Genomic DNA, 54,003 nt, shown 5'->3' with positions numbered 1-54,003 from the left:
GATCAGCGCGCCGCCATGCAGGTCGATATACGCGCATTCGCCGGAAACCGGAGCTTCGGGCGTCGCGACGTGCACGTTCGCATCGCGTGCGCGGATCGTCTCGACGCTCGATCTCAGATACCCGCCGAGCTTCGCGACGGCTGCCGCGTAATGCGCATCGGTGGCCGCTTTGACGCGCATCCACGCGTCGACATCGTCCGGGGCCGGCATCACGTGCAGCGCGTTCAGCGGCACGCCGTCGTCACCGACGAGCCGCTGCAACGCGGTGCGCGCTTCGTCGCTGATCGAGGTCGGGAAGGGAACGACACGGCGCGGCAGCACGACGCCGTCGGGTTTGTCTTTCATCTTTCGATTTCCATTCGGCGTGTCATTCGGCCGACGGCCAGTTGCACAGCATCACGTCCAGCGCATCGAGACTGCGCGCCCACGACGCGTCGGAGTCCGGCGCGCCGTGCGAGAAACCGCCCGCGCTTTCGAGCGTCGCATAGCCCATGAAGAAGCCGCCGAGCAGGCGAATCGCGTGCGCCTGTTCGGCTTCCGGGATGTCGTAGCTGCGCAGCATGGCCGAGGTCATCCTGACGAGTTGCCCACCCGCGCTTTCGGCGGCGCGCTCGGCGCTCACCGGATGGCGCGCGGCCGCAAAGCGGCCGGGATGCGCGCGCGCATAGTCGCGATAGACGTTCGCGAGCGCGGCCAGCGCGTCCTTGCCGGAGCGGCCGGCCAACGCGTCGGTCGCGCGATCGGCCAGTTCCTTCAGCGCGAACAGCGCGATCCGGCTCTTGAGATCGTCGAAACTCGGGATGTGGGAGTAAAGGCTGGCCAGCTTGACGTCGAAGTGCCGCGCGAGCGCCGCGCCGGTGAGGTGCTCGAAGCCGGTTTCATCGGCGAGCTGCGCGCCGGCTTCGACGAGCCTGTCTACGGTAATGCCGGCACGCGCCATGACGAATGCTATGGGTGTTAGTCAAAAAACTAATTCTATTAGTTTTCGTCGTGAAGTCAATTTCCCGCGTGTTGCGGGCGATCGGCATCGCGTCACGCGTCGACGCCGGCCATTCGCCTGAACCGGCTCGGCGCCAAGCCGGTCCAGCGCACGAACGCGCGCCGGAACGCCTCCTCGCCGCCGAAACCGAGATGCGCGGCTATCCGCGCGACCGGCCAGTCCGTCTCTTGCAGGCATCGTCGCGCGGCGTCGGCCAGGCATTGCTCACGCAGCACGTGGTAGCCGCTGCCTTCGGTCGCGAGCCGCCGCCGTAACGTCGCCTCACTGACACCGAGCCACGCGGCCAGCTCCGCGAGTGCCGGCAACGCCTGTTCGTGCGCGAGCGCCGCATCGAGAAAGCCGCGCACCTGCTGCGCCCACGACACGACGGCCGGCGCCGCATCGATCAGACGAAACGGGAAATCGACGAGGAATGCGTCGAGTTCGCCCGGCTGCCGGATCACGCGGCAATCGAGCCGCGCGGCATCGAACGCGAAGCCGTAGGTTTTCCGGCCGACGTGGACCGGCGCGTTGAACAGCCCGAGCAGCGGCACCGCGTCGTCGCGGCGCGGATGGCCGAGCCACACTTCAGCCGGCCGCAGCGGCTGCCCGATCAGCCAGCCGAACAGTTGCAGATAGCAGAACAGCCCCGTCAGGTCGACGAGACACGCGGCCGGGCTGCACGTGCGGCGCAGCGAGTCCATCCGGAACATCGCACGCCCGTCGCGCACCGCAAGCGACAGCGCGCCGGCGCGCGGCGTCAGCATCTCGCAGAATTCGCGCGCGCAACGGATCGCGTCGGCGAGCGTCGCGCAGCTCAGCAGGCAGCGGCACATCAGGTCGACTTCCTGCTTGCGCATCGGCGGATGGCCGTCGCCGCGCGCGACCTGCGCCTCGAGCCGCTCGATCGCGTCGCGGTACAGCGCGACGAAATCGCTCGCCGTGGCCGCGTCTTGCGGCGGTTGCACGTCGCGATCGGCCGGCGGCGCGCCGCTGCGCGTGAGTTCGCTCAGCAGGCGCGCGCCGAAGCCCGGCAGGACGCGGCCGCTGGCCGGCATGGCGCGCTGTTTCATGAGTCTCCCGTTCTGATCGTTGCGACAGGGGCCGGTGAGCGGGCCGGTAGGGGTTCGCGAACCGTCGCCACGCAAGAATGCTATTCACGCCGGCCGCGTTCGGCCTCGCCGGAACGGCGTAGGCCGGCACAACGCAGCTCGCCATGAACGACCCCGAACGACCACGGACGACACGCGAATGATCCAGATCGTAGACGAAATCACGCTCGCACCCGAGCACATTCCCGACGTGCTCGCGCTGTTGCGCGACCGCTACCTGCCGGGCCACGCGGCGCGCGGGCTGACGGCGGCCGGCCGCTGGGTGTCGCCGCCCGTCGCGGTGCCGGGGCAGCCGAGCACGCTATGGCTGACGTGGCACGTCGCCGATGCGCCGGCCTATTACCGGATGCGCGCACTGACCGATGGCGACGTGGTCGCGTTCTGGATGGCCGTCGACGAACTGTGCGACGCGCGCCGCCGTCATGTGATGACGGACGCCGACGCGCCGCTGCCCGCACTGACGGAGGTCGACCATGCGGCATGACACGGCGCAGGTATTCGTTTCGGCGGATCACGATGCCGACGCAGTCGCACACGCGTTGCGCGAAGCCGCGCGCGCGCTGCCCGGCGCAACCCGCGTCGAACTCGCACGCAATCGGGAAGGCTGCTGGGGCGCGGGCGACTACACGCTCGACGTGCTGCGCGACGAACGGGCGGTTGATCGCGCAACGGATTTCGCGGCGCTGGCGCAACTGCCGGGTGTCGTTCGCATCGACGGTGCCGCGTGCCGTGCGATCGGAGGCGGCCTGCGCGAGCCGGCGTTGCGCGATGGCATCTGGCGCACGTTGATGCTGCGTGTACGGCCGCAGGCAAGCGAAGCACGCGTCGTCGCGCTGGAGCACGAGTTGCTGCAGATGCCCGCGTTCATGCGTGGCATCCGCAACTGGCGCCTGAGCCGGATCGACACGCCGGGCGCCTGGACGCACGTGTGGCAACAGGAGTTCGCGCACGTCGGCGATCTGCTCGGCGAATACCTGATGCATCCGTATCACTGGGGCTGGGTCGACCGCCGGTTCGACGCCGAAAGCCCCGACTGGACGGTCGATGCGATTTCGCATGCGTTCTGTCCGCTCGCGTCGAGCCTGCTGGCCGACACGGCGACGTGACGCGCAGCGAACCACACACCAAGCCAACATAAAAACCTGGAGACACGAAGATGCGAGCCCTTTTGATCGACCGCGTCGGGCATTCCGACGCGCTACGGCTGGCCGACGTTCCCGCACCGAAGCCGGGCCCCGGCGACGTGCTGATCCGCGTCGCATACGCGGGCGTCAATCCCGCCGACTGGAAATGCCGCGAAGGTTATCTCGGCGCGTTCATGCAATACACGTTTCCGTTCGTGATCGGTTTCGATGCGGCGGGCGTCGTCGAAGCGGTCGGGGAAGGCGTCGCGGGTTTCGCGCCCGGCATGCGCGTGTTCGCGCAGACCGACGTCGGCGCGGGGCGCTGGGGCGCGTATGCGGAGCTCGCCGCGGTGCGCCACGACTCGGTCGTGCGCCTGCCCGACGCGGTGAGTTTCGCGGAAGCGGCCGCCACGCCGACGCCCGCGCTGGCCGCATGGGCTGGCCTGTTCGACGACGGCGGGCTGCGCTCGGGGCAGACCGTGCTGGTGCACGGCGGCGCGGGCGCGGTCGGTACGTTCGCGATCCAGCTCGCCGCACAGGCCGGCGCGCGCGTCGCGGCGACGTGTTCGGCGCGCAATCGCGATACGGTCGAATCGCTGGGTGCGGAGGCAAGCATCGACTATCGCGCGCAGGACATCGCCGCGGCGGTGCGCGCATGGGCGCCCGGCGGCGTCGACCTCGTGCTCGATGCGGTCGGCGGCGACACGCTGCCTGACGCGCTCGATCTGCTCGCGCCGGGCGGCACGCTCGTGAACATCATGACGCTCGCAGCCGGCGACGCCGAGCGGCTGGCCGCGACGGGCGCTGAAGCCGCTCGGCGCGGGCTGCGCACCGCGATCACGTACAGCCGGATGCCGAGCGGCAACACGCTCGCATCGATCGCCGACCGACTCGGCCGGCGCGCATTGCGCGTGCCGCGCTTCGACAGTTTCCCGCTCGAACAGGCCGCGCGGGCGCTCGATCTCGTTCAAACGGGCGACGCGAAAACCAAGCTGGTGCTGCACGTTGCGGATATCGCGGGCTGAACGGCCCGCACTCAAATCACTGGAGACATCATGACCGACACCCGAACCGCGATCCTCGCGGGCGAGTGCGCACTCGTGACCGGCGCGAGCCGCGGCATTGGCCGCGCGATCGCGCAGCGCCTCGCATCCGAAGGCGCGACCGTCGTCGTGACGGCGCGCAGCCTCACGCAATCGGCCACGACCGCCGGCACGCTCGCCGAAACGGTCGCACTGATCGAACAGGCCGGCGGCCGCGCGATCGCGCTCGCGGCCGACCTGTCGAATGCGGCGGAGCGCGACGCGCTCGTCGCGCGTGCGGCCGACGCGGCCGGCGGTCTCGACATCCTCGTGAACAACGCGGGCGTGGCCGACTACGCGTGCGTCGACGCGATGCCGATGACGATGTTCGACACGACGATCGAGCACTATCTGCGCATTCCGTTCGCGCTTGCGCAGGCTGCGATCCCGCTGATGCGTGCACGCGGCGCCGGCTGGATCGTGAACGTCGGCTCGGTAACGGCGCTGCCGCCGCTGCGGCCGTTCGACGATTTCTCGCGCGTGGGCGGCGCAACCGTCTACGCGGCGGTGAAGGCCGCGCTGTCGCGCTTCACGCAGGGGCTCGCGGCCGAACTGGAAGCCGACGGCATCGCGGTGAATCTCGTCGCGCCGAGCACGGCGATCCGCACGCCGGGCGCGGCGCGCTATATCCCCGAAGGCTATCCGACCGAGGACGTCGCGTATCTCGCCGAAACCGCGCTCGCGCTGTGCAGCCTGCCGGCGCGCGAACGCACCGGCCTCGTCACGCACAGCCTGCATTTCCCGCTCGCGCAGCGTCTTTCCGTGCGTTCGCTCGACGGTCGCACGTCGCTGCCGCCGCCGGTGATTCCCGCGTACGCGCATCCCCACATCGACCCGACAGGACTCTGACATGACGAATTCGATTCGCTTTCACGGCGGCACCGCCGTGATCACCGGCGCGGCCAGCGGCATCGGCAGCGGGCTCGCGCGCCACGCGGCCGCGCTCGGCATGCGCGTCGTGCTGGCCGATCTCGATCCGGCGAAGCTCGACGCGTTCGCCGCGACGCTCGACACCGACGTGCTGTGCGTGCCGACCGACGTCAGCCGCCCCGAAGCCGTCGACGCACTCGCGGAAGCCGCCTGCCGGCGCTTCGGCGGCGTCGACCTGCTGCTCAACAACGCCGGCGTGATGGCGACCGGCTTCAGCTGGGAAATCACGCCGGAACGCTTCGAGCGCAGCTTCGCGATCAACGTGCACGGCGTGCTGAACGGGATCCGCAGCTTCGTGCCGCGGATGCTCGAACGCAACGCGCCGGCGCGGGTCGTGAATACCGCGTCGGTCGGCGGCTTCCTGCCGAGCCCGCTGATGTCGCCTTATTCGGCGACGAAATTCGCGGTGGTCGCACTGACCGAATCGCTGTATGGAGAACTGAAGATGCTCGGCGCGCCGGTCGGCGTGTCGCTGCTCGCACCGGGCCCCGTGCAGTCGGGCATCTTCAACGATCCGTTCGGCGCCGCGCACGACCGGCCCGAGGTGCGCGGCTTCGTCGATACGATGCGCTCGATGCTGAACGCGCACGGGCTCACGCCCGACGCATTCGCCGAGCGGGTGTTCGACGGCATCCGCGCAGGGCGCTACTGGCTGATTCCGCAGCCGGAGACGATCGACGGCGCGCTGCAGCGGCGCACCGACGACATCCTCGCCGCGCGCGATCCGTCATTGCCGTCGTTCTGACAACGACGACCGGCGCGCCGTTACATGCGGGTGCCGGTGTACGTGCGGCCGCTCGGGTCGCCGCCGCGGTCGGGCGGCGTATTGTTCTGATCGATCTTCGCGAGCACGAAGCCGGCGGGCGGCAACGTGCCGGGCGAACGGTGGGTCGCCTGCGCGACGGCGTCGCGCGGTGATGCGGTGGCGGGAAAACCGGATGACGTAACGCCCGGTTGAGCGAACGCCGAAAGGGAAGCGGCCGCCAGGACGGCGGCGACGATGGCGTGCGTGTTCATGGTGACTCCTTCACGACTGACTGCGGGACAACGTAATCAGTCTAGGGCGCGAAACTTAACGCGGCGTGAAGGAGCGGCGGCGCGCGGATGACGACAGGATGTTCGTGCGCGCCGCGACGGTCAGGCCGACGCCGATACCAGCGCGCAGAAGTTCTCCAGATCGACGTTGCCGCCGCTGATCACCACGCCGACGCGCTTGCCTTGCAGTTGCTCCTTCATCCTTCGCACGGCTGCGAGCGACAGGCAGCCGGTCGGCTCGACGACAATCTTCATACGCGTCGCGAAGAAGCCCATGCAGTCGACGAGTTCCGCGTCCGTCGCGGTCAGGATGTCGTCGACGTCGCGGCGGATGATCGGGAACGTCAGGTTGCCGAGGTGCTGCGTCTGCGCGCCGTCGGCGATCGTGCGCGGCGTATCGATATGCACGATCGCGCCCGACCGGAACGATTGCTGGCCGTCGTTGCCGGCTTCCGGCTCGACGCCGTACAACTTCGCGTGCGGCGACAGCGCGCGCGTGGCGAGCGCGGTGCCCGACAGCAGCCCGCCGCCGCCGAGCGGCGTGAATACCGCGTCGAGCGGCCCGACTTCGTCGAACAGTTCCTTCGCCGCCGTGCCCTGGCCGGCGATCACGTCCGGATGGTCGTAGGGCGGGATCAGCGTGAGCCCGTGCTTCTCCGCGAGATCGCGCCCGATCTGCTCGCGATCCTCGGTGTAGCGGTCGTAGGTCACCACGTTGCCGCCGTAGCCGCGCGTCGCGGCCATCTTCGCGGCCGGCGCATCCTGCGGCATCACGATCGTCGCCGGGATGCCGAGGATGCGCGCCGACAGCGCGATCGCCTGCGCATGGTTGCCGGACGAGAACGCGACGACGCCGTTGCGGCGCTGCCCGGCATCGAAGCGCGACAGCGCGTTGAACGCGCCGCGGAACTTGAATGCGCCCATGCGCTGCAGGTTCTCGCACTTGAAGAACACCTGCGCGCCGAGCGCTTCGTCGATCGTCCGCGACGTCATCACCGGCGTGCGGTGCGCATGGCCTTCGAGCCGGGCCGCGGCGGCGGCAACGTCGTCGTACGTGGGGAGAGTCTGAGAGTTCATGGTCGATCGAGGGTCGGAAAGTTTAGTCAACATGAAAGCAGCGCGCTTGTTTCATTTCGCATCGTTGTACACGGTCGCGCGCGACACGCCGAGATGCTGCGACACGATCTCCATCGCGCGGCGCACCTCGAGAAAGCCGTCGGCCTTCAGCGTCTGCAACAGTTCGCGGCGCTGGTCGGTCTTCAGTTCGCGCGGCGTCGTCGCGAGGCGCGTCGCGAACGCGTCGATGCGTTGCCGGATCGCGTCCGCGCCGGCCGGGTCGAGCGTGTCGGCGATGGTTTCGCCGTTCGGGCTGCAGAACTGGTTCAGCATGCCCTGGAAGCCGCGGAACAGCGTGACGTCGGCATTCAGGCACAGCGCGGCCACATAGCGCCCGGTCGAATCCTTGATGCCGATCGACGTGCTTTTCGCGGTGCGGCCGTCGGCGAAGCGGTTCGGGTAGTTCGCGAGCACCTGCGGGAAATCGTCGTCCTCGATGCGGGCGAGGCCGAGCTCGGTCGCGGGGTCGCCGACCGCGCGTCCGGACAGGTTGTTGTGGATCGCGAGGATCGCGTGCTTCGGCGTGCGCAGGTCGTGGACCACGACCTCGGTGAACGGCGCGAACATCGCGCCGAGCCCTTCGGCGATGCGCTGCACCTGTTCGATCAGCGATGCCTGCTCCGACAGCGCTTTGTTCCGGGTGGTGGTCATGGTGGGCTCGCGTTCGGGTTTCGGATCGATGCGACGGCTTCGGGAAACGATCAACCGGCGTGCGCCTGGCCGTCCGTCGTTTCCGGGCGCGTGATGTCGGCCAATAACGGGCGCGCGATCCGTACGTAGTCGGCCGCATCGAGCACGACCGAGCGGTCGAGGCGGCCCGCGTTGAACGCGATCTCGTCGTTGCGTTCGACCAGCGCGGGATCGACGACGAGCGTCACGTTGCCGTCGAACACGAACGGCGGCACGGCGCCCATCACGCAGCCGGTAACGGCGGCCGCGACGTCGGGCGATGCGAGCGTCGCCTTGCGGCGGCCGACGGCGTCGGCGACCTTGCGGAAATCGATCTTCAGGTGGCCGGGAATGACGGCGAGGGCGGTCGTGTCGCCGCCGTCCTTGAACGTGCAGAGCATCGCCTTCGCGCCTTGTTCGGGGCGCGTGCCGCGGATCGCGGCGATGACGTCGGATTTACCTTCCGCCGGGTGCTCCAGTACGCGGAAACGCGCGCCGGAGGTGTTCAGCAGGTCGCAAAGCGTGTCGAAAACGGGGTAGGCGTTCATGGCGCTCCGGGTTGGCTCTGGGGCGGGGAATCGCGGCGTGTACGCGATGAAGCGTGGCTGCGGGTCGTTCGATGGATTGTCCAATTATAGACGTTTTGTCGTGGGCGTGACGAAAACGTGTGTCGTCGCAGAGCGGCGACCGTTGTCATAGGAAACGGGTGGACGAAAGAATGACGCTTCGCGCAATGGTGCGGAACACGGAGAGAACGGTCGGCGTTCGGCCGGGAAGAGATGTTCGCGCCTGCGGGGAGTGTCCGCCGCTCGCCCCGTACCGGCCGCAACTTCCCGGCGAAGTTGGCCTGCTCGTGCCGTGCTTCGACAATGGCGTGACCACACGCACAAGCCTTCCCGAGCCGTGACACGCAGAGTTACTTGGACTATCCGTCCGTTCTGCTATACCCAATTCATGAGCTGTGCGCGGCCCACGCGTCGCACGGCGAGTCGAGCGCCCGTTGCGACTGGCGCGACACAGGGGGCAACACGTCGGTGGGAACTGCATCTTCGGGCTGGAAGCTGGCAGGAGGCTGACATGGCAAATTACCTGTTCGTAGAATCACGCGGTCCACATGGTGCCGGGGATACCGAGCACGTCGAGGAACTGGTCAGGGGCGTACGCCAGAGGGGCAACACGGTCACACTGTTCCTGGTTCAGAACGGCGTGCTTTCCACGCGCCCGGGCGCAAAATTCAGCGAGCGATATGCGGATCTGACGCGCAGCGGCGTCACCGTCCTTGCCGATGAATTCTCCCTGCGCGAACGGGCGATCGATCGGCTGGCGGAAGGTGTCCAGAAGGCGGACATCGGACAACTCGTGGATCTTCTCCTGGTGGCTGGGACCAAGGCCATTTGGCATTGAATCAAGGAGAACGTGATGGCTATTGGTATGAAATTGACCCTGGCGCTGATGGATCCGCCGTATGAGAAGGCAGCCAGCACGACGGCGCTGCGCATTGTGGATGCCGCGCTGCGACGGGGGCACGACGTCACCGTGTTCGCCTACGAAGGTGCAGTCAATCTGACGATGAAGGCGCAAGCCCCACATGCCAATCCGGTCAAGGGCACGTCGGTGGAGGAGGAGGATCACCCGACGACCAGGGACTGGGTGGCAGCCTTGTTTCAACTCGCCGCCCAGCAGGGCGTCAAGCTCGACTGGATCAACTGCGGCCTATGTGTGGACGAACGCGGCGCAGGTGACTGGATCGAGGGTCCCCGCCGCGGCAGCCCGAAGGATTTTCTCGAATCCGCGACCCAGAGCAACGCTGTGCTGGTAATTCCGACGAAATAGGAGCTGCGCGATGAAAATCCTGAGCATTGTTGAGACAGCGTACCGGGCTACGCTGGAAGAACAGGATGACACCATCCTGTGGCTGAATCATGTACTGAAAAACGCCGGCGCCGACGTCAGCCTGCTGCTGTACGGAAGCGCCGTGAACTATGCAGCGCGCGGGCAGGATGCCACCGGCCTCGCCTTCGGCACGCGCCGGCAGGTTCATCCACCAGCGCTCGATAAGGATCTGGACAAGATGATCGGCGCCGGCGTTGCCGTGTATGCGGTCAACGAGGACATGCGCGACTGTGGGCTGGCGCAGGAAGATGTCATCGGCGGCCTGACGCTGCTCGCGCGTGCCGAGATCCCCGAGCTGTTCGACCGCTTCGATCAGGTCTGGCACTGGTAACGGCTCAAGTCTGCACCGCATTCTGCTGATCGGAGGGACCGCTTTCGTTTCGCTCACAACCGTTGCGGCATGCCGTCAATGGGGTGCTCCGCGCCATACGCAACGGTCGTCGAGCGGAGAGTTGCAGTGATTCCCGATAGTCGCGTGTCGGCTGGGGCGGACGGTCGCGAACCTTGACTGAGCGGCTCGAATGGGTCGTATGGAAAGCCGCGAAGAACGGAAAGAATCGGGCCGACGACGCGCGATAGACAACGCACCGCCGGCCCGCGAAGGAACACAAGACAAATCTTCAATGACGACAATCGAGCCGCGCGGCCACACCCGGGCGGTCTCGATCGCTGAACCTTACCCCCGCACCGCCTTCACCACATACTGACTCGTCGGCACCACATCGATCTTGTCGAAGTCGATAAACCGCCCGCAGCTATCCATCATCTCGGCGACATTCCGCTGAAACTTCTCGTCGTCGCCGACCGCATCGAAAAATGCATGCGGATCGGTCATCGCCGCAGCCGGGAAGCATTCCTCGACGATTGCGTCATACCCGGGCGCCGCATGCGTCAGCGCACGCACGACAACGTTCTGCACATACAGGAAATTGTCCTGCGTATCGATCGCGACGCGCGTGTGATGGCCGTGCCACACGTCGAGCCACGCTTCGTGCGTGAGGCGCGGCGGCCGCTTCAGGAACGCGAGCTGCGAAAAGCCGGCCGTGCGTTCGCCCGGCCGCGCCGGAAAGCGCGTGTTCGGAATCGGCTGCGATTCGGTGACGAGATATGCGGCCATGTGCGGCACGACTGCGCGCACTGCCTCATCGAACGGCTTTCGAAACATCGCGTTTGCACTATCGACCCAAACCGCGACGATCCCGTCGATACTCGGATGCGTATTGGTCTGCTTCAGTCCGGCGGCCGGCGCGACATCGGCATCGGCGACGTTCACCTGCACGCCGTGCGCACCGAGCGACAACAGCTTGTCGGCGAGCTGCGCGCGCACCGCGTGGCTCCACTGATCGGGTGCGGCCTGCGCGTCGCGCCACAACACGTAAATGACTTTCTCCATTGTTCCGGCTCCAGAGGGGAATGACGGGATCGGCGGCGTTGCCGCCGGGGTTCAGGAAGCGGTGACGGCCGCGCCATGCGCACCATGTGCACCCGGAGCAAACCGGTTCGCAGTCAGCGTGAACGACGGCGGGATCGGCGACGTGACGGTTTCGAACAGCCGCTCGTGGCGCGTCGCGTGAATGCGCCACACGCCGTCGCGTTTCACGTACTGGTCGTCGTAGAACGCGGTGCCGTGCAACAGGTAGTTATCCTCGAGATTGATCGCGTGATCCTCGAGAAACCACACGCCGCATGCATGATCGGCGGACACCAGCGTGAGTTCGGGGTGATGGCCGTGATGCATCGTCAGGAAGGTCGGCTTGCCGATCAGATCGCGCAGGCTCGACACGAACGCGTCGCGGCCGTCGTACGCATAACGACCGCCATACAGACGCGCCTCGCAATCCTCGGTCAGGCAATCGGCGAGCAACGACCAGTCGTGCGTATCGACCGCGCGGAAATACCGGTACTTCAACTGTCGGATTTGCTCGTATTCATGGAGCGTGCGAGTCGTGTCGTCCATCGCCGTATCTCGTGGTGGTGTCGTTCGATGGTAGGAACGAAGCCGCCTGCGTCACATCGTCTGTTCGGACGAAAGCCGCGCACGCACGCGGCCGGCGCTGCCGTGATGAACCGCCGGCTTAATCCGAACGGGTGATGGCCGGCGCGTCGCGCGGCGGTAACGTGGCATCGACGCGGCATCCGATCCGCGCCGGCATCGAACAAGGAGACGGGATGACCCTCATCGAATCGCTGGAAACGCGCGTGCGCAGGCTGGAGGATGCCGATGCGATCCGCCGGCTGAAGGCGCGTTACTTCACGTGCTGCGACCGCAAGGATCCGCAAGGGATGCGCGACTGCTTCGCGCCCGGCCGCGTGCACATCGACTATGGCCGGATCGGCACGTTCGATACGCGCGACGCGCTCGTCGACGTGTTCGAACGGCTCGGCTGCCATCCGAACATCGTCGAGATGCACCACGGCGTGAATCCCGACATCACCGTGCTCGACGACACGCATGCGCGCGGCACATGGGGCCTGCACTACCAGATGATCGACACGAGCGCGCGCACGCTCACGCAGCTCAGCGCGTACTACGACGACGCATACCGGAAGGTCGACGGCGAATGGAAGATCGCGGGCACGCGCTGCGTCGTCACGTCGACGCTGTCGGCCCGCTACGAAGGCGATGCGCCGGGCGTGCTGTTCGCCGGCGCGCAGCCGCCGGCTGCCTGACGCATGCCATCGCCACGCATGTGGCCGATATTCCACAGGAGACATCGAACATGACACAGAACCACGATGCGCCGATCGCCGTCGTGACGGGCGCATCGCGCGGCGCGGGCAAGGGCATCGCGCGCGCACTCGGCGCGGCCGGCATGACCGTCTACGTGACGGGCCGTTCGCAGAACGAAGGCGATGCGCCGCTGCCCGGCACGATCCACGAGACTGCGCGCGAGATCGACGCGCTGGGCGGCCGCGGGATCGCGGTGGCGTGCGACCACGCGGACGACGCGCAGGTGAAGGCGCTGTTCGAGCGCGTCGAACGCGAAACCGGGCGGCTCGACATCCTCGTCAACAACGCGACCTACCTGCACGACCAGCTGATCCTGCCGGGCCCGTTCTGGGAGAAGTCGCTCGACCTCGTGAACATCCTCGACGTCGGGCTGCGCTCGGCCTATGTCGCGAGCTGGCACGCGGCCCGGCTGATGGCGAAGCGCCGCAGCGGGCTGATCGCATTCACGTCGTCGTTCGGCGCGAGCTGCTACATGCACGGCGCGGCCTACGGCGCGCAGAAATCGGGTGTCGACAAGTTCGCGAAGGACATGGCCGTCGACCTGAAGCCGTTCGATGTCGCGGCCGTGTCGATCTGGATGGGCCCGCTGCGCACCGAGCGCACGACGCGCGTGTGGGACGAGCATCCGGATCTCTACAAGGAGTTCTCGCTCGTCGCCGAAAGCCCGGAGTTTACGGGCCGCGTGATTCACGCGATCCATGCCGATCCGCAGCGCATGACGCTGTCCGGTCAGGTGCTCGTCGGCGCGGAAGCCGCGCTCCAGTACGGTATCGCCGATCTCGACGGCAGGCAGCCGCCGTCGTACCGCGACCTGCTCGGCGGGCCCGTTCAGGCCCATCCGGCGATCGTCGCTTAAGGAGCGCGCATGGGCATCCTGAAGGGCAAGGTCGCGCTCGTGACGGGCGCGGGGCAGGGCGTCGGCCAGGGCGTCGCGCATGCGCTCGCGGCGGAAGGCGCGCACGTCGCGGTGGTCGGCCGCACGCGCGACAAGCTGATTGCCACCTGCGACGCGATCCGCGCGCGCGGCGGTATCGCGGAGCCGTTCGTGTGCGACGTGATGGACGCCGCACGGATCGCGGTTTGCGTGGACGCGGTCGTCGAGCGCTTCGGCGGCGTGCAGATCCTGATCAACAACGCGCAGGTCGTGCCGCTCGGCCGCCTGCTCGACGTGACGGATGCGGATTTTATGGCGGGGCTCGAATCGGGGCCGATCGCGACGTTGCGGATGATGCGCGCGTGCCATCCGCATTTGAAGGGCGACGGCGTGATCGTCAATTTCGCATCGTCGGCCGCGGTGCGCTGGGATGCGTCGGGTTACGGCGCGTACGCGGCGACCAAGGAGGCGATTCGTGCGCTGACGCGCGCGGCCGCGTGCGAATGGGGCGCGGACGGCATTCGCGTGAACGCGGTCGCGCCGCATGCGTTGTCGCCGGGGCTGAAAGGCTGGGTCGATGCGAATCCGCAGGAAGCGGCCGCGTTCTTCCGCACGATCCCGCTCGGCCGCGTCGGCGACTGCGAGCAGGACATCGGGCGCGCGATCGTGTTTCTCGCGAGCCGCGATGCCGCGTACCTGACGGGCGCGACGCTGCCGCTCGACGGCGGACAGGCCTACTGGGGCTGACAGCAAAGGGCTGACGGCGCGTGGCGCGAGCCGCGCACCAATCATGGGTCCGCAGCGCACGCTCACGCTTGCGCGCGGCGACAGGAAAACCGGAATCGAAGAGAGGACGACATGGGTCGACTGGAAGGAAAAGTAGCGATCGTCACGGGCGGTGCGCGCGGGATGGGCGCGGCAACGTGCAGGCTGTTCGTCGAAGAGGGCGCGCGCGTCGTGATCGGCGACGTGCTCGATGCGGAGGGCGAAGCGCTCGCGCGCGAACTTGGCGACGCGGCGCGCTTCATGCGGCTCGATGTCGCCGACGAAGCGAATTGGGCGCGCGTCGTCGACGCGACGGTCGAGCAGTTCGGCCGCATCGACGTGCTCGTCAACAACGCGGCCGTGCTGACGTTCGGCGGCATCACCGAGCTGTCGAAACGCGATTTCGAGCGCGCGGTATCGATCAACCTCGTCGGCACGTTCGTCGGCATCCGCACCGTCGCGACGCGCATGATCGCGCAGAAGAGCGGGTCGATCGTCAACATCTCGTCGGTCGACGGCCTGCGCGGCGTGAATGCACTCGCCGCGTACGTGTCGAGCAAGTGGGGCGTGCGCGGGCTGACGAAGGTCGCGGCGCTCGAACTCGGCCACCAGGGCGTGCGCGTGAATTCGATCCATCCGGGCGGCGTGAACACGGTGATGTCGAACCCGACCGGCGCGCCGCTCGAGGAAATCAACAAGCACTATGCGAACGTGCCGCTGCAGCGCGTCGGCCTGCCCGACGAGATCGCGCGCGCGACGCTGTTCCTCGCGAGCGACGACGCGTCGTACTGCAACGGCGCCGAACTGGCCGTCGACGGCGGGATGGCGGCGGGCGCGTATTACCCCGGATTGCCGGGCGCGCCGTTTTGAGAATGGTCGTAACGACAGGCGGACTGCAGGTCGGACATCTCAATAATTGACAATGATTCTCATTATTAATAACGTCTCCTACACCGGGCCTTCACGATGGCATGTCATTGGCGATGGCCCGGAAGCGCCTGTCTTCACCACGCGTCAAGCGGCGTGATTGCAATCGGCTTGTGCGCAAGATGCGGAATTGTAGACAGGCATTGGATACAACATCATTTTTGAGAGGTCTCGTTCCATGCAATGTGAAACTCAATTTTCGATGCTTGATCGTGGTCATCTTCGACAACTCAGCCCGCTGGAGATCCTGTCGGTGAGCGGGGCAGGTAGTTACAACGCAGCAAACAACGTCAATTTGCGATCGTTCTCCAATGGCTGGAGCGGTAGTTTTGTCCAAGGCATCAACAGTGCGCTTGATGGCGCGGGACGAGGTGCCTTGGTCGGCGGCACGTTGGGTATGGCGCTCGGTCCGCACATGGCCGCGCTCGGCGCGGCGGCCGGCGCGGTTTATGGCGCCGGACTGGTCGTGCTGACTCACGGCCGCTGACCCATCCAATTCATCGTTACCCCAACCGAGCGACACCATGCAACAGTTCGCACGATTGCGTCTTTACGACTGCATCGGATTGTCTGGATGCATCGTTCTTTTTGTGTGTGGATTGCTCATGGCGTTCGGTTGGCTCGTCGATTCTGCGTCGCTTCCGAGTCGAGCCGGCGGCATTGCGCTCGCTGCATTGTTTTTCCGTGTCGCGCTGATCTACGGCAAGCGGCTGACGGGCCGCACATCGAATAAGGCGGACTCCCGACACTAGCCAGGCATCCTCGATTGGCGTTCCGGGCGTGCCCGAACGCGAAGTTGTGTACGCAACCTAATTCAGGGTTTGCCTGAGTAGCGAAAACGAGAATCCGCCGGGCGCGCATGTGCAATTTTCATGCGCGCGGCCGGCGGGCCGAATTTGCCGCTTTTGCCAAACCCTTGTCCGACGGACGTTCCGCGCGTTTCGTCCCCGACAGCGATCGCACCGACGCAGTCAAAATGACTGGCCGGCAATGCATGTGCCAGCACGTCGTCACACTTGTTTCTTGTTGCAACGCAACGCCCGCTCAATAACGGCGATGGTATGCTGGCCGGCATGGAAGTTGTAAGGCAGGTTGCATGCATGGCGAAACTCGCGTTCGCATCTTCTAACGAGACATCACATCCTCTCGCCCGCATCGCGGCATCGACACGCGCCCAGTTCGCGTGCCCCGCGTTGCGCGTTGCTGCGTCCTGCATTCCGATCGCAATCCCCATCTGGCGGGTTCACCCCGCAACCCCCATCCCCGCCCAATAATCTGGAGACGTTTCCATGTCGCAAAACAATCTGGCCGAAGCGACACACGGCCTGCTGATCGCTCCCCCGGCCTTCGTCAAACATCGCAAGCTGATCGACTGGGTGTCGCGCATCGCGGCGCTCACGGAGCCCGAGCATATCGTGTGGTGCGACGGTTCGCAGGAGGAATATGACGCGCTGTGCCAGGCGATGGTCGACCAGGGCACGCTCAAGCGCCTGAACCCGGCGAAGCGCCCGAATTCGTACCTCGCGCAATCCGATCCGTCCGACGTTGCACGTGTCGAAGATCGCACGTTCATCTGCGCGGCATCGCGCGATGATGTCGGCCCGACCAACAACTGGATCGAGCCCGCCGAAATGCGCGAGAAGCTCGACGGCCTGTTCCGCGGCTCGATGCGCGGCCGCACGCTGTACGTGGTGCCGTTCTCGATGGGCCCGCTCGGCTCGCCGATCGCGCACGTCGGCGTCGAACTGTCCGACAGCCCGTACGTTGCGGTGAACATGCGGATCATGACGCGCATGGGCCGCGACGTGTACGACGTGCTCGGCGAAGACGGCGAATTCGTGCCGTGCGTGCACAGCGTCGGCCATCCGCTCGAAGCCGGCCAGCAGGACGTGCCGTGGCCGTGCAACCCGGTGAAGTACATCGTGCACTTTCCTGAAACGCGCGAGATCTGGAGCTTCGGTTCGGGCTACGGCGGCAATGCGCTGCTCGGCAAGAAGTGCTTCGCGCTGCGCATCGCGTCGACGATGGGCCGCGACCAGGGCTGGCTCGCCGAGCACATGCTGATCCTCGGCGTGACGTCGCCGGCCGGCAAGAAGTATCACGTCGCGGCCGCGTTCCCGTCCGCGTGCGGCAAGACCAACTTCGCGATGCTGATTCCGCCGCAGGGCTTCAACGGCTGGAAGGTCACGACGATCGGCGACGACATCGCGTGGCTGAAACCGGGCCGCGACGGCCGCCTGTATGCGATCAACCCGGAAGCCGGCTTCTTCGGCGTCGCGCCGGGCACCGGCGTGAAGACCAACCCGAACGCGATCTCGACGCTGACGGAAAACGTGATCTTCACGAACGTCGCGCTGACGGAAGACGGCGACGTGTGGTGGGAGGGGCTGACCGACACGCCGCCCGCGAAGCTGACCGACTGGCAGGGCAACCCGTGGACGCCGGAGATTGGCAAGGAAACCGGCCGCAAGGCCGCGCACCCGAACTCGCGCTTCACGGCACCGGCCGCGCAGTGCCCGTCGATCGACGCAGACTGGGAGAACCCGGCCGGCGTGCCGATCGATGCGTTCATCTTCGGCGGCCGCCGCTCGACGACGGTACCGCTCGTGACCGAGGCGCGCGACTGGGTCGAAGGCGTGTACATGGCCGCGACGATGGGCTCGGAGACGACCGCCGCGGCGGTCGGCCAGCAGGGCATCGTGCGCCGCGACCCGTTCGCGATGCTGCCGTTCTGCGGCTATAACGTGAGCGATTATTTCGCGCACTGGCTGAAGCTCGGCAAGCAGCTCGAAGGCACGGGCGCGACGTTGCCGAAGATCTACTGCGTGAACTGGTTCCGCAAGGACGCGAACGGCAGGTTCGTGTGGCCGGGCTTCGGCGAGAACATGCGCGTGCTGAAGTGGATGCTCGACCGACTCGAAGGCACCGGCGGCGGCGGCGAACACGCGTTCGGCGTGTCGCCCGCATATGAAGACCTGCACTGGGACGGGCTCGATTTCACGCGCGAGCAGTTCGATGCGGTGACGTCGATGAACGCCGACGAATGGCGCGAGGAGCTGAAGCTGCACGCGGCGCTGTTCGACATGCTGAAGTTGCGTTTGCCCGTCGAAATGACCGACACGATGAAGAAGATCGAACAGCGCCTCGGCGCCTGACGATCCGCATTGACGCACCGACCCTGACGTCCCGCCGCCGGCAACCATCGCCGGCGGCGGGACGTTTTTGCATCGATGCCGCTTACTGCGCGCTGCAATGCGCGACGACTTCGTCGACCGCGCGCTGCACGTCGCCGCGCCGGTAGCGCAGCAGCGCGATGTCGGCCGGATCGGGTTCGTACGACACGACGTTGCCGCGCCCCGTGTAGATCGCGATGTCGGGCAGCAGCGGATGCTCCTGGTCGAGCGACGGCACAACCTGCGGGTTGCCGGCCGCGCGGAAGAACGCCGCGAAGTAGTCGGCGAAGCTGAGGTTCTCGTCGCCGACGAGGTAGGCCTTGCCCGCCGCGCCGCGCTGCAGCGCGCCCCAGATCGCTTCCGACAGCGATTGCGTCGAGATGAAGTTGCTGCCGCCGGCCGGCCCGAACACGGGCAGCCCTGCGAACTGGCCCTGCGCATAACCCGTGTACGCGGCGAACATCTCGTTGCGCAGCCCCGGCACCGACCCGACCATGAACGGCGCATTGACGCAGCACACCGCGAACGACGGCGTCGCGAGCGCGCGCACGCGTTCGTCGGCGAGATGGCGCGAACGCACGTACGGCACCGTATCGACGAGCGCGGGCGCGACCTGCGGATAGAAACTGCCGACCAGCACCGCGCGCTTCACGCCCGCGTCGCGCGCGAGCGCGAAGAAGCGCGGCACCGCGTCGACGTTCGCGCGTTCCCAGTGCGCGGCTTCGTCGGTGCCGGGCGGCAGGTGGCGGATGTCGTTGCCGGCCGCGAACACGACCGCGTCGAACGGCGCGAGATCGTCGCGCGTGAAGTTGCCGGCCACGTAGTCGCGTAGCAGCACGTCGAACTGCGCGAGCGCGCTGCCGGCCGCGGGCGGCTTGCGCGCGGCGAGCGTCACGTGGTTGCCCTGCGCATGCAGGTGCAGCGCGGCGTGGCCGCCGATGAGGCCGGTACCGCCGACGATCAGGATTTTCATGGTGTCTCCGGTGGCGGCGCAGGCGCGCCGCGTGAAATGAACGGGGGAAGCCGCGCACGCGAACGCGTGCGCCGCGTCGCTCAGAAATTGAAGCCGTTGCCCGTGACGACGGGCATGTTGGTCCAGAAGCCGTTCGGGTCGCGATACCAGCCGGCCGCCGCGAGCGCGCCGCCGTCGACGTGCAGCGTCGTGCCGGTGACCCACGCGGCGAGCGGGCTCGCGAGGAACAGCGCGGCGCCCGCGATGTCGCTGGCCACGCCGAAGCGTCCGAGCGGAATCCAGCGCGGGATGTGGTCATGGTGTTCGGCCGCGACCATCGCGCTGACGGGCACCTGCGGCGTCTCGGTGGTTTCGGGCGCGATCTGGTTTACGCGGATGCCGGCCGGCCCGAGTTCGAGCGCGAGGCTTTTCGTGAAGCCGGTCAGCGCGGCCTTGAACGACGCGTACACGGTGCAGTTCGGAATCGCGCGGAAGCCTTCGATCGACGACACGCCGACGATGCTGCTGCCCGCGCCGCGCTTGCGCAGCAACGGCAGCATTGCGCGCGTGACGATGAACACCTGGCGCAGGTTCACGTCGAACAGCCGCGCGATATCGTCGTCGGTACAGTCGTCGAACGGCTTCGCGATCTGCAGGAAATCGCCGACGTTGTTGACGAGCACGTCGAGACCGCCGAAACGCGCGTCGACCGTCCGCGCGAACGCGTCGACCTCGTCGCGGCGCGTGACGTCGACGGTCTGTACGAGCGCGTCGACGCCCGCCGCTTCGAGCACGTGCCGCACGTCCTGCGCGCGCGCCGCGTCGATCTCAGCCACGGCCACGCGTGCGCCGGCCGCGCCGAACGCTTCCGCACAGGCGCGGCCGATGCCCGCGCCGCCGCCGGTGATCAGCACGGTCTTGCCGGTGAATGAAATCATCGAAGGACTCCTTTGAATGAAAGAGCGTCGAGCCGCGTCACAGCGACGACACCAGTTGTGCGTTGTCGATCCGCAGTTCCGCGCCGTTCACGAAACGGGATTCGTCGGACGCAAGGAACAGCACGAGATTCGCGACGTCCTGCGGGTCGCACATGCGCGCCATCGGATCGCTGCCGATGCCGAGCGCGGCCGGATCCAGGTCGGGCATCAGCGCCTGCGTCATCGGCGTCCAGATTCCGTCCGGATGGATCGAGTTGCAGCGGATCCGGTAGCCGCTGCGCTTGCAATGCACGGCGACGCTGCGCGCGAGCGCCGTCACCGCGCCTTTCGACCCGGTGTACGCGCACATCATCGGCAGCCCGCCGAGCGCGGCGACCGACGACATCATCACGATCGAGCCCGGCGTGTCGTTGCCTTTCATCGCGCCGATCGCGTACTTGCAGCCGAGGAAATAGCCGTCCGCGTTGGTGCGCATCACGCGCCGCCACGTGTCGAGGCTCGTGTCCTCGATCGAGCCGACCGGGCAGATCGCCGCGTTGTTGACGAGCACGTCGAGACGGCCGAAGCGCTCGAGCGTCGACGCGATCGCGTGCCGCCAGCCGTCTTCGTCGGCGATGTCGTGGCGCACGAACAGTGCCGCGTCGCCGATCTCGCGGGCGAGCGCACGGCCCGCGTCCTCGTCGATGTCGGTCAGCACGACGCGCGCGCCTTCGGCGGCAAGCAGCAGCGCATCCGCGCGGCCGACGCCGCTTGCCGCGCCGGTGACCAGCGCGACCTTGTTTGCGACTCGATTCATGGTCGGTCGAATTCCTGTGACGTTGAAAGAAGGCGGGCGCTCATGCGGCGCCCGGCGCGCGGCCGGCCTTGACTGCATCGAGCGCGGCCGTGCCGTAGATCTGCGCGATCGTGTCGTCGACGCGCGGGTTCGTGCGCAGCTCGTGGCCGCCGTCGACCGCGAAGCTCTGGCCGGTGACCCAGCCCGACTCGGGGCCGGCGAGATAGCGCACCGCATGCGCGATCGCTTCCGGTTCGCCGAGCGTGCCGAGCGGAATCTGTTCGAGAAAGCTGTCGACGAGCGCGCGGTTGTCGAACATCGGCGCGGTCGCTTCGGAGCGCGTGAGGCCCGGGCGTACCGCGTTCACGCGGATCTTCGCGCCGGCCAGTTCCTCGGCCGCGCCGCGTACGAGCGCTTCGAGCGCGGCCTTCGCGGTGCAGTACGCGGACAGCCAGCGGAAATTGATCTGCGCGGCGGTCGACGAAATGCAGACGATCGCGCCGCCGCCGCTGTCGGCCAGACGCGGCGCCGCATGACGGATCGCGGCGAACGCGCTGTGCAGGTTCAGGTCGATTTCCGCGCGGAAGCTGTCGGCGTCGTGCATCAGCAGCGGCCGGAACCCGGCGCCGCCGACGGTCGGCACGACGATGTCGAGACGGTTGTCGAGCGCCCAAGCGCAGTCGAGCGCGGCTTGCAGGTCGGCTTCGTCGCACGCGTCGCCCGCGTGGATCGCGACGCGGCTGCCGGGCACCGCGTCGGTCAGGTGCCGCTGCGTGCGTTCGAGTGCGTCGCGGCGGCGGCCCATCAGCACGACGGCCGCGCCGTCGGCGGCGAGCGCATGCGCGCAGGCCGCGCCGATGCCGCCGGCGCCGCCCGTCACGAGCGCGGTGCGGCCTTCGAGGGGAGCGGAGGTGCGCATCGTTCAGCCCTCCAGCGGCAGGTCTTGCGACCAGTCGACGTGCAGCGTGCGCGCGGCGAAGCGCCACGTGCCGCCGTCGAACACGCAGCGGTCGCGATAGCGCAGGCCCCAGTCGAGCTTGCGCTTCACGCCGTCGCGCACGTAGACGTGGCACGCGATGCCGTAGGTCTCGACGTCGGCCTCGCCACCATCGAGCGTGACGAGCTGGTTGTGCACGTGATGCTGGGTCGTCTCGTAGCGCTCGATCACGCGCATGCCCGCGACGATCGCGTCGCGGTCGTCGAAGCGGAAGCCGGGGCCGGCGAGCTGCGCATCGGCGGTGAAGAGGGAAGCGAGCCGCGGCCAGTCGCGCCGGTCGACGGCTTGCGCGTAGCGGCACGCAAGTTCGTACAGCGCGTGGCGGGGATTCGAATCGGTCATGCAGTACTCCCGTGGAAGAACGGAAAGAGTCGGCCGCGCCGCGGGTGCGGACGCGGCGGCATTGCGACGTCGATGCGCAGGTTCGCATCGAACCGATCGAGACTCGTCATCCATACGGAGCAGGGCGAGGGTCGGGGAAAACACCGGGGCGGGCCGCCGCGCGCCGTGCGATGGCGTATCGATGGTGCGACGCAGCGGCAGATGGGCGGCATGTGTCCGACGATTGCCGCGGCAGGTAGCGAAAGGCGCGCGTCGTGCCGCATTTGCGCGATGCGTGCGAATTCGTTGGCGGCGATGCTGCGATGCCGCATGTCGTGTGGCGCCCGCTCAGCGTTTCCCCCTAGTCGGAATGGACGATGGCCGGCGGCCGGGCGCTGGCTACCGTGCAGTCATCCGGCGCTCCATGCGATGCGCGCCGGACACGAACCGCACAAGCGGCCAACCGGAGGGGACGACGATCATGAGACTGACGACTCGCAAACTGTGCGTATTGGCGATGGGCACGTTCGCTGCCATGGCAATGGCGCGATACGGAGCCGACCAGGTCCCGTCGCCGCCGTATGCGGCCGGCATCCTGCAATGCCGCTCGGTCGACCCGAACGGTTTGCCGGCCGGTTGCGTGCCGATCGATCCGTCGCATTTCGGTTTCGCCGCGCTGCGCGGCATGTGACGCCGGCGCGGCCGCGCGCCGCGCCAACCGGACGCCGTTGCGGCGCGATCGCGCACGGGCAGCTTTCGCCGAGGGGCACCAAGTAATCGTTGCACATCGGCCAGGCTGCGCGGCCGGTCCCGCTTCACGCCGTTCGACTTTCGCCGCGCCCGACACGGCGCACGGCTTGCATCAACACCGCCGTGCGCTCGTATCGGCAACGCGACAACGCGACAACGCTACAACGCGACAACGCGACAACGCGACAACGCGGCACCGTGACGACGCGAAAACGCGATAACTCGGCGCCGTGACAACGCGCGGCCCCCGCGTCAGGCGACCAATCCGGCAGGCCAGCGCCACGCTCCTCGCTTCCCGCAGATTTCCTTCACGCTGACCCATTCCCCATGTCATCAGACTATTCCCTGACTCGCCCCCTGAACGCCCGCGACGTGCATCGCTGGGACGCCGAACACGATGTCGTGATCGTCGGCTTCGGCGCGGCCGGCGCCTGTGCGGCGATCGAGGCCGCGAGCGCCGGTGCCGACACGCTGATCGTCGAGCGCGCATCGAGCTACGGCGGCACGAGCGCGCTGTCGGGCGGCGAGATCTACCTCGGCGGCAGCGGCGGCACGCCTGCCCAGCGGCAGGCCGGCTTCACCGACGACACCGAGGACCTGTACCGCTACCTGATGCTCGCGGGCGGCCGCGACGCCGACGACGCGAAGGTGCGCCTCTATGCGAACGAAAGCCTCGCACACCACGACTGGCTCGTCGCGCAGGGTCTCACGTACAAGAACACGTTCATCGCCGAGCGGATCGTCGAACCGGAAACCGACGACTGCCTGATCTGGTCGGGCAGCGAGGAAGCCTGGCCGTTCAGCGAGGCCGCGAAGCCGTGCCCGCGCGGCCACACGCCGCAATGGCCGGGCTGGGGCGGCGGGCAGATGCTGATGCGCGTGCTGGCCGAACGCGTGGCCGCGCTCGGCGTCGCCACGCGTTACGACACGCGTGCGCTCGCGCTGATCGTCGACGACGGCGGCGCGGTGCGCGGCGTCGTGCTGCGCGCATATGGCGAAACGGTGTTCGTGCGTGCGCGCGGCGCGGTGATCCTGTGCGCGGGCGGCTTCGCGATGAACCGCGACATGGTGCGCCGGCATGCGCCGCAGTTCCTGCGCTCGGACGAGCCGATCGGCAGCCCCGGCGACGACGGTTCGGGCATCCTGCTCGGCCAGAGCGCGGGCGGCGCGGCGATCCACATGGACCAGGGGTTCGTCAGCCTGCCGTTCTATGCGCCCGAATCGCTGATCAAGGGCATTTTCGTGAACGCGCGCGGGCAGCGCTTCATCAACGAGGACGGTTATCACGGCCGGACGGGCCATCATGCGTTCCACCAGGCCGACGACCGCATCTACCTGCTCGTCGACCACGCGACGTACCAGGAGCCGCCCGCGATCGCGCGGATCGGCATCGCGGCGGCCGGTGAAACCTGGGAGGAAGTCGAGCGCGACCTGCAGATGCCGGCCGGCACGTTGACGGCGACCGTCGACGTGTACAACCGCCATGCGGCCGAAGGCGTCGATCCGCTGTTCCACAAGGCGAAGAAGTGGCTGCAGCCGCTGATCGAGCCGCCGTTCGTCGCGCTCGATTGCCGGATCGACTATGCGTTCTATCCGCATTTCACGCTCGGCGGGCTCGACACGCTGCCGACCGGCCAGGTGCTCGATGCGGCGCGCGCGCCGGTGCCGGGCCTCTACGCGGCCGGCCGCACGACGTGCGGGCTGCCGCGCTGGGGCGCAGGGTACAGCTCGGGGCTGTCGCTGGCCGACGCGACGTTCTTCGGCCGGCAGGCCGGCCGCCACGCGGCGCACGCGGTGCGCGACGTGTTGCGTAGCGCTGCATAGCGTAGCCGCAAATGAACGACGCCCCGGGCAATCGGTCGTTTTGCCCGGGGCGTCGTCGTTTCAAGCGGTCAAGCCTTCAAGCCTTCAAGCACTCGACCGCCCACGCGGCCAAGCGGCCGACCGTCCGTCAGCCGAGATCGAGCGCGTTCGTGAGATCGCCCGGCGGCGTCTCGCCGCGTGCGGCGAACGCGTTGTTGCGTGCGGCCACGCCGTCGAGCGGTGCGAGCCCGTGCACGCGGCTGATGAAGCGCAGGATCGAGTTCGTGTCGTACAGCGTGTGATCGACGAAACCCTTCTTCGCGAACGGCGAGATCACGAGCGCCGGAATCCGCGAGCCCGGCCCCCAGCGGTCGCCGACCGGCGGCGCGACATGATCCCACCAGCCGCCGTTCTCGTCGTGCGTCATCACGATCACGGTGTTGTCCCATTGCGGCCCGCGCCGGATATGGTCGATCACGGTCGCGATGTGGCGGTCGCCCGATTCGATGTCGGCGTACCCCGCATGCATGTTCAGGTTGCCCTGCGGCTTGTAGAACGTGACGGCCGGCAGGCGGCCCGCGTCGATGTCGGCGATGAAGCGGTTCGTCGACGGCTCGTCGCCGAGCCCCGCGTCGCGCAGGTGCCGCTGGCGCGCGTCGGTGCCCGGCGCGAAGTTGCGGAAGTAGTTGAACGGCTGGTGGTGGTACTGGAAATCAGGCACGGTGCCCGTGTCGCGATGCTCGAGCGCGTACTGCCACGCGCCGCTGTACCACGCCCAGTCGATGTTCTTCTCGGACAGGCGATCGCCGATCGTCGCGTAGCCCTGCGGCGGCAGCACGCGATGGTCGTCCGGATCCGCATACGCGGCGTTGCCCGGGTCGGGCGGCGGCACGTAGCTCGGCTGGTACGGCGGCGCCATCGTGTTCACGCCGTAGCCGTCGGGCGTCAGCGGGCCGTCGCCCGCGAACTTCGGCGGGCCGTCGAGCGCGGACGCCGGCGAATCGGCGGCGAGCGCGAGGCGCGTGCCGGCCGGATCGTCGCCTTCGACCTTCGACAGCAGCTTCGCCGCGTGCGGATGCTTGTGCGCGTCCGGATACAGCGGCGCCTGCGCGGAAATCAGGAACATGTGGTTCAGCCACGAACCGCCGAAAGCGGCCATGAAGAAGTTGTCGCACAGCGTGTATTGGCGCGCGAGATTCCACAGCCGCAGCGTGTCGGCCGAATTGCGGTAGTGGCCCATCACGAGGCCGCCCGAATCGGCCCACGCGGCGAACTGGTCGTTGCGGCCGGCCGCGATCTGCATCTGGTTCTGGTAGAAGCGGTGCCACAGGTCGCGCGTGATCACGCCGTTCGGCAGCGGCTTGCCTTGCGCATCGGCGATCCGGAACGGCGCGTTCGGCAGCTTGTCGATGTCGCGTTCGGCGATCGCGTAGCGCTTGCCGTCCACTTCCTGCGCCTGTGGCACGAGCCCGCCCCAGATCTTCGGCAGCACGGGCAGCGGCGTCTTGCCGTCGCGATCGAGCTGCTGCGCGTGCTCGGGCCGCACCTCGCTCAGCGGATGGCGCACGCCCGGGAAATCGCCGTACAGGTTCGCGAAGCTGCGGTTTTCCGCGTAGATCACGACGATGTGGCGCACGCGCTGGCGCAATGCTTCGTCGATGCGCAGGTCGGCGGCGGAGCGCGGCGTGCTGCCCGCCGTGGTTTCACAGCCGCCGAGCGCGACACCTGCACCGAGTGCGGCGAGGCCGCCGAGCACACGGCGGCGGTCGGGATCGGCGGGAAGGTCGTCGGGGCGATCGGGGGTGTCGGTCACGTCGTGGGCTCCTCGAATGAGCGGGTTGGCGATGTCGTTCGATGCGCGGTGGCGTCGCTCAGGCTGCCGCGATGCGGGACGGAAAGCAACGGCCGGCATCGCGCAACCAGCGCGCGCGGCTCATTTGTCATAAAAATGTCACGAACGCGACTATAACGCGGCAGGGGCCGCCGACGAAAGGTGTTTGTCGGACGATTCGACTCGCGCGGCAGGCGATGCGCGACGCGCGCGCGCGAGCTAGACTGAATTCAGGGGCGGCACGTCGCGGCGTGCCGCCCGGGCGAGGACCGCCCGACGGCGCCGGCCGACGGCGCCGCCGCGGTGTCATCGATGCGACGAAACGAGGCGACACAGCGAGGCGACGATGACGCGGATGTTTGCCGTTTCCGCATGGCCGCCGATGCCGCGCGCCGGCCGCGCGCGGTTGCCCGCGTGAGCGCGCGCCGCACCGCGCGTGCGGCCGGGCCGATGCCATGGACAAGAAATTCGACTACCCGGGATTGCTGATCGCGGCGGGCTTCTTCGTGCTGTTCGCCGCGCAGTTGCTGATGCTGCACCCGGCGTCGGCGTCGATCGCATACAGCGATTTCCACCGGCTCGTCGCGGCGCGCCTCGTCGACGATCTCGAGGTCGGCCCCGCGTCGATCACGGGCACGCTGAAGATGCCGCAGGCCGCCACGGTGCTGCCGGCGTCCGAAGCCGCGGCCGTGCAGCAGGCCGGCGCGCCGTGGCGCTTCACGACCAACCGCGTGACCGACGAGCACCTGACCGACACGCTGACCGCCGCCGGCATCCGCTTTCACGGCACGCCCGACACGGGCTGGATCGCGTCGCTCGCGTCGTGGCTGTTGCCGCTCGTGCTGTTCGTGTTCGTGTGGAACATGATGCTGCGCAAGCGCGGCGGGCTGCAGGACTTCACCGGGATGGGCAAGAGCCGCGCGCGCGTGTACGTGCAGCAGGAAACCGGCATCACGTTCGACGATATCGCGGGCATCGACGAGGCGAAGGCCGAGTTGCAGCAGCTCGTCGCGTTCCTGCGCAACCCCGACCGCTACCAGCGGCTCGGCGGCAAGATCCCGAAGGGCGTGCTCGTCGTCGGTGCGCCGGGCACGGGCAAGACGCTGCTCGCGCGCGCGGTGGCCGGCGAGGCGGCCGTGCCGTTCTTCTCGATCAGCGGCTCGGCGTTCGTCGAGATGTTCGTCGGCGTGGGCGCCGCGCGCGTGCGCGACCTGTTCGAGCAGGCGCAGCAGAAGGCGCCGTGCATCGTGTTCGTCGACGAGCTCGATGCGCTCGGCAAGGTGCGCGGCGTCGGCCCGATGTCGGGCAACGACGAACGCGAGCAGACGCTCAACCAGTTGCTCGTCGAGATGGACGGCTTCCAGGCCGGCTCCGGCGTGATCATCATGGCCGCGACGAACCGGCCGGAGATCCTCGATCCCGCGCTGCTGCGGCCGGGCCGCTTCGATCGCCACATCGCGATCGACCGGCCCGACGTGAACGGCCGCCGGCAGATCCTCGGCGTACACGTGAAGCGCGTGAAGCTCGCGGCCGAGGTTGACCTTGGCGAACTCGCGTCGCGCACGCCGGGCTTCGTCGGCGCCGATCTCGCGAACGTCGTCAACGAGGCCGCGCTGCATGCGGCCGAACTCGGCAAGCCGGCGATCGGCATGGCCGACTTCGACGAGGCGATCGACCGCGCGTTGACGGGCCTCGAACGCAAGAGCCGCGTGATGAACGCGCAGGAGAAGCTGACCATCGCGTATCACGAGGCCGGCCATGCGCTCGTCGCGGAAAGCCGCGCGCATTGCGATCCGGTGAAGAAAGTGTCGATCATTCCGCGCGGCGTGGCCGCGCTCGGCTATACGCAGCAGGTGCCGACCGAGGATCGCTACGTGCTGCGCAGGAGCGAGCTGCTCGACCGGATCGATGCGCTGCTCGGCGGGCGCGTGGCCGAAGAGCTGGTGTTCGGCGACGTGTCGACGGGCGCGCAGAACGATCTCGAACGCGCGACCGCGATGGCGCGCCACATGGTGATGCAGTACGGGATGAGCGACAAGATCGGCCTCGTGTCGTTCGACGACGGCGATGCGCGCCAGGGCATGCCCGGCGCATGGCATCCGGGCGCCGGACGCTGCAGCGAGCACACGGCGCAGATGATCGACGACGAAGTGCACACGCTGCTGGCCGACGCGCATGCGCGGGTCGCGGCGACGCTCGGCGAACGCCGCGATGCGCTCGAACGCATCGCGCGACGGCTGCTGCAATGCGAAGTGCTCGAACGCAACGCGCTGCAGGCACTGATCGACGGGCGTATCGAACCGTCGTCCGAGGCAGCGGCACCCGACGGCGATGCCGGCCCGCGCGGCGACGCGCTCGCGCCGGAGCAGGCGTCGGCGGTCGAGCGCGATTTCATCGCGTACGGGTCGCGTCGCGAGCCCGAACGCTGAATGTTCCGCAAGCCTGCGAACGGCGCATGCCGATGCGGCGCTGCGCCGGAATTCCTTTCCCCCTTTCCAGACACGGAGTCGCCATGAGCGAGCCGCACGTATCGGTCAAGGTCGCGCAGCAGGCGCGTTTTTGCTTCGAAGTCTCGTTTGCCGGCACGACGCTGTCGCCGGTGCTCATCGACGAGCCGCCGCCGCTCGGCGACGGGCGCGGGCCGAATCCGGTCCGGCTGCTTGCCGCGGCGGTCGCGAGCTGCCTTGCGGCGAGCCTGCTGTTCGCGCTGAAAAAGCAGCATGTCGATCCGCAGCCGATTGCCGCGCATATCGACGTCGACATGGTGCAGAACGAATCGGGCAGGGTGCGCGTGGGCGCGATGGCGGTGCGGCTGTCGATCGGAAAAGCGTGGGCCGATCTCGCGGCGGCGACGCGCGTGCTCGACCGGTTCGATGCGTATTGCGTGGTGACCGAGAGCATGCGCGCGGGCATCCCGATCTCGGTCGACCTGTGCGATGCGAACGGCGCGGCGCTCGAATACGCGGCGACGAATGGGTGAGTGCGGTCAGTGCTCGGTGGCCGCGGCGACTTCGGCCGCTTCCGCGAGCGCTTCGAGAAAACGCGTGCGCCACCAGTGCACGTCGGTCTTGCGCACGATCGCCATCAGCGCGGAGTGGCGCTGGCGACGCTCTTCGAGCGGCATCGCGAGCGCGCGCTGGATGGCCTGCGCGGTGCCTTGCGTGTCGTACGGATTGACGAGCAACGCCGATTTCAATTGCTCGGCCGCGCCCGCGAAACGCGACAGCACGAGCACGCCCGGGTCGGCCGCGTCCTGCGCGGCGAGGAATTCCTTCGCGACGAGGTTCATCCCGTCGCGCAGCGGCGTGACGAGCGCGACGCGGCTCGCGCGATAGAGGCCCGGCAAGCGCTTGCGTGCGACGGTGCGGTGAATGTAGCGCATCGGCATCCACTCGAGTTCGCCGTAGTCGCCGTTGATCGCGCCGCACAGGCTGTCCATCTCGCGCCGCAGGTCGTCGTATGCGCCGAGATCCTCGCGGCTCGGCGCGGCGATCTGGATCAGCGTCGCGCGGTTGCGGTTCTCCGGATACTGTTCGAGCAGCTGGCGGAACGCATGCACGCGCTGCGGCAGCCCCTTCGTGTAGTCGAGCCGGTCGACGCCGACGAGCAACTGGCGGCGCGAATATTCGTCGCGCATCCGGTCGAACATGTCGATGCCGTCGCGATCGCGGGCGAGCGACTCGAACTCGTCGACGTTGATGCCGATCGGAAACGCACCGGCCGACAGCGTGCGGCCGAATGCGCGCAGGCGGCCGTCCGGCAGCCGCGCGGCGCCGGCTTCCGCTTCGACGTAATGCTCGAAGTGGAGCAGATCCGATTCGGTCTGGAAGCCGACGAGGTCGTACGCGAACAGCGAGCGCATCAGCCACTCGTGTTCCGGGATCGCGGCCATGATCGGCGGCGGCGGCATCGGGATGTGCAGGAAGAAGCCGATCGGATTCGTGCAGCCCATCGCGCGCAATTCGGCGGCGAGCGGAATCAGCTGGTAATCGTGTACCCAGATGATGTCGTCGGGCCGCAGCAGCGTGCGCAGCTTGCGCGCGAACAACTGGTTCACGCGCCGGTAGCCGTCGGCGAAGCGCCGGTCGAACTGCGCGAGATCGAGCCGGTAGTGAAACACCGGCCACAGCACGTTGTTCGAATAGCCGAGGTAGTACGCGTCGTAATCCTGCGGATCGAGATCGATCGTCGCGAGCTGGATGCCGCCGACGTTCTGGATCTGCACCTCGTCGCCATGCGAGGGTTGATCGTCGCCGCCGCGTAGCCTGCCGCTCCAGCCGAACCATACGCCGCCGGTTTCCTGCAGGCTGTCCTTCACGGCGACGGCGAGGCCGCCGGCCGCGGCTTTACGGGGGTCTGCGATGCGATTGGATACGACGACGAGTCGGCTCACCAGCTCTCCTGACGATTGTTGGGGGAAAGGTTCGTGCGGCCGGCGGCGCGAAGCGGACGCCGCCATCGACGTGCTGCGATGGGGCCGCAATGCGATCGGACGGGAGTCAGGGCACGCGATTCGCCGTCCGAACGGGGAGTGCTTTTTTAAGCATACTCGTCATTCGTGCGTTTTAAAAGTCTGCATCGGCGAGCGGCGCGCGCGCGAATGCAGCGCGATATCCATGACATCGGTGTGGCAACGCGCGATGCATGGGCCGGATCGAAACGTGTGCGGCGCTGCAAACGCAGCGTATGTACTGCACAGCAGCGGATGGAGATAATCCGGCGCGATCGTTCGTGCCGGTGTGCGTACATGCGTGCTGCTTGCGCCCTTTTGCACACGTGCACGATGCCGTATCGATCGATGGTGAAGGCTTTCGATGCGTCTGCGTCGATGCGCGGGCTACACGCCCGTGTGCCGCGAACGCGCGACGCGGATCGGCGCCGCGCGACGTCGTGCGCGCACACCTGGCTCGCTGGATGACGACGATGCGCGGCCGCACCACGTGCCGCGCGCGGCCGCGCATCGCGCGGTACGCGCAAGCGCGACGGAGGCGGACAACCGGAACAGCGTGCGCATCGTCGTCTCCTTGCCGCATCCGTTACGCGGCTGCCGTTTGCCAACGACGCGTGTCGCCCTCGTGCGCGTGCGCGCCCGGCGACGTCGCGTGTGCGCCGGACGGCATCCGGAACGCGGCGACCGTTTCGGACAGCTCGCGACCCTGCGCTTCGAGCGACTTCGATGCGGCGGCGGCCTGCTCGACGAGCGCCGCGTTCTGCTGGGTCGTCTCGTCCATCTGCGTGATCGTCAGGTTCACCTGGTCGATGCCGCGGCTCTGCTCGGCCGACGCGGCCGCGATCTCGCCCATGATGTCCGTCACGCGCGCGACGGCCTGCGTAACGTCGGACATCGTCTTGCCGGCTTCGCCCGCGAGCGCCGAGCCGTCCTGGATCGTCTGCACCGACACGGAGATCAGCTCCTTGATTTCTTTCGCCGCCGTCGACGAACGCTGCGCGAGACTGCGCACCTCGCTCGCGACGACCGCGAAGCCGCGGCCCTGTTCGCCGGCGCGCGCCGCTTCGACGGCCGCGTTCAGCGCGAGGATGTTGGTCTGGAACGCGATGCCTTCGATGATGCCCGTGATGTCGGCGATCTTCGACGAGCTTTGGCCGATCTCCGTCATCGTGTCGACCACGCGGCCGACCACCGAGCTGCCGCGCTGCGCGACATCCGACGCATTGGCGGCGAGGGTGCTGGCCTGTTGCGCGTTTTCCGCGTTCAGCCGGACCGTCGACGTGAATTCTTCCATCGTCGCGGCGGTTTCCTGCAGCGACGCGGCCTGTTCCTCGGTGCGCTGGCTCAGGTCGAGGTTGCCCGACGCGATCTCGCTCACTGCGTGCGCGATGCTGTTCGACGAATCGCGCACGCGGCCGACGATGCCGATCAGCCGCTCGTTCATGGTCCGCAACGCGTCGAGCAGGTCGCGCGTTTCGTCGTTGCCGGTCACCTGGATGCGGCTGCCGAGATCGCCGTTCGCCACCGTGCGCGCGACGTCCACGGCCGAGCCGATCGGCGTCGTGATCTTGCGCGTGAGCCACATGCCGCCGCAGGCCGCGATCGCGACGGCGATCAGGCTGATGCCGGCCAGCACGTTGCGCTCCATCGCGTAGCGGTCTGCGAATTGCTGCGCGATCGCGACGCCGCGTTCATGCGTATAAGCCGCGTACGCGTCGGTCGCGCGCACCAGCTGCGCGAGCAGCGGGCGGCAATTTTCGTCGATGTCGGCGGTCGCCTCGTCTTTCTTGCCGGCCTGCGCGAGCCCGACGATACGCAGCGCGACCGGCCCGTACAGGGTTTCGATGCGCACGATGTCGGCCACCAGTTCGCGTGCGCGATCGGATGTGTCGGTCGCGTTCGCCATCATCTCCTTGAGCTTTGCCAGATGGTCCTGTACGTCCTTGTGCGCCTGGTTCACTTCGGCCAGTTCGAGCTCGATGTCGGAGGGTTTGGTCACGAGCACGAGATTGCGCGCGGCGATCGCGCGACGGTCGACCGCGGTGCGGATTTGCGCGGACAGGTTCGCCCGCGCGTTGATGCCGTTCATGTAGCGGGAAAACTCGGCGTTCGTATCGGACAGCGCCTTGAGGGCCATGCCCGACACGATCACGACGACCGTGGCGAGCAGGCCGAAGCCGCCAAGGAGTTTTGTTTTGATGCTCATTCTGGCGATTTTCATGTTATGCCCCTGCGCGAGTGGTTAGCGATTGGAATTTATTGTTCGACCAGATACGGGCTCGTGCCGACATTAACGGGTATGCAGAATGATTCTTTACCCTTAGAAAACCCTGATATTAGTTTTTCTATCAATGAGAGCCTTTCCGGGCGGGCGTTCTTGATCCTGGTCAAAAAAACGCATATCGCCCGTGACTCATATGTTTATACGCGGAATTTGAAACCGGTTTTATTGGTGAAACAAAAATCGTCCTTTTATTAATAATTGTCTGATGAATTTGTTTCGATTTATGGATGAATAACGGAATTTTCTTGCGGGCGCATTCGGGGAGGGGGCGATACGCGTTGTCGGCGGGGCCGCGCCGTTGGCGGCAATGGGGGATAAAGAGTAATCGGCGCCGGATCTCGTCGCGCCGGACAGGCCCGCGGCGGGCGCCGCGAGCCGTGTAAGGGTTAGAACGTGGTGCGCAACCCGGCCATTACGCTGCGGCCGCCTTCCGGCGCGAAGCCGCGCACGACGGACGTCGAATAGCGGATTTCCTGGTTGGTCAGGTTGTCGCCGCGCAGGTACGCGAGCCAGTGCGTCGCGCCGACGCGGAACTTGTAGGTCAGCATCACGCCGAGCGACGTGTAGCCGTCCGTCGAGAAGTCGTTGTCGGGCACGCGATGCTGCGACCACGCATGCGTGACCTGCGCGCGCGCGCCGAACGGGCCGTAGCCGTAGTCGGCCGCGAGCGTCGCCCGCAGCGGTGCGATGCGCGGCAGCGGCTGGCCCGTGTCGACGTTGCGCGCGTGCGTGTAGTCGGCCGTCAGTTCGAGGTCGACCGTATGGCCGCGCCGCGAGAACGCGCGCCATTTGCCGTCCAGCTCGATGCCGTAGAACTCGGCGCGCACGCCGCGATAGATCGCCTCGTTCAGCGCGCCGTCGGTGCCGGGCGCGACGGGCTCGTCGTCGCCGTTCACGACGCGGCCCGTGTTGTATTCGGTCAGGTAGTTCGAGAAGCGGTTGTAGAACACGCCGACGCTGCCGCGGTTCGGGCCGCTCGCATAGCGCAGCGACAGGTCGGTCGATACGGCCTTTTCCTTCGATGCGTTCGGGTTGCCGATCAGGAACTGGCCGGTCGCGTCGTGCGGGCCGTTCGAATACAGCTCGTAGAAGGTCGGCGCGCGTTCGGTGTACGCGACGTTCGCCGCGACCGACCACACCGGCGTCAGCGAGAACAGCGCGCCGGCCGACAGGCTGCCCGCGTTGAAGTCGCGCGGCTGCGCGCCCGCGAATTTCTCGACGCCGGCCGGATCCGGGTCGACCTTCACATGCTCGAAGCGGCCGCCGACGCTCAGCTTCAGCGCCGGCACGACCTGCCATTCCTCGAGGCCGAACAGCGCGACGCTGTTCGTGCGCGTGGACGGCACGAGCAATTCGTCGCCGAGCGCGGAGAACGTGTTCTGGCCGAACTGCACGCCGATCGCGCCTTCGAACGGGCCGATCTTGCGATGCCGCGCCTCGATGCGCGCCTCGTAGCCGCGGTTGCGGAAGGTGGTCGCCGTCTCGCCGTTGTCGACTTCCTTGTGGCGGTAGTCGGTGTAGGCGAAGTCGAACTTCAGCTTCGTGAACGGCCCACTCAGGTTGCGCACCTCGGACGCGAGCGCGAGGCGTTCCTGGCGCATCCGCAGGCGCACGTCGCTCTCCGCGACGGAGCCGTAGTTCGATTCGTAGCCGCTGTACGACAGGCCCGCGAAGCCGTCCGCCCACGTGTACGACGCGCCGACCGCGCCGCCGTGCACGCGGCCGTCGCTGTTCGGCACGCTGCCTTCCGGCTGCGGCGTGTCGGGGCCGTCGATCGCGCGTTGCGCGCTGCTGCGTGCGTAGCCGGGAATGCGCAGCTTGCTCGTTTCGCGGTCGAACGCGTCGACGTGGAACGCGAAACGGCCGTTGCCGCCTTCGACCTGCGCGGCGCCTGCGCGCACGGAATTCGCGCCGCCGTAGCGTGCGTCGAGCGCACCCGTCACGCCTTCGATCGCTTCGCGCGGAATCCGGTTGTCGATCGTGTTGACGACGCCGCCCACCGCGTTGCCGCCGTAAAGCAATGCGGCCGGGCCGCGCACGATCTCGACGCGCTCGATCGACAGCGGATCCTGCGGCACCGCATGGTCGTACGACAGCGACGATGCGTCGTAGGACGCGACGCCGTTCTGCAGCAGCCGGATCCGGTCGCCGTCCATCCCGCGGATGATCGGACGGCCGACCATCGGCCCATACGTGGTGGTCGACACGCCCGGCAGCCCGTTGAGCGTTTCGCCGAGCGAATCGGCCTGGCGGCGCGTCAGCGCGTCGCCGGAAAGCTGGACGGTCGGCGCGATCAGTTCGGTATCGCCGAGCGGGTTCGCGGTCACGAAGATCGGTGCGAGGGGCGTGGTTGAAGGCGTGCCCGACGCGGCGGGTGCATCGGTCTGCGCGTGCGCGACGGCGGCGAACATCATCAGCGAAAGGGGCGAAAGCGGGCGAAGCGGTAAACGAGGGAGGTCGCGCATGGTCGGTGAATCGGTTGGAATCGGATCGGATAACGAGCGATGCGGGCCACGGCTGGATACGATATATTGTTGCGTCAGGAACGCGCAGTGACCCGTTGGAACATGGCTCGGCGAGGCTCGGCCACCCGGGAGGAACGGCGTCAGGTGGCCGAGCACGCGAAATGATATGTTATATCATTTCAAATTCCAAGCCGGACGGCGGGGTTTCGTCGGCTTTCTGTCGGATCGGCGAAATGGTGGCGGGAGCGGAAAACCGGCGACGGCAAGCGTCGGCCGGCATTCGCCGGGCTCGTCGACCGCATGAAACGGGTCATGCCGGCCAGCCGGCTTCGAGCAACATGCGCGACGAGACTGTGATAGATTTCCGTCGCGGCAAATTTGCCGCGAACGTTCTCAGGGCGGGGTGAAATTCCCCACCGGCGGTAATCGCGCGATTGCGCGTAGCCCGCGAGCGCTTGCCGGCGATGATTGTCACGGCAAGGTCAGCAGACCCGGTGTGATTCCGGGGCCGACGGTTAAAGTCCGGATGAGAGAGAGCGGGGTTCGTTGCGTACGCAAGGTACGCGGCTTGTCCCTGTGCGCCCATTCAACTCACACAGGATCAGCCGATGACCCAGGTTTCTCACGTTTCCCCCACTGCCGCTCCCCGTATCGCTTTTGTCCAGTCGTGCTGGCACAAGGAGATCGTCGACCAGTGCCGAATCGCGTTTGTCGATGCACTGGGCAACGCGAACATCAGCGAATCGGATTGCGATTTCTTCGAAGTGGCCGGCGCCTTCGAGATTCCGCTGCATGCCAAATTGCTCGCGAAAACCGGCAAATACGCGGCCATCGCCTGCGCCGGGCTGGTTGTCGATGGCGGCATCTATCGCCATGACTTCGTCGCGCAAACGGTGATTTCGGGCCTCATGCAGGTGCAGCTTGAAACCGAGGTGGTGGTGCTGTCGGCGGTGCTGACGCCGCATCATTTCCATGGATCGGACGAGCACGTCAAGTTCTTCCACGAACACTTCCTCGTGAAAGGTGCGGAGCTCGCGCACGCGTGCGTCGATACGATCGGCAAGGTTGCGGCGCTCAAGGTGGAATCCGCGGCCACTGCGACCAGACAGGCCGCCTGACGCTCGAGCCGCGTGATTCGACGCGCGGTACGCGTGATTCAGGGCAGGCCGCCGCGCGGCGGAAGACGTCGCGACGGCGGCCTTGCAGCCCGGTTCGGCTTATTGGGCGAAGAACACGTCCGTGCGGTTCGTCAGGTTGCCCGCGCTGGTCTGGACGAAGAACGGATGGAACGACGACGACGGGCCGACGTCGAGGCCCTGATAGTCGCCGATGAAGAAGCCTTCCGCGTTCGGCGCGAGCTTCATGTCGAACGGGCCGGCGACGCGCCGCTCGGCGACGAACGTGGTGCCGCCGTCGAGCGAGATCTTGCGCCAGAAGCCCGTCGGCAGCGTCGTCGTGTTCCCGGCCAGCAGGTCGCGGAAGTCGTAGTGGGTGACCATCACGGCGCCCGTGTTGTCGACGCGCACCGACGGATTGAAGGCCGGCCGGCCGGTCGGCGTGTTGACCTGCAGCGGCGCGCTCCAGGATGCACCGCCGTCCTTCGACGTCGACAGCGCGATCTCGTCGTAGTTGCCGCCGTTGAAGCGGCTGTCCTGCCACACGACGTAAAGCTGGCCCGACACGGGATCGATCGCGGGCTCGGGAATGATGTCGCCGGTGCGCACGGGTTCGCCGGTGTTCGGGTCGGTCACGCCGACCGTCTGCAGCCCCGCGATCACCTGCGGCTGCGTCCACGTCGCGCCGTCGTCGGTCGACTTGATGAACGCGACCTTGCCGGCGGCCTTGCTGAACGGCGGCTGGATCAGGTCGAAGAAATTGTAGAGCGTGCCGCTCTTCGGATCGACGACGATCTGGTTGCCAATCGTCTGCTGGCGCGACCGCACGTGGACGATGACCCTCGCCTTGCTCCACGTCTTGCCGCCGTCGGTCGTCTTCGAGAACAGCGTCGGCCCGCGGAACGCCTGCGTGTGCAGGTTCGCGTACGGGTTGCCGTTCGGCAGTTCGAGGCGGTCCCATACCGCGTATGCGGTGCCGGCCTTCACCGGGTTCGCCGTCACCGATTCCTTGTCGTTGAAGAACTGCGTCGTCGGTTCGTTGTTCGCAACCAGCAATGCGGGACTGCTCCACGTTTGCCCGCCGTCGGTCGATACCGAGCCGGCGACCGCGTTGCTGTTGTTCGACTGGTTGAACGTGATCGCGACCGAGTACGCAGTGCCGTCAGGCCCGATCGATACCCACGGGTCCGACGCGCGTTCGTACGACAGCCCGCCCGGCGCGCACGCGCTGAATGGCTGCGTCGTCCGCGCCCAGGTGGCGCCGCCGTCGAACGTGTAGCCCGCGACATGGCCGTGCGCGCCGCCGTTCGACCAGCGGTCCTGCTGCCACACGCCGATCATGTTTTGCGGGTTGGCCGGATTGACCGCGAGCCACGGTTCGACCTCGGCATTCACATAGACGGTGCCGGGCCCGCCGATGGTGCAGGCGGCGTATGGACTGGGGCCGGACACGAGCACGGGATCGGCGTGCGCGGCGGCACAGGCGAGTGCCATCGCGGCGGGCAGGCAGGTGAATAGCGGGTGGGACACGATAGTTCGTCGCATGGACTGCTCCTCGTTGACGTGCGGCCGCGATGGTGCGGCGGAACGAGGCCGTGCGAGCCGATGCGCGGCGGCACGGGCCGCCCGGGTCGGGGTGTCGCGGCGACGCGCAGGATGCATGCCGCCGGGACGTGTCGTTCAGGATGCCGCTTCAGCCATCGCGATCCGCGTGCGCTGGATACCGCCAGCACTTCGGTCAAGACTCCTATTCGTTTTTATTGCTTGTGACGGATGTGTCGTTGATGCCGCCCGGCCAGGAAGCCGGTTCGGACAGGCGAAGAATGCGTAGAAGTGGATTGCAATGTAGTTGATTCGGGTGCGGCGCGGCAGGCAATTTTTTGTAACAGCGGCATAGCCGGAAAGCGTTGCCGAACGAGCGCAAACGCGCGGGCAAAATTTGCCGTGGCGAGCACGGCAAATCGAAACGGAAAGATGAATTGCAATCGTTCCCGTGCGACGTGCGTTGCTCAGCGTTCCGCCGGAAACCGCTCCTGCAACGCATGCAGCCAGCGTGCGACGACATCGAGTTCCTCGTCGGAAAAGCCGTCGCACAGCTTCTCGTTCAATTCGCGCAGCAGCACGCGCGCATGCTTGAGCGCCGCCCGGCCCGCGTCGGTCACGAACAGGCGCGTCGCGCGGCCGTCGTCGGAATCGGCGTGGCGCGCGATCAGTCCGGCTTTCGCCATCCGGTCGGCAAGGCCGGTCATCGCGGAGGGCGCGAGCTGCAGCGCCGCGCCGACTTCGCCGATCAGCGCGCCGTCCTGCTTGTCGAGAAAGAACAGCACGCCGGCCTGCGCGGCGCTCGCGCGCGTATTGGTTTCCGCCTTGCGGTCGACCCAGCGCTGCACGCGCCGCTGGCCAAGGTTCAACAGGAAAAACAGTCGTCGTTGTTCGCTCAAGCTGGGTTCCCGACAGCAATGGAAAGGGACGGACGGCCCGCGTGGCGCGGCGCGTCGAGCGCCTGCGCGAGCCAGTCGGCGACGCCCGGCCACAGCACCGAGCCCGGCCGGCTGCGGAAGAAGCCCATGTGCCCGACCGGGCCGCTGCCCGCCGCGTGCGGATCGACCTGGCGGCGCTCGACCGCCGCGCCGGTCAGGTAGCTTACCAGCAGGTCGATCGCGGCGGGCGTAGCCCACGGATCGTCGTCGAAGCCCAGCGCGAGGATCGGCAGCCGCTGTTTCGCGTAGCGTTCGGCGGCGCCGAGGGCCGGATCGTCGAAGAAGTAATGCGGCAGCGTCGTCCAGCGGCTCCATTCGCGGAACACGCCGGCCGGCAGATCCTCGCCGAGCCCGAGCCGCTTGCCGGGCACGTAGCCGAGCAGCGCGGACATCAGCGGGCCGAGCACGCGCAGGATCAGGCGCACCTTCATGCGTTCGGCCGCGCTCTCGATCAGCCGTGTGGTGCCCGCGTGCGCGGCGACGAGCACGGCCGCGCGCAGGTGCACCGTGCCGGCGGACAGTCCGATCGCATGCCCGCCGACGCTGTGGCCGACCGCCAGCAGCGGCAACCCGTCGTACGCCTGCCGCGCCCATGCGGTCGCGGCGCCGACGTCGAGCTCCATCCAGTCGCGCATGCTGGCCTGCAGCCCGCTCAGGCGCGCGGGCCGCGACGCGTCGATGCCGCGATAGTTGTAGGTCAGCGCCGCGAACCCGCGCCCGGTCAGGAAACGTGCGAAACCGGCGTACAGCCGCTCCGGCACCGCCGTCGCCGGATGGATCAGCACCAGCGCGCGCGGTTCGGCGTCGGGCGTCCACAGCGTGCCGCGCAGCGGATAACCGTCGATGGCGGAGAACTCGATGGGTTGAGCGGTCATGGCCGTCCTCGTTCCGGGAGTTATTTCGTATGCGAAATATAGTCCGGAATGTATTTCGCGTGCGAAATATCTGTCGAGGGATCATTCGAAGGCTGCGCCCAAGAGCGAACGTGCACGGCACCTCTCTTCATAAAGTGGGGTGTCTGTATTTCACGGTTGATGGATGGCGGGGCGCAGCGAAAATATGTGCGCCGGCGCCGCTTCGTCGTCTTTTCCGGGGACCTCAGGCTCGACGCGGGTTACGCTGAAAAGGAGCGCCGTGTCGTTTCTCTCTCGTAACAGGCTCGAAGTCGAGCGGATTCCGAGACGGAGAACCGATGGAACCCAAGCGTGCAAAGACCCTCACCAGCTCACAGATTCGTCACTTTCTGCGTGTCACGGACGCGACGAGCCGACACCGTGAGCGCGACGTCCTCGTGCTGTCGCTGGGATTCACCTGCGGCTTGCGAGTGTCGGAAATTGCTCAAATCGAAATCGCCGACGTGCTGTTACCGTCCGGCCGTCTCCGCGAAGAAGTGAGTTTGCGAGGCGCGATCACCAAAGGCTCGAAGGTCCGTTGTGTCTATCTGAGTCATCCCAGAACCGTTGCTGCTCTCGCGCGGTACATCGAAGGGCGCTGGAAGCATGCCAAGGTGACGGCGCTTGAGCGGAGCAAGTGGCAGGGACCTATGGCAAACATTCCTCTCATCGGGGTTTTCTTCGATGCTTGATTGTTGTCCCCGTTGGGGACATAAAGGCGGAAGTGACTTTGACCGTTAACTAGACGCATGACAACGAAGGAAGATCTCGCAGCACTTTCCCAACAGGAACTGCTGCGTGTAGCGATGGATCGGCTGGGTATGACGCGGGCGGAGTTCGCCGCACGCTTGAGCATTGCCGTGCGCACGCTGGACAAGTGGCTTCTGCCAGCAGACTCCCCTGATTCGCGCACCATGCCCGATATGGGCCGGTCATACGTGCTGGAAATCCTGCAATGGCGGAACAAGCGGAAACGCGCCTGACCATCCCCAATGGGGATATAAGATGACGGATAGTGAACCTCGCCTTGAGAAGCAAATGCCGAATCAAACTGCCGCGCTGCTGAATACGATCGACGCCGATAGGGCGACACTCGACGCTGCGCGCCCGCTCCCGCAGCACACGGTTGCCTCGTTGCGCGAAAAACTGTTGCTTGAATGGACATATCACTCGAACGCGATAGAGGGCAACACGCTGACGCTGCGTGAGACGAAGGTGGTGCTTGAAGGAATCACGGTCGGCGGTAAGTCCCTTCGCGAGCACTTCGAGGCAACGAACCATCGCGATGCGATTGTCTACGTCGAGGACATCGTGTCGAAGGGGGAAGCGCTTTCGGAATGGCAGATCCGGAACATCCACAGTCTTGTTCTGAAAGGCATCGACGCTGAAGAAGCGGGCCGGTATCGCCGCGAAAACGTGGTGATCGCAGGTGCGAGTACGATCCCGCCGGACTTCATGCATCTGTCTGCCGACATGGCCGCGCTGATCGACTGGTACGCGGCGGTTGGAGACACGCATCCGGTCGAGCGGGCGGCGGAACTGCACACGCGATTCGTGAAGATCCATCCGTTCGTTGATGGAAACGGGTGGACGGGACGGCTGCTGCTCAACTTCGAGCTGATGAAGGCAGGCTATCCGCCCGCGATCATCCGTAAAGAGGATCGACTTGCCTACTACGACTCGCTCGACAAAGCCTGCGTCAGTGGCGATTACGGCGACATCACGTGCTTGGTCGCCGAATCCGTGCAGCGCTCGCTCGACACGTATCTCGACGTGCTCGGGCTGCGTCATGCACCCGCATCGGATACGGCTCCGCCGTCGCCGGGTTTTCGGACGTAATTCAGGAAATGCTGAAACAGCCTTACAGCATCGACGTCTCGGCGGGCGGCGACACCGTGTGGGTGACAGGTCACGAGGGCTCCTGTGTAGCGCGATTCAGCAAGCGCTTTGGCATTGACGTACATCAGACCGTTACTGAGCGGTTGCGGTGACGCAAGCTGACGAGCAGGCGACCGATGACGCAGCGAAGCGATGCCTCAATAGCCTCGACTTGTTCGGCCAGAAGATTTACGCCGCGTAGACGGGAAAAGCGAACATATGACGAACGAAATCTTCACGCTCGCTCCGTGCCCGAAATGTCATGGACGAACGGACATTGAGACGGTCAAAGCGGCCGGTGTTGCCTACGTTGAACATAAGACATGCGAGCATAAGGGACCGCAAGCATGGGTCAGAAATGGCGTACCTGAACGCGAGCTTCTGGCTGCCGTGATAAGGGCTTGGAACAACGTCAAGCGATAGATCGGAAAACATTGGCGTGGACCCGGTTTCCAAACAAGGCGGCCTTCAGAACGACGGCAACCCCGGCGGATTGGTCTCCGCCCGCGCGATCGCCTCGCTCTGCAAACCCCAGCGCGCGAGCGCCTGCCCGTAGCGGCCGTTGCCGATCAGCGCATTCGTCGCAAGCGTCAGCGCGGGCGCGAGGCCGCTGCCGCGACGTGTCGCGATCGCGACGTCGGCATTGTTCGGCCAACCGGCATTGACAACACCGACACTGCGGAGCTTGCCGCTGCGCGCGGCTTCGTATGCGAGCGACGCGTTCGGGTTCAGCTCCGCATCGGCGCGGCCCGACAGCAGCGCGACGCGCGCGGTCGCATCGTCGTCGAAATAGAGCAGCTCGGTCGGCTTCAGCCCCTGCGCGACGTTGCGCCGGCTCCATTCGAGCAGGATGCGCTCCTGGCTCGTGCCGGCACCGGTGATGATCCGCAGGCCCGCGATGTCCTTCGGCCCGGCGATCTTCGCGATCGGGCTGCCGGAGCGCACGTAGAAGCCGTGCAACCCGAGCCGGTAGGTCGTGAAATCGTATTTCTCCTTGCGTTTCTCGGTCACGCCGACGTTCGAGATCACCGCGTCGTACTTGCCGGACGTCAGCCCGAGCGGCCAGTCGGCCCATGCGATCGGCACCAGCGCGAGCGTGCGGCCGAGCGCGTCGGCGACGAGCTGCGCATAGTCGGGATCGGCGCCGACCACGGTGCGCGCATCGGTCGCGTAAGTCGACACGGGCGGCGCGTGCGGCGAAATCGCGACCGTGAACGCGCCATCGCGTACCCAGCGGTAGCCGGCTGCCGCACGGATCGCCGCGTCGTCGCGCTCCGCGCGAAGGCGGCGGGCCTGGCGCGGGTCGAGGTCGGCAGCGGCGGCCGCCGCGTGTGAGACGCGCGACCACACGCTGCCGGATGCCGCGACCAGCGCGGCGGTCATGAATTGACGTCGATCGATCATCGTGCGGCGCCTCGCAGGTCGGGAGCGGCGCGCATCACAGCACCCGCGACAGGAACGCGCGCGTGCGCGGATGCGACGGCGCGTCGAGCACGGCGGCCGGCGGCCCGGCCTCGACGATGCGCCCGCGCTCCATGAACAGCACGTTGTCCGCGACTTCGCGTGCGAAGCCGATCTCGTGCGTGACGATCACGAGCGTCGTGCCCGAGCGTGCGAGTTCCTTGATCACGTCGAGCACCTCGTTGACGAGTTCCGGGTCGAGCGCGGACGTCGGTTCATCGAACAGCAGCACCTTCGGACGCAATGCAAGCGCCCGCGCGATCGCGACGCGCTGCTGCTGGCCGCCGGACAACTGGCGTGGGTACGCATCGGCTTTATCCGCCAGGCCGACGCGCGCGAGCAGCGTGCGGGCGGTGCGCTCGGCGGCGTCGCGCGTGACGCCGGCGACGGAGACCGGCGCCTCGATCAGGTTGTCGAGCACCGTCAGGTGCGGGAACAGATTGAAGTTCTGGAACACCATCCCGACGGCCGTGCGCCGCGTCAGCACGTCGCGCTCCTTCAGTTCGTACAGCACGTCGCCGTCGCGCCGGTAGCCGATCAGTTCGCCGTCGATGTCGATGAAGCCGTCGTCGACGCGTTCCAGATGGTTGATCGTGCGCAGCAGCGTCGATTTGCCCGAGCCCGACGGCCCGACGATCGCGGTCACGCTGCCGCGCGGCGCGACGAACGATACGTTGTCGAGCACGCGCTGCATGCCGAACTGCTTCGATACGCCATGCACGGCCACTTCGCCGCCGGCGCGCGGCACGGCGGCGGCAACGGTTTCTCTATCGCCTTCGGCCTGCACGATCGACGCCGAATTGCGCGACGTCGCGCGCCGCCACAGCACGCCGATGCGCGCGAGCGCGAACGTGAGCACGGACGGCGGCGGATTGCGCAGCGCGCCGCGTGCATAGTGCCGCTCGACCTGCACCTGGATCGCGGACAGCACGGTCAGGATGATCAGGTACCAGACGGTCGCGACCATCAGCAGCGGAATCACTTCGAGATTGCGGCGATAGATCACCTGCACCGTGTAGAACAGTTCCGGCATCGCAAGCACGTACACCATCGACGTGCCTTTCGCGAGCATGATCAGGTCGTTGAACGCGGTCGGCAGGATCGCGCGCATCGCCTGCGGCAGCACGATCCGCGCGGTCTGGCGGCCGCGCGGCAGCCCGAGCGCGGCGGCCGCTTCGAGCTGGCCCTGGTCGACCGCGAGAATGCCGCCGCGGATCACCTCCGCGGAAAACGCCGCGTGGTTCAGCGTGAGGCCGAGCACGGCCGCGAGGAACGGGCTGATCAGGTCGGTCGTCGGCGCTTCGAACCACACGATGTCGGTGAACGGCACGCCGAGCCGCACGTGCTCGTACAGGTAGCCGAGGTTGTTCAGGATCAGCAGCAGCACGATCAGCGGAATCGAGCGGAACAGCCACACGAAGGTCCACGCGCTGGCTGACAGCAGGCGCGAACGCGACAGCCGTGCCAAGGCGACGAACGCGCCGAGCACGAAACCGAACACCGCGCCGAGCAGCGTCAGCACCAGCGTGCGCGCGAGCCCCGACAGCACCGGCGGCGACAGGAACCATTCGGCGAACACCGGCCAGCCCCATTGCGGGTTGCCGAGGATCGAATGCAGCGCGATCGCGATCAGCACGACGGCGAGCACGGTGCCGGCCGTGCGCGCCCGGTGGCGTGCGGGCACGATCCGGAAACGCGTGCCGGGCTCGCGCGCGCCGGGGGAAGAGAGCGGCGGCAGCGCGCCGCCGAGGTGGGTCGTGTCGCTCATGTCGTTGGAAGTCCTCGAATCGGTCGGGAACGCCGCGCACGGGTGGCGCGGTGCGTCGGCCCGTGGGGTGTGTCAGGCGTGCGCTTCGGCCGCCGTTTCCGGTGCCGTGCCGGGCGCCGCGTGGCGGCTTGCCTTGCGCGGCAGGCCGAGGTGGTCACGCAGCGTCGTGCCGGGCAGGTCGCGGCTGTAGCGGCCGCGCGCCTCGAGCACCGGAATCACGAGTTCGACGAAATCGTCGACGCCTTGCGCCTGCACCGGAAAGCCGAGGATGAAGCCGTCGCCGGCGCCCGCGTCGTGCCAGCGGATCAGTTCGTCGGCGACATGCTCGGCCGTGCCGATGAAGTTCGGGCGCGGCGTCGCGACCGCGAGCGCCGTTTCGCGCAGCGACAGGCCCTTCTGCTTCGCGTCGGCCTTGATGCGGTCGGTGGTCGAGCGGAAGCTGTTGCGGCCAAGCTCGCCGAGTTCCGGGAACGGCTGATCCAGCGCGTATTGCGTGAAATCGTGGTGATCGAAATAGCGGCCGAGATACGCGAGTGCCTCGTCGATCGTCAGCAGGTCGCGGATCGCCTGGTATTTGTCTTCGGCCTCGGCGTCCGTGCGGCCGACGATCGGCCCGACGCCGGGGAAGATCTTTACGTCGTCGGCGCGGCGCCCGTGCTTGATCGCGCTCTGCTTCACGCGCCGCGTGAACGCGGCCGTTTCGTCGAGCGACGGCGAATGCGTGAACACCGCGTCCGCGTATTTCCCGGCGAGCCCGATGCCGGTGTCGGACGAGCCGGCCTGGAAGATCACCGGCTGCCCTTGAGGCGAGCGCTGGATGTTGAGCGGGCCCGCGACCTGGAAGAATCGGCCGTGATGATCGAGCGTATGGAGCTTGTCGCGATCGAAGAAGCGGCCGGTCGCGCGGTCGCGCACGAACGCGTCGTCGTCCCAGCTATCCCACAGGCCCTGCACGACGTCGAGGTATTCGTCGGCGATCTCGTAGCGCAGTTCGTGATCGGGATGCGCCTTGCCGAAATTCTTCGCGGTGCCTTCGAGCGGCGTCGTCACGACGTTCCAGCCGGCGCGCCCGCCGCTGATCGCGTCGAGCGACGCGAGCTGGCGCGCGACCGTGAACGGCTCGCTGTACGACGTCGATATGGTGCCCGCGAGCCCGATCTTCTTCGTCGCGACCGCGAGCGCCGACAGCACGGTCAGCGGCTCGAAGCGGTTCAGGAAGTGCGGGATCGACTTCTCGTTGATGTAGAGGCCGTCCGCGACGAACGCGAACGCGATGCCGGCGGCTTCCGCCTTGCGCGCGATGCCGATCGCGAAGTCGAGGTTGATGCTTGCGTCCGGCGGGTTGCTCGGGTGCCGCCATGCGTTCATGTGGCTGCCTGCGCCTTGCAGCATCAGGCCGAAGGGGATCGATCGTCGGGTCGTCATGGGAGCGTCACGCGTTCTGGTCAGGGGAGAGGGAGCGGTCGGCCGCGAGGGCCGCATGCAGCGGCGTGGCCGACAGCGCGCCGCCGAGCCATTCGACCGACGCGAGCCGCGCCGCGTAGTCGGTCACCGGCGAATCGATCACGAATGCATCGACGTCGAGCCGCCGGCTCAGCGCATCGAGCGCGCGGTGCACGCGCTCGGGCGTATCGGCCAGCACGGTCGGACGCAGCTCGTCGATCCGGTAATCGGACGCGCCGCTTTGCCGTGCGAATTCGGCGGCCGCTTGCGCGCTCGCGAGGTTGAAGCTCTGGCCGCCCGCGAATTGCAGCTTGAAGATCTTCAGCGGCCCGATCAGTTGTTCGGCCTCGTCGCGCGTCGGCGCGGCCACCGCGTACAGCGCGACGAGCGGCCGCGTGCCGCCCGCGCTGCGGTACGCGTCGAGCGAGCGCTCGAGATTCGCGTCGTCGCCGTTGAAATGCCCCGCGTAGCAGAAGCGCCAGCCGTGGCGCGCGGCGAGCGCGCCGCTGTCCGGCGAGCCGCCGAGCAGGATGCGTTCGGGCGGCTGCGGCGGCACCGGCATCGCGACCGCGCCGGCGAGCGGATGATCTTCGGCGACACCCCAGCCGATAAACGCGTCGAGCTCCGCGAGCTGGCCTGCGAAGTCGGGCTTGCGCGCCTTGTCGTGGAACCACTGCAGCGCGCGCGTGGTCAGCGGCAGCCCGCCGGGCGCCTTGCCGATGCCGAGATCGACGCGGCCCGGCGCGAGTGCGGCCAGCAGCTTGAACGATTCGGCGACCTTGAACGGGCTGTAGTGCTGCAGCATCACGCCGCCCGAGCCGACGCGGATGCGCGACGTGTGCGCGAGCAGGTGCGCGACGACGATCTCCGGCGCCGAACTTGCGAAGCCCGGCGTGCCGTGATGCTCGGCGACCCAGAAGCGCTCGTAGCCGAGCTGTTCGGCGCGTTGCGCGAGCGTCGTGGTGAAGCGCAGTGCGTCGGCGGCGTTCGCGCCGTCGGCGATCGGACTCTTGTCCAGCAACGAAAGCGAATAAGACATGGTGGGCGGCGTTCCTGCGTGAGACGTGGATGGACGGGGGCGGGCGCGGTGCTCAGCTTTTCGGCAACCCCGGCGGATTCGTGCGCGACTGGTCGATCGCTTCGGATGCGAGGTTCCAGCGGTCGAGCACCTGCTGGTAACGGCCGGTCTTGATCAGCCCGTTCAGCGCGACGGTCAGCGGCTCGGCGAGCCCGCTGCCGCGGCGCGTCGCGATCGCGATGTCGGCGGTACGCGGCCAGCCGCCGCTGATCGCGCCGACGAGCCGCGTCTTGCCTTGCTGCGCGCTTTGATACGCGAGCACCGAGTTCACGCTGAACACGGCATCGGCGCGGCCCGACTGCACGGCGACGATACGCATCGCCTGGTCGTCGTAGTACTGGATCTGCACGGGCTTCAGCCCGTGCGCGACGTTCTCGCGGTCCCACGCGAGCAGGATCTTTTCCTGGTTGGTGCCGGCGTCGGTCACCACGCGCAGCCCCGCGACGTCCTTCGGCTCGCGGATCGCCTGGATCTTGCTGTCGTTGCGCACGTAGAAGCCGACCAGATCGTGGCGGTACGACGAGAAATCGAACTTCTGCTTGCGCTCCTCGGTGACGGTCACGTTCGAGATCACCGCGTCGACTTTCCCCGATTCGAGCGCGAGCGGCCAGTCAGCCCACGCGAGTGCGACGATCTTCAGCTTGCGGCCGAGGCTGTCGGACACGAGCTGGCCGACGTCGGCGTCGAAGCCGATCACCGTGCGCGCGTCGGTCGCATACGAGCTGATCGGCGGCAGGCTCGGCGCGATGCCGATCGTCAGCGTGCCGGGCTCGGCGAACTTGAACGACGCGGGCACCGCGCGTTCGACGGCCGCATCGGCAGTGCCGCGCGGGCGGCCGCGCTGCTCGGGGCTCAGGTCGAATGTCGCGGCGGCCGCGGCGAATGCGGTCAGGCCGATCAGCGCGGCGGCCAGCGTGCGGACGGCACGGGAAGAAAGCGGTACGGCTCGTTGCATGAAGACGTCCTGTCGTGGAAAGTGGAATCGGGCGAAAGCGGGGCAGCCGCGCGCTCAGCGCGGCAAGACGGGTTCGGGCACGGGCGCCCACAGGTCGGCGAGCGTCGACGTGCGCGACGGATCGGCGAGATCCTTGCCGAACGGCAGGTGGAAATACGCTTCGGGGGCGATCGACGAATCGAACAGCCGCGTATAGCCGGTGCGGTCGTACAGCGCCCACGCTTCGGGCTGGCGAAAGCCGGTGGTCAGGTACACGCGCCGGTAGCCGTGCTGCGCGGCGCGCAGTTCGAGCGCGTCGACGATGAGCCGTGCAAGGCCCTGGCGGCGCAGGTCCGTGCGGGTCCAGATGCGTTTGAGTTCGGCGGTCTGCGCGTCGTAGCGCTTGAACGCGCCGCCGCCGATCGTTTCGCCGTCGCGCAGCAGCAGCACGAACGCGCCTTCGGGCGGCGCGAACAGTTCGGCCGGGTAGCGCGCGAGTTCGTCGCGCGCGGACGCGCGGCTGTCGGGGCGGTACGCGTTGTAACGGGTCGAATACTCGTCGATCAGCGCGTCGATCAGCGGCTGCGCGCGGACGTCGAGCGGCGTCGTGTCGATGAGGCGGTCGGTCGTGGCCATGGGCATCGCGAAGGGCGCGCGATGCGGACGTTCCTGTCGGGGCTCGGGCACGCGGCCCGTCCGGTCTGTTCCGTTATCGCGACGCGGTTGTCGTGATGACGGCGGCCGGTGCGCATCCTGCGATGCATGTGGCGGGCCGCCGCCGTTTTGAACACGTTAGCGGCGCGGCCGGCAAAGGCGAACGAAGCAATTTCGATAAGGATTTCGCGGCAGGCGTCAGAAGGCTTGCAGCGGGAGTGGGGTGGGAGAAGGGGAAGGAGAGCGCATGCGTCGAAGGTGGTGTTTCACGCATGCGCAATCCTGAACGGCGCACGTCTATGCGGCTCGCACTTCGGCGAGCAGATCCGGATGGCGATCCAGGATCCTGAACAGCTTCACAAGGGCAAGCGGCGGGTTCGTCTTGCCGGTTTCGTAACGTGAGAACGCATTGACACCGCCACCGAATATTTCGGCCGCCTCGCGCTGATCCAGCCGCAGCTTCTTGCGGACCTTCGAAATGAACTTCGGGTCGACGATGGTCGAATTCACCTGTTTGTTGAACTCGGTTATCGCGTCGCCGAGACGGGTCGCCTCGTCGAGATCAAGGACCGACTCTCCGCAGGCCGGGCAGAAATCACCGGTGATATCGCGGACGACGGTCGATCGACCCTTGTACGTATAGGGAATGTCTCGCGTATCGCGGACCAGTTTGGCGGCACCGCAGGCAGGGCACTTCATTTTCACCGCTCCTTGAAAGACACGATCAGCACGTCGTCGATCACCGTCAGTTTCAGGTACACGTCGCCACGGACGGTACGACGTTGATAGACGTCTTGCCAGATCGTATGGTCGGCATACGTCGTCATGCTCTTGTAGAAATCGACCGCTGTCAGCGACATGACGACACCGACAGCCTCCTGTTCCGTAAAACCGAGTTGCCGGGCGCCGAATACCGCACTCGCGGTCAAACGCACGTTGCCGTTCTCGATGAGCGTTCGGACCCGAGACAGCTTGCAATGAGGCGTGTGTTTTTCCATCTGCGATCATAACCAAAAGGGTTGATTTGTCAAGTTGGTTAATGACGCACGTGTGCCGTCCGTCATGAATGACAGACTGCACGGAAAGGGGGTGAATCCGGAACTGGCCTATCGGCCAACGCTCGGCGCCGCCGACAACTCCGCCAGCTGAAACAGGCAATCGCCGCGACGCACCTGCGCGGGCACGCGCTTGCACACCACTTCGCCGTCGCCCTTGAACCGATGCAGCATCGGCTCGCGCAGCGGCGTATCGGGGAAATGCACCCACGCGGCCGGCTGTCCGGCCTTCACCTGGTCGCCGAGTTCGACGAGCGGTTCGTACAACCCGCGCTCGTACGCATAGACGAAGTGGCGGTCGCCATCGACGCGCATGAAGCGCGTGACGGTCGGCGGCGCGTCGGGCACGAGCGCGCCGCGCAGCAGGCCGATAAAACCGAGGTAGTGCAGCAGCCCGTGGCGGCCCATCCGGATCAGCGACGGATCGGCCATGCCCGCGCCGCCGAGTTCGGTCACGATCGAGATCGCGCCTTGCCGGCGTGCGGCCGACGCCGAATGCACGGGGTTCGGCGCGTGCAGCAGCGCATTCTGCAACCCGAACGCGACCAGCAGCCCGTTGAGCTTCGCGGCTTCGTCCGCGTCGAGCGGATCGATCGCGAGCATGTTGCCGCCGTGATACAGCAGCGAACTGCCGCCCGAATGCAGGTCGACCAGGTACTGCGCACGCGACAGCAGCGCATGCTCGATGTAGTGGGCAATCATCTGCGTCGGCGTGCCGGCCGGATCGCCGGGAAAGCTGCGGTTCAGGTTGCCCTCGTCGAGCGGCGACACGCGCAGGCCCGCGTCTGCCGCGGGGAAATTCGCCATCGGCAGCAGGATCAACTGCCCGCTGACCATCTCGGGTTCGATCTCGCGCATCAGCTGCGACACGATGATCTGGCCTTCGTATTCGTCGCCGTGGTTGCCGGCCATCACGAGCGCGACCGGGCCTTCGCCGTTGCGGATCGACGCGATCGGGATCGGCAGCCAGCCGTATGCCGAGCGGTGCACGGAATGCGGTAGCCGCAGATAGCCCGCGTGCTTGCCTTGCGCGTCGAGATCGATTTCGCAGTGAATGGGATTTCGGTGTGAGGAGGAGGCGGTCATGGCGGCATCGTTCGATGAACGGAATCTGCCATCTTATCGGGAAACGACCGCCGCGCGACGCGCGGCGCGCGCCACGCCGAACGCCGTCGACCGGCATGCGCGTGAATGCGCATGTGCGAGCCGGCCTATCGATTCGCCGATTCGCGAGACCGCGCGCGATGTTGCATCAGTGAACGCATGCCGGCGCGCGGGCCGGCCGCATTCGTGCATCCGGTTTCGCGCCGATCCGTTGTCGCGACAGGAGCGGCGCGTGCGGCCGACTCAGCGGCCCGATGTTTCAGCTTCGATACGACCTTCTTCCCACAGTGCCCAGAAACGGCTGCCCGCGCGATACGGATTCGCGCGCCGCGCGGCGTGATCGGTAACGCCCTGGCGAAACGCGCCGTACAGCGTCAGCGGCGGATTGTCGACGCACGCGGCTTCACGCGTAGCCGGCATGCGGCGCTCGGAAACGAGCCGCCGGATCAGCGACGCACCGTCGATCACGGCCTGTTCGTCGATGGTTTCGCTGCGGCTGAGGACTTCGACGGTATTCATGTTGAGTCTCCCTGACAACCTGTTTCCCTGTCAGGGAGCAATAAGAGTGCCAGCCTCGAAAAGCGTTGCGCTGCATCGATCGTGCAGGCTTCTGCGGTCAATGTGACGGGGGGCGAGCGCCGATGTTACGGAACACGTCACGTGACACGCGAGCGCACGGCGGGACATGCGAACCCGCAAAGCGTTTCGGAATTGAATCGTCGGGAGGATGCGGCCGGTATTGGAAACGAGGATGAGCGGGTCGCGCGTGCCGTCGGATCAGTTCGCGGTGACCGGTGCCACGCGGCGGCTGCCGTTCGAATAGAAGCAGTAGATGCCCTTGCCGGCAGACTTTGCGTCGTACAGCGCGCTGTCGGCCTGCCGGATCAACTCGTCGGGGGAGCCGTGCCCGTCGTCGAGCGCGATGCCGATGCTGATCCCGAGACTGACGGTCTCGCCGATCGACAGCGTATAGGGCGCCGAGATCTGCCGGATGATCCGCGCGGCCAGGAGCGAGCACGCGTGCATCGTCGTGTCGTCGATCGCGACGACGAATTCGTCGCCGCCGATGCGCGCCGCAAGCTCGCCGGGCGGCAGCGTCTTGCCGAGTCGCGCGGCGACCTGCGTCAGCACTTCGTCGCCGGACTGGTGGCCGAAGCGGTCGTTGATCGCCTTGAAGCCGTCGAGATCGAGATACATGACGGCGAGCGAGGGGCCCGGCAGGCGCGGCCGGTGCGCGAGCATCCGCTTGAGCTGGGCATGTAGTTCGTGGCGGTTCGGCAAACCCGTCAGTGCGTCGTGCCGCGCGAGGTGCCGGATGTGCTGCTCGGTCTGGCGGCGCGTGGTGACGTCCTCGACGATGATCACCGCGTTGCCGTCCGGCACGCGGTGGCGCGTCAGTTCGAGCTGGCGGCCGTCGGCGAGCACGATGTCGAACGGCTCGGGTTCGTCGCGGGTCAGCCAGACGTCGCACTGCGCGGCGAGACCGGTGTCGGTGCAATTGGACATGGCGTTCGCGCCGAGCGCCGCGACGACATCAGCGAGCGGCGTATCGAGCATGATTTCGCGTGGCGAGCCGAACAGCTGCGCGGTGCGGCGGTTCGCGACGATCACGCGGGTGTCGCTGTCGATCATGCACAGGCCGTGCGGCATGTAGGTGAGGGCGGCGTCGAAGTGCGCGACGAGTTCGGCGTTGCGCTGGCGCGCGGCGATCAGTGCGACGAGCACGCGGTAATGGCGCTGGACGACCGTGCGCATGGCCGCGAGATAGATCGCGAGCGGCGGCAGCAGCAGCCACGCGCCCGGCCGGTCCGCCAGCAATGCGCCGACGCCGATCGGCAGCACGCCGAGCGTGACCTGCGTCATCGCGAGCCGCGGCAGCGCCGAATTGCGCGATGCGATCCCGCCGAACACGCCGCCCGCGACCATCACGGACAGCGTGCCGAGCTCGACGTCGACGGCGTCCACGCAGCCCATCACGCCGAGGCCTAGCACGAAGCACGCGGCGAGCGACACGGGCGCATAGCGCCTCGCCCAGTATTCGGCGCGATCGTCGCCGGCGTCGCGGCGCACCGTGTAGGCGCGCGCGATCGCGAGCCGGGCGACGAGCAGGCCGACGTCGACGATCAGCCACACGAGACACCAGAGTTGCTGCAGCCGGATCAGC

57 protein-coding genes and 1 riboswitch (2 of these 58 cut by a window edge) are annotated in these 54,003 nt (G+C 67.2%); of the genes, 23 read left to right on the top strand and 34 right to left on the bottom strand.

Going from position 1 to position 54,003, the window contains the following annotated elements:
- The 3 genes from LXM88_RS23665 to LXM88_RS23655 form a co-directional block, all read right to left on the bottom strand.
- Positions 1-345 carry the beginning of an alpha/beta hydrolase gene (locus LXM88_RS23665; protein ID WP_262544809.1) on the bottom strand. Its footprint begins 651 nt before the window's first position, so the window shows 345 of its 996 coding nt (coding positions 1-345); the start codon lies at positions 343-345; its stop codon lies beyond the left edge, outside the window.
- Between the two features lie 22 nt (positions 346-367).
- Positions 368-940 (bottom strand): TetR/AcrR family transcriptional regulator, encoded by a 573-nt coding sequence (locus LXM88_RS23660; protein WP_262544808.1) that lies wholly within the window; start codon positions 938-940, stop codon positions 368-370.
- Positions 941-1,032: 92 nt separating this feature from the next.
- The gene (locus LXM88_RS23655) at positions 1,033-2,052 is read right to left on the bottom strand and encodes an AraC family transcriptional regulator (RefSeq protein WP_262544807.1); all 1,020 of its coding nucleotides are present in this window, start codon (positions 2,050-2,052) and stop codon (positions 1,033-1,035) included.
- 178 nt (positions 2,053-2,230) lie between these two features.
- Between LXM88_RS23655 and LXM88_RS23650 the strand changes: the two genes are divergently transcribed.
- The 5 genes from LXM88_RS23650 to LXM88_RS23630 are packed head-to-tail and all read left to right on the top strand — an operon-like array spanning position 2,231 to position 5,972.
- On the top strand, positions 2,231-2,575 hold the full coding sequence (locus LXM88_RS23650) for a hypothetical protein (protein WP_262544806.1): 345 nt from the start codon (positions 2,231-2,233) through the stop codon (positions 2,573-2,575).
- Complete coding sequence (locus tag LXM88_RS23645) at positions 2,565-3,197, top strand: Dabb family protein (RefSeq protein ID WP_262544804.1); 633 nt, start codon at positions 2,565-2,567, stop codon at positions 3,195-3,197. The genes LXM88_RS23650 and LXM88_RS23645 overlap by 11 nt, the downstream gene beginning before the upstream one ends.
- Positions 3,198-3,247: 50 nt before the next feature.
- Positions 3,248-4,240, top strand: a complete 993-nt coding sequence (locus LXM88_RS23640) for an NADP-dependent oxidoreductase (RefSeq protein ID WP_262544802.1) — start codon at positions 3,248-3,250, stop codon at positions 4,238-4,240.
- Between the two features lie 30 nt (positions 4,241-4,270).
- A complete protein-coding gene (locus LXM88_RS23635; protein WP_262544801.1) occupies positions 4,271-5,146 on the top strand; it encodes an SDR family NAD(P)-dependent oxidoreductase in 876 nt (291 codons plus the stop codon).
- 1 nt (position 5,147) lies between these two features.
- Positions 5,148-5,972 (top strand): SDR family NAD(P)-dependent oxidoreductase, encoded by an 825-nt coding sequence (locus tag LXM88_RS23630; RefSeq protein ID WP_262544799.1) that lies wholly within the window; start codon positions 5,148-5,150, stop codon positions 5,970-5,972.
- A gap of 20 nt (positions 5,973-5,992) precedes the next feature.
- On the opposite strand, the gene LXM88_RS23625 is transcribed toward LXM88_RS23630, so the two are convergent.
- The 4 genes from LXM88_RS23625 to LXM88_RS23610 all read right to left on the bottom strand — a co-directional run bounded on the left by LXM88_RS23625 (position 5,993) and on the right by LXM88_RS23610 (position 8,595).
- The gene (locus LXM88_RS23625; protein WP_262544798.1) at positions 5,993-6,244 is read right to left on the bottom strand and encodes a hypothetical protein; all 252 of its coding nucleotides are present in this window, start codon (positions 6,242-6,244) and stop codon (positions 5,993-5,995) included.
- A gap of 120 nt (positions 6,245-6,364) precedes the next feature.
- Positions 6,365-7,339, bottom strand: a complete 975-nt coding sequence (locus tag LXM88_RS23620) for a threo-3-hydroxy-L-aspartate ammonia-lyase (protein ID WP_262544797.1) — start codon at positions 7,337-7,339, stop codon at positions 6,365-6,367.
- A 51-nt stretch (positions 7,340-7,390) separates the two neighbouring features.
- Positions 7,391-8,029 (bottom strand): helix-turn-helix transcriptional regulator, encoded by a 639-nt coding sequence (locus LXM88_RS23615; protein ID WP_262544794.1) that lies wholly within the window; start codon positions 8,027-8,029, stop codon positions 7,391-7,393.
- Between the two features lie 50 nt (positions 8,030-8,079).
- Complete coding sequence (locus LXM88_RS23610) at positions 8,080-8,595, bottom strand: YbaK/prolyl-tRNA synthetase associated domain-containing protein (protein WP_262544793.1); 516 nt, start codon at positions 8,593-8,595, stop codon at positions 8,080-8,082.
- Between the two features lie 529 nt (positions 8,596-9,124).
- Here LXM88_RS23610 and LXM88_RS23605 point away from each other — a divergent pair.
- From LXM88_RS23605 to LXM88_RS23595, 3 genes are read left to right on the top strand one after another with little or no spacing between them, the layout of a single operon-like run.
- A complete protein-coding gene (locus tag LXM88_RS23605) occupies positions 9,125-9,451 on the top strand; it encodes a DsrE family protein (RefSeq protein ID WP_262544792.1) in 327 nt (108 codons plus the stop codon).
- Between the two features lie 15 nt (positions 9,452-9,466).
- Positions 9,467-9,880, top strand: coding sequence for a DsrE/DsrF/TusD sulfur relay family protein (locus tag LXM88_RS23600; protein ID WP_096474295.1), 414 nt, complete (start codon positions 9,467-9,469; stop codon positions 9,878-9,880).
- A gap of 10 nt (positions 9,881-9,890) precedes the next feature.
- Complete coding sequence (locus tag LXM88_RS23595; protein ID WP_262544790.1) at positions 9,891-10,271, top strand: DsrE family protein; 381 nt, start codon at positions 9,891-9,893, stop codon at positions 10,269-10,271.
- A 345-nt stretch (positions 10,272-10,616) separates the two neighbouring features.
- Here the strand turns inward: LXM88_RS23595 and LXM88_RS23590 are convergent, their stop codons facing one another.
- On the bottom strand, positions 10,617-11,333 hold the full coding sequence (locus tag LXM88_RS23590; RefSeq protein WP_262544788.1) for an EthD domain-containing protein: 717 nt from the start codon (positions 11,331-11,333) through the stop codon (positions 10,617-10,619).
- A 51-nt stretch (positions 11,334-11,384) separates the two neighbouring features.
- Complete coding sequence (locus LXM88_RS23585; protein WP_262544787.1) at positions 11,385-11,897, bottom strand: nuclear transport factor 2 family protein; 513 nt, start codon at positions 11,895-11,897, stop codon at positions 11,385-11,387.
- Positions 11,898-12,109: 212 nt separating this feature from the next.
- Here LXM88_RS23585 and LXM88_RS23580 point away from each other — a divergent pair, with 212 nt between their 5' ends.
- From LXM88_RS23580 to LXM88_RS23555, 6 genes are all read left to right on the top strand, one after another.
- The gene (locus LXM88_RS23580) at positions 12,110-12,610 is read left to right on the top strand and encodes a nuclear transport factor 2 family protein (protein WP_262544785.1); all 501 of its coding nucleotides are present in this window, start codon (positions 12,110-12,112) and stop codon (positions 12,608-12,610) included.
- 50 nt (positions 12,611-12,660) lie between these two features.
- The gene (locus LXM88_RS23575; RefSeq protein WP_262544784.1) at positions 12,661-13,527 is read left to right on the top strand and encodes an SDR family NAD(P)-dependent oxidoreductase; all 867 of its coding nucleotides are present in this window, start codon (positions 12,661-12,663) and stop codon (positions 13,525-13,527) included.
- Between the two features lie 9 nt (positions 13,528-13,536).
- The gene (locus LXM88_RS23570; RefSeq protein ID WP_262544782.1) at positions 13,537-14,292 is read left to right on the top strand and encodes an SDR family NAD(P)-dependent oxidoreductase; all 756 of its coding nucleotides are present in this window, start codon (positions 13,537-13,539) and stop codon (positions 14,290-14,292) included.
- Between the two features lie 111 nt (positions 14,293-14,403).
- Positions 14,404-15,180 (top strand): glucose 1-dehydrogenase, encoded by a 777-nt coding sequence (locus LXM88_RS23565; protein WP_262544780.1) that lies wholly within the window; start codon positions 14,404-14,406, stop codon positions 15,178-15,180.
- Between the two features lie 259 nt (positions 15,181-15,439).
- The gene (locus LXM88_RS23560) at positions 15,440-15,724 is read left to right on the top strand and encodes a hypothetical protein (RefSeq protein ID WP_262544779.1); all 285 of its coding nucleotides are present in this window, start codon (positions 15,440-15,442) and stop codon (positions 15,722-15,724) included.
- Positions 15,725-15,761: 37 nt separating this feature from the next.
- Positions 15,762-15,989 carry a hypothetical protein gene (locus tag LXM88_RS23555; RefSeq protein WP_262544777.1) on the top strand — a complete coding sequence of 76 codons (228 nt, stop codon included), beginning with the start codon at positions 15,762-15,764 and terminating at the stop codon, positions 15,987-15,989.
- 62 nt (positions 15,990-16,051) lie between these two features.
- On the opposite strand, the gene LXM88_RS23550 is transcribed toward LXM88_RS23555, so the two are convergent.
- Positions 16,052-16,471 carry a hypothetical protein gene (locus tag LXM88_RS23550; RefSeq protein WP_262544775.1) on the bottom strand — a complete coding sequence of 140 codons (420 nt, stop codon included), beginning with the start codon at positions 16,469-16,471 and terminating at the stop codon, positions 16,052-16,054.
- 55 nt (positions 16,472-16,526) lie between these two features.
- On the opposite strand from LXM88_RS23550, the gene LXM88_RS23545 reads away from it, so the two are divergent.
- On the top strand, positions 16,527-18,392 hold the full coding sequence (locus tag LXM88_RS23545; RefSeq protein WP_262544774.1) for a phosphoenolpyruvate carboxykinase (GTP): 1,866 nt from the start codon (positions 16,527-16,529) through the stop codon (positions 18,390-18,392).
- Between the two features lie 82 nt (positions 18,393-18,474).
- Here LXM88_RS23545 and LXM88_RS23540 read toward each other — a convergent pair whose 3' ends face one another.
- From LXM88_RS23540 to LXM88_RS23520, 5 genes are all read right to left on the bottom strand, one after another.
- Positions 18,475-19,383, bottom strand: a complete 909-nt coding sequence (locus tag LXM88_RS23540) for an NAD-dependent epimerase/dehydratase family protein (protein ID WP_262544772.1) — start codon at positions 19,381-19,383, stop codon at positions 18,475-18,477.
- Positions 19,384-19,463: 80 nt separating this feature from the next.
- Positions 19,464-20,297, bottom strand: a complete 834-nt coding sequence (locus LXM88_RS23535; protein WP_318654713.1) for an SDR family NAD(P)-dependent oxidoreductase — start codon at positions 20,295-20,297, stop codon at positions 19,464-19,466.
- A gap of 40 nt (positions 20,298-20,337) precedes the next feature.
- Entirely contained in the window at positions 20,338-21,096 is a 759-nt protein-coding gene (locus LXM88_RS23530; RefSeq protein ID WP_262544769.1) for an SDR family oxidoreductase, read from the bottom strand.
- A 40-nt stretch (positions 21,097-21,136) separates the two neighbouring features.
- Entirely contained in the window at positions 21,137-21,994 is an 858-nt protein-coding gene (locus tag LXM88_RS23525) for an SDR family NAD(P)-dependent oxidoreductase (RefSeq protein WP_262544768.1), read from the bottom strand.
- Between the two features lie 3 nt (positions 21,995-21,997).
- Positions 21,998-22,414: a nuclear transport factor 2 family protein gene (locus tag LXM88_RS23520; protein WP_262544767.1), complete on the bottom strand. Its 417-nt coding sequence runs from the start codon at positions 22,412-22,414 to the stop codon at positions 21,998-22,000.
- 460 nt (positions 22,415-22,874) lie between these two features.
- Here LXM88_RS23520 and LXM88_RS23515 point away from each other — a divergent pair, with 460 nt between their 5' ends.
- Positions 22,875-23,084 (top strand): hypothetical protein, encoded by a 210-nt coding sequence (locus LXM88_RS23515; protein WP_262544766.1) that lies wholly within the window; start codon positions 22,875-22,877, stop codon positions 23,082-23,084.
- A 386-nt stretch (positions 23,085-23,470) separates the two neighbouring features.
- The gene (locus tag LXM88_RS23510; RefSeq protein WP_262544764.1) at positions 23,471-24,967 is read left to right on the top strand and encodes an FAD-dependent oxidoreductase; all 1,497 of its coding nucleotides are present in this window, start codon (positions 23,471-23,473) and stop codon (positions 24,965-24,967) included.
- Positions 24,968-25,094: 127 nt separating this feature from the next.
- Here LXM88_RS23510 and LXM88_RS23505 read toward each other — a convergent pair whose 3' ends face one another.
- Positions 25,095-26,759 (bottom strand): acid phosphatase, encoded by a 1,665-nt coding sequence (locus LXM88_RS23505; RefSeq protein WP_262544763.1) that lies wholly within the window; start codon positions 26,757-26,759, stop codon positions 25,095-25,097.
- A 473-nt stretch (positions 26,760-27,232) separates the two neighbouring features.
- On the opposite strand from LXM88_RS23505, the gene ftsH reads away from it, so the two are divergent.
- Together ftsH and LXM88_RS23495 are read left to right on the top strand one after the other, a co-directional pair.
- Positions 27,233-29,206 carry an ATP-dependent zinc metalloprotease FtsH gene (gene ftsH / locus LXM88_RS23500; protein ID WP_262544761.1) on the top strand — a complete coding sequence of 658 codons (1,974 nt, stop codon included), beginning with the start codon at positions 27,233-27,235 and terminating at the stop codon, positions 29,204-29,206.
- Between the two features lie 83 nt (positions 29,207-29,289).
- Entirely contained in the window at positions 29,290-29,757 is a 468-nt protein-coding gene (locus LXM88_RS23495) for an OsmC family protein (RefSeq protein ID WP_262544760.1), read from the top strand.
- A 6-nt stretch (positions 29,758-29,763) separates the two neighbouring features.
- Here LXM88_RS23495 and otsA read toward each other — a convergent pair whose 3' ends face one another.
- The 4 genes from otsA to LXM88_RS23475 form a co-directional block, all read right to left on the bottom strand.
- Positions 29,764-31,170, bottom strand: coding sequence for an alpha,alpha-trehalose-phosphate synthase (UDP-forming) (gene otsA, locus LXM88_RS23490; protein WP_262544759.1), 1,407 nt, complete (start codon positions 31,168-31,170; stop codon positions 29,764-29,766).
- Between the two features lie 444 nt (positions 31,171-31,614).
- Complete coding sequence (locus LXM88_RS23485; RefSeq protein ID WP_262544757.1) at positions 31,615-31,791, bottom strand: hypothetical protein; 177 nt, start codon at positions 31,789-31,791, stop codon at positions 31,615-31,617.
- A 22-nt stretch (positions 31,792-31,813) separates the two neighbouring features.
- Positions 31,814-33,433, bottom strand: a complete 1,620-nt coding sequence (locus tag LXM88_RS23480) for a methyl-accepting chemotaxis protein (protein ID WP_262544755.1) — start codon at positions 33,431-33,433, stop codon at positions 31,814-31,816.
- Between the two features lie 464 nt (positions 33,434-33,897).
- On the bottom strand, positions 33,898-35,925 hold the full coding sequence (locus LXM88_RS23475; protein ID WP_262544753.1) for a TonB-dependent receptor: 2,028 nt from the start codon (positions 35,923-35,925) through the stop codon (positions 33,898-33,900).
- A 436-nt stretch (positions 35,926-36,361) separates the two neighbouring features.
- Positions 36,362-36,518, top strand: a riboswitch (FMN riboswitch).
- 66 nt (positions 36,519-36,584) lie between these two features.
- Between LXM88_RS23475 and LXM88_RS23470 the strand changes: the two genes are divergently transcribed.
- Positions 36,585-37,094, top strand: coding sequence for a 6,7-dimethyl-8-ribityllumazine synthase (locus LXM88_RS23470; protein ID WP_262544751.1), 510 nt, complete (start codon positions 36,585-36,587; stop codon positions 37,092-37,094).
- A gap of 99 nt (positions 37,095-37,193) precedes the next feature.
- Here LXM88_RS23470 and LXM88_RS23465 read toward each other — a convergent pair whose 3' ends face one another.
- The 3 genes from LXM88_RS23465 to LXM88_RS23455 all read right to left on the bottom strand — a co-directional run bounded on the left by LXM88_RS23465 (position 37,194) and on the right by LXM88_RS23455 (position 40,446).
- Positions 37,194-38,636, bottom strand: coding sequence for a sialidase family protein (locus LXM88_RS23465; protein WP_262544749.1), 1,443 nt, complete (start codon positions 38,634-38,636; stop codon positions 37,194-37,196).
- 464 nt (positions 38,637-39,100) lie between these two features.
- The gene (locus LXM88_RS23460; protein ID WP_262544748.1) at positions 39,101-39,532 is read right to left on the bottom strand and encodes a MarR family winged helix-turn-helix transcriptional regulator; all 432 of its coding nucleotides are present in this window, start codon (positions 39,530-39,532) and stop codon (positions 39,101-39,103) included.
- On the bottom strand, positions 39,529-40,446 hold the full coding sequence (locus LXM88_RS23455) for an alpha/beta hydrolase family protein (protein WP_262544745.1): 918 nt from the start codon (positions 40,444-40,446) through the stop codon (positions 39,529-39,531). The genes LXM88_RS23460 and LXM88_RS23455 overlap by 4 nt, the downstream gene beginning before the upstream one ends.
- 317 nt (positions 40,447-40,763) lie before the next feature.
- Here LXM88_RS23455 and LXM88_RS23450 point away from each other — a divergent pair, with 317 nt between their 5' ends.
- Genes LXM88_RS23450 through LXM88_RS23440 form a run of 3 tightly spaced genes read left to right on the top strand, consistent with a single transcriptional unit; the run spans position 40,764 to position 42,303 of the window.
- The gene (locus tag LXM88_RS23450; RefSeq protein WP_262544743.1) at positions 40,764-41,156 is read left to right on the top strand and encodes a site-specific integrase; all 393 of its coding nucleotides are present in this window, start codon (positions 40,764-40,766) and stop codon (positions 41,154-41,156) included.
- A gap of 57 nt (positions 41,157-41,213) precedes the next feature.
- Entirely contained in the window at positions 41,214-41,447 is a 234-nt protein-coding gene (locus LXM88_RS23445; protein ID WP_262544741.1) for a transcriptional regulator, read from the top strand.
- Between the two features lie 55 nt (positions 41,448-41,502).
- On the top strand, positions 41,503-42,303 hold the full coding sequence (locus LXM88_RS23440) for a Fic family protein (protein ID WP_262544739.1): 801 nt from the start codon (positions 41,503-41,505) through the stop codon (positions 42,301-42,303).
- Positions 42,304-42,810: 507 nt separating this feature from the next.
- On the opposite strand, the gene LXM88_RS23435 is transcribed toward LXM88_RS23440, so the two are convergent.
- The 11 genes from LXM88_RS23435 to LXM88_RS23380 form a co-directional block, all read right to left on the bottom strand.
- A complete protein-coding gene (locus LXM88_RS23435) occupies positions 42,811-43,746 on the bottom strand; it encodes an ABC transporter substrate-binding protein (protein WP_262544737.1) in 936 nt (311 codons plus the stop codon).
- A 34-nt stretch (positions 43,747-43,780) separates the two neighbouring features.
- Positions 43,781-45,571: an amino acid ABC transporter permease/ATP-binding protein gene (locus tag LXM88_RS37115; RefSeq protein ID WP_318654709.1), complete on the bottom strand. Its 1,791-nt coding sequence runs from the start codon at positions 45,569-45,571 to the stop codon at positions 43,781-43,783.
- A 72-nt stretch (positions 45,572-45,643) separates the two neighbouring features.
- Positions 45,644-46,996, bottom strand: a complete 1,353-nt coding sequence (locus LXM88_RS23420) for an LLM class flavin-dependent oxidoreductase (RefSeq protein WP_262544736.1) — start codon at positions 46,994-46,996, stop codon at positions 45,644-45,646.
- Between the two features lie 7 nt (positions 46,997-47,003).
- Positions 47,004-48,053, bottom strand: coding sequence for an LLM class flavin-dependent oxidoreductase (locus tag LXM88_RS23415; protein WP_262544734.1), 1,050 nt, complete (start codon positions 48,051-48,053; stop codon positions 47,004-47,006).
- Positions 48,054-48,105: 52 nt separating this feature from the next.
- Positions 48,106-49,047 (bottom strand): ABC transporter substrate-binding protein, encoded by a 942-nt coding sequence (locus LXM88_RS23410; protein ID WP_262544732.1) that lies wholly within the window; start codon positions 49,045-49,047, stop codon positions 48,106-48,108.
- 54 nt (positions 49,048-49,101) lie between these two features.
- Entirely contained in the window at positions 49,102-49,662 is a 561-nt protein-coding gene (locus tag LXM88_RS23405) for a GNAT family N-acetyltransferase (RefSeq protein ID WP_262544730.1), read from the bottom strand.
- 315 nt (positions 49,663-49,977) lie between these two features.
- Positions 49,978-50,379 (bottom strand): type II toxin-antitoxin system MqsA family antitoxin, encoded by a 402-nt coding sequence (locus LXM88_RS23400; protein ID WP_262544727.1) that lies wholly within the window; start codon positions 50,377-50,379, stop codon positions 49,978-49,980.
- 2 nt (positions 50,380-50,381) lie between these two features.
- Complete coding sequence (locus LXM88_RS23395; protein ID WP_262544725.1) at positions 50,382-50,678, bottom strand: type II toxin-antitoxin system MqsR family toxin; 297 nt, start codon at positions 50,676-50,678, stop codon at positions 50,382-50,384.
- A gap of 108 nt (positions 50,679-50,786) precedes the next feature.
- Complete coding sequence (locus LXM88_RS23390) at positions 50,787-51,821, bottom strand: succinylglutamate desuccinylase/aspartoacylase family protein (RefSeq protein WP_262544723.1); 1,035 nt, start codon at positions 51,819-51,821, stop codon at positions 50,787-50,789.
- Between the two features lie 261 nt (positions 51,822-52,082).
- Positions 52,083-52,358 carry a hypothetical protein gene (locus tag LXM88_RS23385; RefSeq protein ID WP_262544722.1) on the bottom strand — a complete coding sequence of 92 codons (276 nt, stop codon included), beginning with the start codon at positions 52,356-52,358 and terminating at the stop codon, positions 52,083-52,085.
- 258 nt (positions 52,359-52,616) lie between these two features.
- On the bottom strand, positions 52,617-54,003 hold the 3' portion of the coding sequence (locus LXM88_RS23380; protein WP_262544721.1) for a sensor domain-containing diguanylate cyclase. It continues 164 nt past the right edge of the window; only the last 1,387 of its 1,551 coding nucleotides appear in the window; its start codon lies beyond the right edge, outside the window — the gene reads right to left on this strand; it ends in the stop codon at positions 52,617-52,619.

The sequence above is a fragment of the Burkholderia sp. S-53 genome (assembly GCF_025560745.1).
Lineage (GTDB): Bacteria > Pseudomonadota > Gammaproteobacteria > Burkholderiales > Burkholderiaceae > Burkholderia > Burkholderia pyrrocinia.
This window is presented reverse-complemented; position numbering and strand designations above follow the sequence as displayed.

Bases quoted from the DNA above. Each gene is read 5' to 3' on its own strand.
- LXM88_RS23660 (WP_262544808.1), bottom strand. From the start codon at position 940: ATGGCGCGTGCCGGCATTACCGTAGACAGGCTCGTCGAAGCCGGCGCG.
- LXM88_RS23655 (WP_262544807.1), bottom strand. From the start codon at position 2,052: ATGAAACAGCGCGCCATGCCGGCCAGCGGCCGCGTCCTGCCGGGCTTC.
- LXM88_RS23650 (WP_262544806.1), top strand. From the start codon at position 2,231: ATGATCCAGATCGTAGACGAAATCACGCTCGCACCCGAGCACATTCCC.
- LXM88_RS23645 (WP_262544804.1), top strand. From the start codon at position 2,565: ATGCGGCATGACACGGCGCAGGTATTCGTTTCGGCGGATCACGATGCC.
- LXM88_RS23640 (WP_262544802.1), top strand. From the start codon at position 3,248: ATGCGAGCCCTTTTGATCGACCGCGTCGGGCATTCCGACGCGCTACGG.
- LXM88_RS23635 (WP_262544801.1), top strand. From the start codon at position 4,271: ATGACCGACACCCGAACCGCGATCCTCGCGGGCGAGTGCGCACTCGTG.
- LXM88_RS23630 (WP_262544799.1), top strand. From the start codon at position 5,148: ATGACGAATTCGATTCGCTTTCACGGCGGCACCGCCGTGATCACCGGC.
- LXM88_RS23625 (WP_262544798.1), bottom strand. From the start codon at position 6,244: ATGAACACGCACGCCATCGTCGCCGCCGTCCTGGCGGCCGCTTCCCTT.
- LXM88_RS23620 (WP_262544797.1), bottom strand. From the start codon at position 7,339: ATGAACTCTCAGACTCTCCCCACGTACGACGACGTTGCCGCCGCCGCG.
- LXM88_RS23615 (WP_262544794.1), bottom strand. From the start codon at position 8,029: ATGACCACCACCCGGAACAAAGCGCTGTCGGAGCAGGCATCGCTGATC.
- LXM88_RS23610 (WP_262544793.1), bottom strand. From the start codon at position 8,595: ATGAACGCCTACCCCGTTTTCGACACGCTTTGCGACCTGCTGAACACC.
- LXM88_RS23605 (WP_262544792.1), top strand. From the start codon at position 9,125: ATGGCAAATTACCTGTTCGTAGAATCACGCGGTCCACATGGTGCCGGG.
- LXM88_RS23600 (WP_096474295.1), top strand. From the start codon at position 9,467: ATGGCTATTGGTATGAAATTGACCCTGGCGCTGATGGATCCGCCGTAT.
- LXM88_RS23595 (WP_262544790.1), top strand. From the start codon at position 9,891: ATGAAAATCCTGAGCATTGTTGAGACAGCGTACCGGGCTACGCTGGAA.
- LXM88_RS23590 (WP_262544788.1), bottom strand. From the start codon at position 11,333: ATGGAGAAAGTCATTTACGTGTTGTGGCGCGACGCGCAGGCCGCACCC.
- LXM88_RS23585 (WP_262544787.1), bottom strand. From the start codon at position 11,897: ATGGACGACACGACTCGCACGCTCCATGAATACGAGCAAATCCGACAG.
- LXM88_RS23580 (WP_262544785.1), top strand. From the start codon at position 12,110: ATGACCCTCATCGAATCGCTGGAAACGCGCGTGCGCAGGCTGGAGGAT.
- LXM88_RS23575 (WP_262544784.1), top strand. From the start codon at position 12,661: ATGACACAGAACCACGATGCGCCGATCGCCGTCGTGACGGGCGCATCG.
- LXM88_RS23570 (WP_262544782.1), top strand. From the start codon at position 13,537: ATGGGCATCCTGAAGGGCAAGGTCGCGCTCGTGACGGGCGCGGGGCAG.
- LXM88_RS23565 (WP_262544780.1), top strand. From the start codon at position 14,404: ATGGGTCGACTGGAAGGAAAAGTAGCGATCGTCACGGGCGGTGCGCGC.
- LXM88_RS23560 (WP_262544779.1), top strand. From the start codon at position 15,440: ATGCTTGATCGTGGTCATCTTCGACAACTCAGCCCGCTGGAGATCCTG.
- LXM88_RS23555 (WP_262544777.1), top strand. From the start codon at position 15,762: ATGCAACAGTTCGCACGATTGCGTCTTTACGACTGCATCGGATTGTCT.
- LXM88_RS23550 (WP_262544775.1), bottom strand. From the start codon at position 16,471: ATGGGGATTGCGATCGGAATGCAGGACGCAGCAACGCGCAACGCGGGG.
- LXM88_RS23545 (WP_262544774.1), top strand. From the start codon at position 16,527: ATGTCGCAAAACAATCTGGCCGAAGCGACACACGGCCTGCTGATCGCT.
- LXM88_RS23540 (WP_262544772.1), bottom strand. From the start codon at position 19,383: ATGAAAATCCTGATCGTCGGCGGTACCGGCCTCATCGGCGGCCACGCC.
- LXM88_RS23530 (WP_262544769.1), bottom strand. From the start codon at position 21,096: ATGAATCGAGTCGCAAACAAGGTCGCGCTGGTCACCGGCGCGGCAAGC.
- LXM88_RS23525 (WP_262544768.1), bottom strand. From the start codon at position 21,994: ATGCGCACCTCCGCTCCCCTCGAAGGCCGCACCGCGCTCGTGACGGGC.
- LXM88_RS23520 (WP_262544767.1), bottom strand. From the start codon at position 22,414: ATGACCGATTCGAATCCCCGCCACGCGCTGTACGAACTTGCGTGCCGC.
- LXM88_RS23515 (WP_262544766.1), top strand. From the start codon at position 22,875: ATGAGACTGACGACTCGCAAACTGTGCGTATTGGCGATGGGCACGTTC.
- LXM88_RS23510 (WP_262544764.1), top strand. From the start codon at position 23,471: ATGTCATCAGACTATTCCCTGACTCGCCCCCTGAACGCCCGCGACGTG.
- ftsH (WP_262544761.1), top strand. From the start codon at position 27,233: ATGGACAAGAAATTCGACTACCCGGGATTGCTGATCGCGGCGGGCTTC.
- LXM88_RS23495 (WP_262544760.1), top strand. From the start codon at position 29,290: ATGAGCGAGCCGCACGTATCGGTCAAGGTCGCGCAGCAGGCGCGTTTT.
- LXM88_RS23485 (WP_262544757.1), bottom strand. From the start codon at position 31,791: ATGCGCACGCTGTTCCGGTTGTCCGCCTCCGTCGCGCTTGCGCGTACC.
- LXM88_RS23480 (WP_262544755.1), bottom strand. From the start codon at position 33,433: ATGAGCATCAAAACAAAACTCCTTGGCGGCTTCGGCCTGCTCGCCACG.
- LXM88_RS23475 (WP_262544753.1), bottom strand. From the start codon at position 35,925: ATGATGTTCGCCGCCGTCGCGCACGCGCAGACCGATGCACCCGCCGCG.
- LXM88_RS23470 (WP_262544751.1), top strand. From the start codon at position 36,585: ATGACCCAGGTTTCTCACGTTTCCCCCACTGCCGCTCCCCGTATCGCT.
- LXM88_RS23465 (WP_262544749.1), bottom strand. From the start codon at position 38,636: ATGCGACGAACTATCGTGTCCCACCCGCTATTCACCTGCCTGCCCGCC.
- LXM88_RS23455 (WP_262544745.1), bottom strand. From the start codon at position 40,446: ATGACCGCTCAACCCATCGAGTTCTCCGCCATCGACGGTTATCCGCTG.
- LXM88_RS23450 (WP_262544743.1), top strand. From the start codon at position 40,764: ATGGAACCCAAGCGTGCAAAGACCCTCACCAGCTCACAGATTCGTCAC.
- LXM88_RS23445 (WP_262544741.1), top strand. From the start codon at position 41,214: ATGACAACGAAGGAAGATCTCGCAGCACTTTCCCAACAGGAACTGCTG.
- LXM88_RS23440 (WP_262544739.1), top strand. From the start codon at position 41,503: ATGCCGAATCAAACTGCCGCGCTGCTGAATACGATCGACGCCGATAGG.
- LXM88_RS23435 (WP_262544737.1), bottom strand. From the start codon at position 43,746: ATGATCGATCGACGTCAATTCATGACCGCCGCGCTGGTCGCGGCATCC.
- LXM88_RS37115 (WP_318654709.1), bottom strand. From the start codon at position 45,571: ATGAGCGACACGACCCACCTCGGCGGCGCGCTGCCGCCGCTCTCTTCC.
- LXM88_RS23420 (WP_262544736.1), bottom strand. From the start codon at position 46,996: ATGACGACCCGACGATCGATCCCCTTCGGCCTGATGCTGCAAGGCGCA.
- LXM88_RS23415 (WP_262544734.1), bottom strand. From the start codon at position 48,053: ATGTCTTATTCGCTTTCGTTGCTGGACAAGAGTCCGATCGCCGACGGC.
- LXM88_RS23410 (WP_262544732.1), bottom strand. From the start codon at position 49,047: ATGCAACGAGCCGTACCGCTTTCTTCCCGTGCCGTCCGCACGCTGGCC.
- LXM88_RS23405 (WP_262544730.1), bottom strand. From the start codon at position 49,662: ATGGCCACGACCGACCGCCTCATCGACACGACGCCGCTCGACGTCCGC.
- LXM88_RS23400 (WP_262544727.1), bottom strand. From the start codon at position 50,379: ATGAAGTGCCCTGCCTGCGGTGCCGCCAAACTGGTCCGCGATACGCGA.
- LXM88_RS23395 (WP_262544725.1), bottom strand. From the start codon at position 50,678: ATGGAAAAACACACGCCTCATTGCAAGCTGTCTCGGGTCCGAACGCTC.
- LXM88_RS23390 (WP_262544723.1), bottom strand. From the start codon at position 51,821: ATGACCGCCTCCTCCTCACACCGAAATCCCATTCACTGCGAAATCGAT.
- LXM88_RS23385 (WP_262544722.1), bottom strand. From the start codon at position 52,358: ATGAATACCGTCGAAGTCCTCAGCCGCAGCGAAACCATCGACGAACAG.